This window comes from Cohnella sp. AR92, from assembly GCF_003990975.1.
In the GTDB taxonomy this organism is placed as follows: Bacteria; Bacillota; Bacilli; order Paenibacillales; family Paenibacillaceae; genus Cohnella.
In genome coordinates this window covers 1-57,671 of record NZ_RZJR01000003.1, presented here as the reverse complement: position 1 = coordinate 57,671, position 57,671 = coordinate 1, and the positions used below count along the sequence as shown (strand labels likewise).

37 protein-coding genes, 5 tRNA genes and 2 rRNA genes (1 of these 44 running past the window's edge) are annotated in these 57,671 nt (G+C 53.8%); 9 read left to right on the top strand and 35 right to left on the bottom strand.

Going from position 1 to position 57,671, the window contains the following annotated elements; all coding sequences use genetic code 11:
* Nucleotides 1-1,240: the 5' portion of a cache domain-containing sensor histidine kinase gene (locus tag ELR57_RS05045; protein ID WP_126957929.1), read on the bottom strand. Its footprint begins 551 nt before the window's first position; the window shows 1,240 of its 1,791 coding nt (coding positions 1-1,240); its start codon is at nt 1,238-1,240; its stop codon lies off the left edge, out of view.
* A gap of 238 nt (nt 1,241-1,478) precedes the next feature.
* Between ELR57_RS05045 and ELR57_RS05040 the strand changes: the two genes are divergently transcribed.
* Nucleotides 1,479-2,468 carry a glycoside hydrolase family 43 protein gene (locus ELR57_RS05040; RefSeq protein WP_126957927.1) on the top strand — a complete coding sequence of 330 codons (990 nt, stop codon included), beginning with the start codon at nt 1,479-1,481 and terminating at the stop codon, nt 2,466-2,468.
* Between the two features lie 51 nt (nt 2,469-2,519).
* On the opposite strand, the gene ELR57_RS05035 is transcribed toward ELR57_RS05040, so the two are convergent.
* Complete coding sequence (locus ELR57_RS05035) at nt 2,520-3,950, bottom strand: MDR family MFS transporter (protein WP_126957925.1); 1,431 nt, start codon at nt 3,948-3,950, stop codon at nt 2,520-2,522.
* A 144-nt stretch (nt 3,951-4,094) separates the two neighbouring features.
* Between ELR57_RS05035 and ELR57_RS05030 the strand changes: the two genes are divergently transcribed.
* Nucleotides 4,095-4,733 (top strand): TetR/AcrR family transcriptional regulator, encoded by a 639-nt coding sequence (locus tag ELR57_RS05030; RefSeq protein ID WP_126957923.1) that lies wholly within the window; start codon nt 4,095-4,097, stop codon nt 4,731-4,733.
* Between the two features lie 50 nt (nt 4,734-4,783).
* On the opposite strand, the gene ELR57_RS05025 is transcribed toward ELR57_RS05030, so the two are convergent.
* Nucleotides 4,784-5,626 (bottom strand): AraC family transcriptional regulator, encoded by an 843-nt coding sequence (locus tag ELR57_RS05025; protein WP_126957921.1) that lies wholly within the window; start codon nt 5,624-5,626, stop codon nt 4,784-4,786.
* A 150-nt stretch (nt 5,627-5,776) separates the two neighbouring features.
* On the opposite strand from ELR57_RS05025, the gene ELR57_RS05020 reads away from it, so the two are divergent.
* Nucleotides 5,777-6,880: a glycoside hydrolase family 88/105 protein gene (locus ELR57_RS05020; protein ID WP_126957919.1), complete on the top strand. Its 1,104-nt coding sequence runs from the start codon at nt 5,777-5,779 to the stop codon at nt 6,878-6,880.
* A 226-nt stretch (nt 6,881-7,106) separates the two neighbouring features.
* Here ELR57_RS05020 and ELR57_RS05015 read toward each other — a convergent pair whose 3' ends face one another.
* From ELR57_RS05015 to ELR57_RS04995, 5 genes are all read right to left on the bottom strand, one after another.
* Complete coding sequence (locus ELR57_RS05015) at nt 7,107-8,147, bottom strand: glycoside hydrolase family 88/105 protein (RefSeq protein ID WP_238162406.1); 1,041 nt, start codon at nt 8,145-8,147, stop codon at nt 7,107-7,109.
* A 73-nt stretch (nt 8,148-8,220) separates the two neighbouring features.
* Nucleotides 8,221-9,891: a type 2 periplasmic-binding domain-containing protein gene (locus tag ELR57_RS05010; protein ID WP_126957915.1), complete on the bottom strand. Its 1,671-nt coding sequence runs from the start codon at nt 9,889-9,891 to the stop codon at nt 8,221-8,223.
* 36 nt (nt 9,892-9,927) lie between these two features.
* The gene (locus ELR57_RS05005) at nt 9,928-10,827 is read right to left on the bottom strand and encodes a carbohydrate ABC transporter permease (protein ID WP_126957913.1); all 900 of its coding nucleotides are present in this window, start codon (nt 10,825-10,827) and stop codon (nt 9,928-9,930) included.
* Between the two features lie 13 nt (nt 10,828-10,840).
* Complete coding sequence (locus ELR57_RS05000; protein ID WP_370452209.1) at nt 10,841-11,818, bottom strand: ABC transporter permease; 978 nt, start codon at nt 11,816-11,818, stop codon at nt 10,841-10,843.
* Between the two features lie 268 nt (nt 11,819-12,086).
* A complete protein-coding gene (locus ELR57_RS04995; RefSeq protein WP_126957909.1) occupies nt 12,087-14,354 on the bottom strand; it encodes a helix-turn-helix domain-containing protein in 2,268 nt (755 codons plus the stop codon).
* A 260-nt stretch (nt 14,355-14,614) separates the two neighbouring features.
* Between ELR57_RS04995 and ELR57_RS04990 the strand changes: the two genes are divergently transcribed.
* Nucleotides 14,615-19,735 carry a DUF7507 domain-containing protein gene (locus ELR57_RS04990; RefSeq protein ID WP_126957907.1) on the top strand — a complete coding sequence of 1,707 codons (5,121 nt, stop codon included), beginning with the start codon at nt 14,615-14,617 and terminating at the stop codon, nt 19,733-19,735.
* A 369-nt stretch (nt 19,736-20,104) separates the two neighbouring features.
* Here the strand turns inward: ELR57_RS04990 and ELR57_RS28530 are convergent, their stop codons facing one another.
* Both ELR57_RS28530 and ELR57_RS04980 read right to left on the bottom strand, forming a co-directional pair.
* Complete coding sequence (locus ELR57_RS28530) at nt 20,105-25,771, bottom strand: rhamnogalacturonan lyase family protein (RefSeq protein ID WP_370452208.1); 5,667 nt, start codon at nt 25,769-25,771, stop codon at nt 20,105-20,107.
* 292 nt (nt 25,772-26,063) lie between these two features.
* On the bottom strand, nt 26,064-26,861 hold the full coding sequence (locus ELR57_RS04980) for an AraC family transcriptional regulator (RefSeq protein WP_126957905.1): 798 nt from the start codon (nt 26,859-26,861) through the stop codon (nt 26,064-26,066).
* Between the two features lie 151 nt (nt 26,862-27,012).
* Between ELR57_RS04980 and ELR57_RS04975 the strand changes: the two genes are divergently transcribed.
* A complete protein-coding gene (locus ELR57_RS04975; RefSeq protein WP_126957903.1) occupies nt 27,013-27,792 on the top strand; it encodes an ABC transporter ATP-binding protein in 780 nt (259 codons plus the stop codon).
* 76 nt (nt 27,793-27,868) lie between these two features.
* Here the strand turns inward: ELR57_RS04975 and ELR57_RS28035 are convergent, their stop codons facing one another.
* The gene (locus tag ELR57_RS28035) at nt 27,869-28,231 is read right to left on the bottom strand and encodes a hypothetical protein (RefSeq protein ID WP_192896536.1); all 363 of its coding nucleotides are present in this window, start codon (nt 28,229-28,231) and stop codon (nt 27,869-27,871) included.
* Between the two features lie 37 nt (nt 28,232-28,268).
* On the opposite strand from ELR57_RS28035, the gene ELR57_RS28215 reads away from it, so the two are divergent.
* On the top strand, nt 28,269-28,481 hold the full coding sequence (locus tag ELR57_RS28215; protein ID WP_238162405.1) for a hypothetical protein: 213 nt from the start codon (nt 28,269-28,271) through the stop codon (nt 28,479-28,481).
* Nucleotides 28,482-28,637: 156 nt separating this feature from the next.
* Here ELR57_RS28215 and ELR57_RS04965 read toward each other — a convergent pair whose 3' ends face one another.
* The 3 genes from ELR57_RS04965 to ELR57_RS04955 form a co-directional block, all read right to left on the bottom strand.
* Nucleotides 28,638-30,152: a malate:quinone oxidoreductase gene (locus ELR57_RS04965; protein ID WP_126957901.1), complete on the bottom strand. Its 1,515-nt coding sequence runs from the start codon at nt 30,150-30,152 to the stop codon at nt 28,638-28,640.
* A 241-nt stretch (nt 30,153-30,393) separates the two neighbouring features.
* Nucleotides 30,394-31,572: a serine hydrolase domain-containing protein gene (locus ELR57_RS04960; protein WP_126957899.1), complete on the bottom strand. Its 1,179-nt coding sequence runs from the start codon at nt 31,570-31,572 to the stop codon at nt 30,394-30,396.
* Between the two features lie 153 nt (nt 31,573-31,725).
* Entirely contained in the window at nt 31,726-32,373 is a 648-nt protein-coding gene (locus ELR57_RS04955; protein ID WP_126957897.1) for an alpha/beta hydrolase, read from the bottom strand.
* Nucleotides 32,374-32,570: 197 nt separating this feature from the next.
* Between ELR57_RS04955 and ELR57_RS04950 the strand changes: the two genes are divergently transcribed.
* A complete protein-coding gene (locus ELR57_RS04950) occupies nt 32,571-33,524 on the top strand; it encodes a hypothetical protein (protein WP_126957895.1) in 954 nt (317 codons plus the stop codon).
* 78 nt (nt 33,525-33,602) lie between these two features.
* On the opposite strand, the gene ELR57_RS04945 is transcribed toward ELR57_RS04950, so the two are convergent.
* From ELR57_RS04945 to ELR57_RS04920, 6 genes are all read right to left on the bottom strand, one after another.
* Nucleotides 33,603-34,082: a DinB family protein gene (locus ELR57_RS04945; RefSeq protein WP_126957893.1), complete on the bottom strand. Its 480-nt coding sequence runs from the start codon at nt 34,080-34,082 to the stop codon at nt 33,603-33,605.
* Nucleotides 34,083-34,162: 80 nt separating this feature from the next.
* Nucleotides 34,163-34,747 carry a GNAT family N-acetyltransferase gene (locus ELR57_RS04940; protein ID WP_126957891.1) on the bottom strand — a complete coding sequence of 195 codons (585 nt, stop codon included), beginning with the start codon at nt 34,745-34,747 and terminating at the stop codon, nt 34,163-34,165.
* Nucleotides 34,744-35,259, bottom strand: coding sequence for an RDD family protein (locus ELR57_RS04935; protein ID WP_158629935.1), 516 nt, complete (start codon nt 35,257-35,259; stop codon nt 34,744-34,746). Before ELR57_RS04935 ends, ELR57_RS04940 begins: the two co-directional genes overlap by 4 nt.
* Before the next feature lie 261 nt (nt 35,260-35,520).
* The gene (locus tag ELR57_RS04930; protein WP_126957887.1) at nt 35,521-35,799 is read right to left on the bottom strand and encodes a hypothetical protein; all 279 of its coding nucleotides are present in this window, start codon (nt 35,797-35,799) and stop codon (nt 35,521-35,523) included.
* A 37-nt stretch (nt 35,800-35,836) separates the two neighbouring features.
* The gene (locus tag ELR57_RS04925; protein ID WP_126957885.1) at nt 35,837-36,049 is read right to left on the bottom strand and encodes a hypothetical protein; all 213 of its coding nucleotides are present in this window, start codon (nt 36,047-36,049) and stop codon (nt 35,837-35,839) included.
* Between the two features lie 12 nt (nt 36,050-36,061).
* A complete protein-coding gene (locus ELR57_RS04920) occupies nt 36,062-36,541 on the bottom strand; it encodes a DUF4830 domain-containing protein (RefSeq protein WP_238162404.1) in 480 nt (159 codons plus the stop codon).
* A 202-nt stretch (nt 36,542-36,743) separates the two neighbouring features.
* On the opposite strand from ELR57_RS04920, the gene ELR57_RS04915 reads away from it, so the two are divergent.
* A complete protein-coding gene (locus tag ELR57_RS04915; protein ID WP_126957883.1) occupies nt 36,744-37,094 on the top strand; it encodes a hypothetical protein in 351 nt (116 codons plus the stop codon).
* 50 nt (nt 37,095-37,144) lie between these two features.
* Here ELR57_RS04915 and ELR57_RS04910 read toward each other — a convergent pair whose 3' ends face one another.
* Both ELR57_RS04910 and ELR57_RS04905 read right to left on the bottom strand, forming a co-directional pair.
* Complete coding sequence (locus ELR57_RS04910) at nt 37,145-38,185, bottom strand: NAD(P)-dependent alcohol dehydrogenase (RefSeq protein WP_126957881.1); 1,041 nt, start codon at nt 38,183-38,185, stop codon at nt 37,145-37,147.
* A gap of 141 nt (nt 38,186-38,326) precedes the next feature.
* Nucleotides 38,327-38,716, bottom strand: a complete 390-nt coding sequence (locus tag ELR57_RS04905; RefSeq protein ID WP_126957879.1) for a MerR family transcriptional regulator — start codon at nt 38,714-38,716, stop codon at nt 38,327-38,329.
* 164 nt (nt 38,717-38,880) lie between these two features.
* On the opposite strand from ELR57_RS04905, the gene ELR57_RS04900 reads away from it, so the two are divergent.
* Nucleotides 38,881-39,204, top strand: coding sequence for a carboxymuconolactone decarboxylase family protein (locus ELR57_RS04900; RefSeq protein WP_126957877.1), 324 nt, complete (start codon nt 38,881-38,883; stop codon nt 39,202-39,204).
* Nucleotides 39,205-39,446: 242 nt separating this feature from the next.
* Here the strand turns inward: ELR57_RS04900 and ELR57_RS04890 are convergent, their stop codons facing one another.
* From ELR57_RS04890 to ELR57_RS04830, 13 genes are all read right to left on the bottom strand, one after another.
* Nucleotides 39,447-41,510, bottom strand: coding sequence for a transglycosylase domain-containing protein (locus ELR57_RS04890; RefSeq protein WP_126957875.1), 2,064 nt, complete (start codon nt 41,508-41,510; stop codon nt 39,447-39,449).
* A 106-nt stretch (nt 41,511-41,616) separates the two neighbouring features.
* Complete coding sequence (locus ELR57_RS04885; protein ID WP_126957873.1) at nt 41,617-42,510, bottom strand: polysaccharide deacetylase family protein; 894 nt, start codon at nt 42,508-42,510, stop codon at nt 41,617-41,619.
* A 119-nt stretch (nt 42,511-42,629) separates the two neighbouring features.
* Nucleotides 42,630-46,400 (bottom strand): S8 family serine peptidase, encoded by a 3,771-nt coding sequence (locus tag ELR57_RS04880; protein ID WP_126957871.1) that lies wholly within the window; start codon nt 46,398-46,400, stop codon nt 42,630-42,632.
* Nucleotides 46,401-46,514: 114 nt separating this feature from the next.
* The gene (locus ELR57_RS04875; protein ID WP_126957869.1) at nt 46,515-51,422 is read right to left on the bottom strand and encodes a S8 family serine peptidase; all 4,908 of its coding nucleotides are present in this window, start codon (nt 51,420-51,422) and stop codon (nt 46,515-46,517) included.
* Between the two features lie 3 nt (nt 51,423-51,425).
* Complete coding sequence (locus ELR57_RS04870; RefSeq protein WP_126957867.1) at nt 51,426-55,112, bottom strand: S8 family serine peptidase; 3,687 nt, start codon at nt 55,110-55,112, stop codon at nt 51,426-51,428.
* 178 nt (nt 55,113-55,290) lie between these two features.
* Nucleotides 55,291-56,520, bottom strand: coding sequence for a response regulator (locus ELR57_RS04865; protein WP_126957865.1), 1,230 nt, complete (start codon nt 56,518-56,520; stop codon nt 55,291-55,293).
* A gap of 186 nt (nt 56,521-56,706) precedes the next feature.
* Nucleotides 56,707-56,781, bottom strand: a tRNA-Gly gene (locus ELR57_RS04860).
* Nucleotides 56,782-56,797: 16 nt separating this feature from the next.
* Nucleotides 56,798-56,874: transfer RNA gene (locus ELR57_RS04855), tRNA-Asp, on the bottom strand.
* Nucleotides 56,875-56,959: 85 nt separating this feature from the next.
* A tRNA-Val gene (locus ELR57_RS04850) sits at nt 56,960-57,035 on the bottom strand.
* A gap of 47 nt (nt 57,036-57,082) precedes the next feature.
* Nucleotides 57,083-57,174: transfer RNA gene (locus tag ELR57_RS04845), tRNA-Ser, on the bottom strand.
* 4 nt (nt 57,175-57,178) lie between these two features.
* Nucleotides 57,179-57,254: transfer RNA gene (locus ELR57_RS04840), tRNA-Asn, on the bottom strand.
* A 20-nt stretch (nt 57,255-57,274) separates the two neighbouring features.
* Nucleotides 57,275-57,391 (bottom strand): 5S ribosomal RNA (rrf, locus tag ELR57_RS04835).
* A 105-nt stretch (nt 57,392-57,496) separates the two neighbouring features.
* Nucleotides 57,497-57,671 (bottom strand): 23S ribosomal RNA (locus tag ELR57_RS04830); the annotation flags it as partial.

Below are 57,671 nucleotides of genomic sequence, written 5' to 3'. Positions count from 1 at the left end.
AGCCGGACATCGCCACGACGATGCGCGCGAGCTCTTCTTCCCCTTTCTCGTCAAGGGACCAATAGAAAGCTTCCAACGTGTTGAACAGAAAATGCGGATTGATCTGCGCTTGAAGAGCTTTAAGCTCCGTCCGGCTCTGCGTGATCTCCTTCTCATAAACCACCTGAATCAGCTCGTTCATGTGAGCAACCATCTGATTGTACGTGTTGTTGAGCTCGCGAATCTCCAGCGACGCGATCTTCGGCGCCGGCGACGGATTCTCCTTGAGTCCGCCGATCCGGGCGCTTCGCATCGTTCGCATCAGCTTAAGAATCGGCCGGGTCACGACCGTCGACAATAGGAGGCTTAACAGCAGAAACGCCACGGCTCCGACGCCAATCGATACGTATAGAGCCGTTCTAAGAACCGAGATTCCTTCGGTCGTTGCCTGGATGGGTGTCAGCAGCACAAGCGACCAGCCCGTCTTGGCCGAATTCTGCCTTACGGCCAAGTATTTCTCTCCGCCGATCTTAACGGTTCCCCCGCTCTGTTTAAGCACCGAGTAAGCATCCTTCGGCGTCAGATCCGACGTAATCGTCTGGCCTCTGCCGTCGGCCAGCAGCATGTATTCGTTGCTCGATGAGTCGTTCTCGTCTTCGGATTCGTTCATATCGAAATAATCGCAATGGATCCGCACCGCCACGTATCCGCCGGCGGAATAGCCGTGATCGATCAAGCTTACCCGCCGGACCGCAAGCACGGTATTCGGCTGCCTCGGATCCAACCCGGCCCATACGAGCCGCCCCTTCGTCTGGTCTGCTTCCCGGATCCATTCCTCCGACACCCGGTTCGGCAGGCTGATATCGTCTAGCGGAAACAGCCGATGGTAGTCTTTCGTGTACAGCTCCAACGATTGGATTCCGGAAGAATAAGACATGTAACCGTTCACAATCTGCAGCAACGATTGCCTCTCGTTGAAGTTGGCGTGTACGCCCGAGACTTCGTTCAGGAGGAGGTTCTGCACGTAAGAATTCGTTACGACCTCCGTCGTCAGCGAATCGATCTGGCCCAAGAGCGCGTCGAGCCGTCCGTTCATCTGCACGGCGGTCTGTTGGATATGCTTCTCCGCGCTGTTGCGCAGCAGGTCCGAGACTTGCCCGAAGATGTAAACGCCCGCAAAGGAAAGCACCACGATCATGGTCACCGTGAAGCCCGCGAAGATCTGGTTGCGCAGCGTGTTCATTCCGCCCCACTTGGACATTGCTATCTGTCACCTGTTTCGAATAAAGAGTTCAATTCCCGTTTACTTTATCATAAATGGGTAGGTTACGGACAGCCGTTCCTTCTCCATCGCCCTCAGCGTGCATTATCTAAAATTTATGGGTGAAAAACACAATAAAGTTGGGGTGGCAAAGAGGTGGAAATCTGGTAAGATTATTGCGTTTAGTAAAGATAGCGCTTACAGCTCATGCGCATAGCACATTTAGGAGGTTGTCTGCTTGTCTAATCCAATCAAACAGAACGAGCCGCTCGTCACCCATATTTATACCGCGGATCCTTCCGCTCACGTATTCGAAGGCAAGCTTTATGTCTACCCATCCCATGACCTTGACCATGTGAAGGAGTCGAACGACAACGGCGACCAGTACGACATGGAGGATTATCACATCCTGTCGCTGAACGAGGACCTCACGGAATGCGAAGATCACGGCGAGGCGCTTCATCTCCGCGACATTCCTTGGGCTAGCCAGCAGCTCTGGGCTCCCGATGCCGCCTACAAGAACGGCAAGTACTACCTGTTCTTCCCCGCTCGCGACCATGACGGCATCTTCCGGTTGGGCGTCGCCGTCTCGGATACGCCGGCCGGTCCGTTCAAGCCGGAACCGAATTATATCCCGGGCAGCTTCAGCATCGACCCGGCCGTCCTGTGCGACGATGACGGCAAGTCCTACGTATTCTTCGGCGGCCTCTGGGGCGGCCAGTTAGAGAAATGGCAAACCGGCGAATTCGTCGCCGATGCGGAAGGTCCCGCTCCGACGGAGCCTGCTCTCGGGCCGCGCGTCGCCGAACTGACCGACGACATGCTCGGCTTCAAGGGCGAGGCGCTCGAGATCTCCATTCTGGACGAGAACGGTCATCCGATCACCGCAGGCGACGAGGAGAGACGCTACTTCGAAGGCCCGTGGGTTCACAAGCATAACGATCTTTATTATTTGTCTTATTCGACCGGATCCACGCATCGCATCGTCTATGCCGTGAGCCGCAATCCGCTCGGTCCTTACGAATACAAGGGTACGATCCTGACTCCGGTCATCGGCTGGACGACCCATCATTCCATCGTTCAATATCAGGACAAGTGGTACCTGTTCTACCACGACAGCTCCCTGTCCGGCGGCGCCGATAACAAGAGAAGCGTTAAATTTACGGAGCTCTTCTACGAAGAGGACGGCACCATCCGCACGATCGATCCTTATCCGAATAAGGGTTAATAACATTGCTATATAGAGAAGAACCCCCGCCATCGGCGGGGGTATTCGCGTCTATTTACCTTTCGGCTTATTGGACAACAGCAGAGCCGGAATAAACGAAGCCGCCGTGAAGCCAGCCGACCACCAGAAGGCAACCTGGTAGGCATCGGAGATCGTTTGGAGATTTACGCCCATCCGGTTGGTCATCTGATGGCCGATCACCGTTGCCAAGATGGCGGAGCCGAACGCGCCGCCGATCGTCTGGAAGATGCGGGTCGAGATGCTGGCGTGAGGAATCTGCTCCTTGTTTAATCCTTCGTACGCGGACACCATGATCGGAATCAGAATTCCGTTAAGAGCCGCTCCCCTCACCAACTGTGCCGCTGCCAGCAAGATGTGATTCGTATCCGTTTCTGCCAAAGCGAACGGAATCGTACCGACGAGCGTAACCAACAGGCTGATCAACACGATGTTCCTGGCTCCCATCCGATCGGAGAGCTTCCCGATCCAGGCTCGCGTAAGCAGCATCCCAACCCCTTGCGGGATCAATAGAAGCCCGGTCTCCAGCACGCCTTCACCCCGAACCTGTTGATAATACAAGGGTAGGAGCAGCAAAGCACCATTCATCACCATCCCCGACAGGAAGAGCGTCACATTCGAAGCTAGAAAATGCCGGGATGCAAACAAATGAAGGTCCACTAACGGCATTTTGCTTGTGCGCAGCGCGTATATCGCATAGGCAGCCATAAGCGCGATTCCCGACGCTAGAGGAAGCCAAACTCCCACGTTGTTCAGCCCGCCATGGGAGCTGATCTCCGAGATCCCGTAAATAAGCGCCGCGAAAGCAGGTGACAACAATAGCAAGCCGGTCATGTCCAGCGCAGGCTTGCTGCCGGATCCCTCGTCGGACGGAATATGCCGCAAGCCCAGCCATAGGGCGATGAGCATGATCGGAATATTCACGTAGAAAATCCAGCGCCAGCTGAGATTGTCCATGATAAGGCCGCCGATCACGGGTCCGAGAATCGGGCCAAGCAGCGCGGGAATGCTGATGATCGCGATCAGCCGGCCAAGGTTGCGCCCTCCTGCCGATTGAACGAGAACATTCTGCATCGTCGGAACCAATAATCCCGCGCCTATCCCCTGCAGAAGCCGAAAGCCGATCAGGCTGCCGGTATTCCACGCTAGCGAGCACAAGATGGATGACACCAGGAAAATGACGAGCGAGAATAGGTACACCCTTTTCCCGCCGAAACGTTGGATGGCCCATCCCGATATCGGAACGGCCAGACCCATCGTCAGGACATAGCCCGTTACGACCCATTGGATCGCCGCGACCGTGCTGTGCAGGTCGGCCGCCAATTGGTCGATAGCCACGTTGACCATCGTCGAATCCAACTGGGATGCGATAGCCCCGAATACGAGAATAAGAGCGACCTTCAGAATTTGACGGTCTATTTTTTCTTTTGGAGGCTTTACGACCTCTGTTTGGCTCATCGCCATCGGAATACACCTCTCGCTATTCATTTAGGGTACGGTACGTACCGTACCTTATATGAATACCTTATTCGAATTTTTGCGAAAATGCAATATAATCTTTTTAAGGATGTAAGGCATAAAGACGACATCGGGAGATGGAATCGAGATATGGCGGAAAATAAACAAAAGAGGCCGAATGCAAACGAGGAGGGCCAACCGGGCGGCAGTCGCCGTCGGGGCGACGTTCTGGAGAATGCCATCCTTCGAGCCGCTTGGGAGGAACTGCAGGAGACGGGTTACTCCAAGATGACAATGGAGGCTGTCGCCGCTCGCGCGCAGACGAACAAGACGGCTGTCTATCGCCGTTGGCCCAATAAGGCCAAGCTGATCATTGCCGCTCTGAAGAAGTTCGGGCCCAAGCCTGCGATCGAATCGCCGGATACGGGAGATCTTCGCGAGGATGTGCTTGCCTTGCTGCACGGTTTGATCAAGCCCATGCAGATGATCGGCGTTGAGACGATTAAAGGCTTGATGGTCGATATTCACGGGGACGAGCTGCTCTCCAAGATGACTCTGCCTCCGCGACCGGATGACATTCTCGTCAATTCGATAAGGAATATTCTGCGGCAGGCGGACCAACGCGGAGAAGTCGAGCTTGGCAAGCTGCCGCAACGCGTGATCGGCTTGCCCGTCGATCTGGTGCGGTACGAGCTGTTGACGACTCGCACTCCTCTGACCGATGAGGCCATCCGGGAGATTGTCGACGACCTCTTCCTGCCTCTTGTTCGGCGAACAATGCAGAGTTAAACAGGAAATCCCCAACGGCCGCTGGCCGTTGGGGATTTTATTATCCGTGCCTAATCTTTCTTCCCTCTGCGATAATACAGAGGCGCGTGCCCCGTCACCGACTTGAACACCCGGCCGAAGTGCGTCACGCTGCCGAATCCTACTTTTCTGGCGATCAGGTTCGCCTTCATCGAGGAGTGTTCCAGCAGCTTCTTCGCTTCCTTGACCCGGACGCTGTTCAAGTATTCTACGAAAGTAAAGCCCGTCGCTTCCTTGAAGAAGCGGCTCAAGTAATAGGGACTGAGATAGAATTGATCCGCTAGAATCGTAAGCGAGAGCTCCTCCGCGTAATGGTCGTTGATGTAACGGACAATCTCCGAGATGCGCTCATGCATCGGGCTAGGGGCCTCCAGCTTCTCCATTCGGTTCTGCTCGATTTGCCTGCAGCAGACGATAAGCAGCTGCATTGCCAGCGTCTGAGCATACACCTCGAAGCCCGGCCTTCTCTCGTGCGTCTCGCGAATAATCGACTGGGCAAGCGCTTCGATCGCAATCCGATCCTGCAAAGCGCTTCTCACAATTACGTATTCCCGGTCCAGCATCGGAAGAAGAACGTGCGAGACGGCTCCCTGTCCCAACGTCATGCAGCTCTTATGGAGGTTAAGGACAAGCCGCTCATGCTTCGGCTTCTCCGCATTCGTCGTTCGATGCAGGACGTTCGGCGAGATGAGGATGACGTCGCCTTCTCTAGCCACAAGCGTCCGATCCTTCAAGAAGAACTCCCTCTGGCCGGACATCAGGTAGAAGATCTCATACGTGCTGTGAAAATGGCTTGTCGCCATATGATGGCTGAGCGCCTTCCGATAGGAGACCGAGAAGGTCCCCTCCTCGTTCTCGTAACGCAGATCCTCCACCCGCCGTCCCCCCTCTCCGACTCTATTTTTCTATTATACGCCTCCTCATGATTGCCGCAAGATATAAGAGGTTTTCCGTTAAACCTGCACAAAATGTACATTCTCCGATGCTAAGATAAGGTTAATCATTTAGAAGGAGGCACACTTGCGATGAATCGATCAACGACAACCCTAACTCCGATAGAATGGGCGGAAAAAGCTTGCGAGGCGCTTATGGCGAAGTTCGAGCCGGAGCAGCTTCCGCCGGACCGGTTCCACTACCACCAGGGAGTCTTCCTGTCCGGGATGGAGAAGACCTGGCGGCTGACGGGGAAAAGCAGCTATTACGAGTACATCAAACGTTGGGTGGACAGCCAGATTGAGCCGGACGGCCGCATCAAGAAGTATAATCCCGACGAGTTGGACGATATCCAGCCGGGCGTCCTGCTCTTCAACCTGTACGAGCAGACGGGAGACGAACGGTATCGCCAAGCTCTGCATACCTTGGTTCCGCTGCTCAAGTCGTGGCCGACCAACCCGTCGGGAGGCATCTGGCACAAAGGGCGCTATCCGAATCAGATGTGGCTGGACGGGCTGTACATGGCCGGGCCGATCGCCGTCATGTATGGCAAGACGTTCGGAGAGAGCGATTATTTCGATCGGATGGCGTTCCAAGCGATCCTGATGGAGAAGCGCACGAAGGATCCGGTTACCGGCCTCTTGTATCACGGGTGGGACGAGACTCGCGAAGCGGCGTGGGCGGACCCGGCTTCCGGTCTCGCTCCCGAATTCTGGGGCCGCGCGATCGGATGGTATCCGGTCGCCTTGCTCGAGATGTTCGAGTATATGCCGGGCGACCATCCTGACAAAGCCAAGCTGGTCGAGATTCTGCAAAACTTGCTGGCGGCGCTGCCGAAATTCCAGGACGAGGCGACCGGCTTGTGGTATCAGGTCGTCGACAAGGGAGACCGTCCGGGCAACTGGCTCGAGAATTCCTGTACCGCTCTGTACGTTCACGCCATCGCCAAGGCCGTTCGCTTCGGCTATCTCGATCCCGAGTATATGAATGTCGCTTGGAAGGGATACCAAGGCGTTATCGATACGCTTAAGTTCGACGAGAACGGCTACGTCGTCATCGGGCAGATCTGCATCGGCACCGGCATCGGCGACTACGCCCATTACATCGCGCGTCCGACAAGCGAGAACGACCTGCATGGCGTCGGCGCCTTTATTCTGATGTGCGTCGAGATGAGCTTGGCTAAGCGGGCCGATTAAAGAAGAAGCGGCAATCCGCTTAATCGGCTAAAGCAAGAGCGACCCGCTCCGGGTCGCTTTGTTCGCATGCGTTTATGGGTATCTCCGTCTCCTTACTGCTCCTCTCCCACTCGCTCAGGACAATAGGTTTCCTGAGCGAGTGGGAGAGGCCGCCTAAGTTCGGAAAACCTTGCAAAGCCGCTGTATTCGCGGCGGTCACCATTCCGATTATTCTCTGTTAGGTCGCCTAATCTCCCTCGCGAGCCTCGACACTCTCCAAGACAGCCGTAAGGAAAGCAAGAGCCAGCCCTTGTCCCCAGCCTTGCGCCCATTTCCTGTCGATGCCGAGGTAGCCCGCGATGTCCTTCATGACGGCGGTTCCTCCGGACACGCCCAGCACCCGGCCGTTGTCCGCGATATTGGCCCGAAGGCCGCCGAGCGCCTTCTGCACGTACTTCGCATGAAGCGGATTCCCCTGCACGACCATCGCGGAGGCGATGCCGGCGGTAGCCGACACTTCGCCGTACGCTTCCGGGTAGTCAAGCACGGTTCCCCAGAGTCCGTCTTCGTGCTGCAGCCGTTTGATCGCCGCTAATTGATCCCTCAAGGAGCTCCAGATGTGCATCATCGGAGGATACAGATAGCCTTCCGGCAAGCCCTTCGCCGCGCGCGACATCGTGTAGGCCGCCCAAGCGTTCGCGCGTGCCCAGTACATGCCGGACATGTGATCCTTCTGGATATGGTTATAGCCGTGATACCACAGCCCCGTATTCTCGTCCTGCAAATAATGAATGTGCCAGTAGAACTGATGCAGCGCATCGTCGACAAGGCGCTTCTCTCCTAACGTCACGCCGACTCGCAGCATGAAGTAAGCGGCCATGAACAGCGTATCGGCCCAGCATTGCTCGGGAAAATCGTTCTTGGAAGACACCGTATGCTGGAGCACCCGATCCCCGAATCGCAGCGCTCGATTCTCCAGATAATCCACCTTGCTCAGGAGGATATCGAGGTATTTCTGCTCCTTCGTCTGTTCGTAGAGGGTGAGCAGCATGTGCCCCATCGCGCAGGCGTTCACCGTCCAGCCCGGAAGCCCGGCTTCGATATACTCTTCTACCCACGCGGCCATACGTTCCAGGTAAGCCGGCTCGCCGGTCGCCTCGAAAGCCCGGCTGACGCCGTAGAAGGCGACTCCGCCCGGCCAGTCCCAGGTCAGGTCCATGCCGAAGGTGTACGCAACGACGCGATCGATCGTTTGCTTCAACTCGGCAGGAGATGCGTTCAGCTTCAAGTTGTCCACTCCTTTAGATCCAGAGCCCCTGCGGATTCGCAGGGGCTCCGATGCTTTGGCCTTCGGTTGCCGATTAGCTGAATTTGCCGGCGTCGATCGCCTTCTGCTTCTCGTCGAGAATATCCTGATAGCCGGCATCCAGATACGTCTTCTTGGCGGCTTCGTACGTTTTGTCGAAGTCAGCCGTCGGCGCGAGCACGCACTTGACGTACAGCTCTTGGAACAGGGAGTTCAGATCGGCCTTGTATTCGTTGACCGAATCGAGCACGACGCTGAACAGCGCGTCCGGCGTCCGGTATTCCGCCGTGTCCTGATAGTACTTGTAGATGTCCTCGGCCAACGACTCGTAGCCTGGAGGCGACCAGTTGCGGAGGTACGCCGTGCGGGTCTTCTCCGGAGTGTCGAATTGCGCCATCTCCGTGACGAGAGCCCAATAGTCCTTGTTGTTGTTGTTGGACAGCTTGGATTCGCCGGCGTAATCGGCGGCCTTGACCGGGATGCCTTCGGAATCGAGCGTATAGTTCTGGCCTTCGACGCCGTTCTGCAGGAAGAACAGGTTAGCCGGCTGGCTCATCCATTCCAGGTACATCCATACGGCGGCGCGCTCTTCCGGAGTCGATTCATAGTTGATGCCCATGATGAAGCCGAACGGCCAGTAGCCGCGGCCTTGCGGCTTCTTGCCTTCCGGAACCTGGGCTTCCGGAGGAAGGATGGCGAATTGAGCATTCGCGTTGTTCGCCAGAGTCGAGGTCAGAACATCCGTGTTGCTAGCCAGGTAGAGAGCGTAAGTGCCGGTCTTGCCGGCCACGAATTCCGCCTTGGTCTTCGCATCGTCGTTGCGCAGGTAGAATTCCTTGTCCAGCAAGCCGTTATTGTACTGATAGTTGAGGTTGCGGAGATAGTCTTCCGTCCACTTGGTCGTCAGGTCGGCAACGCCCAGATCGGAATACAGCGCCCGCTCCTTCGCATCGACCGGCCACTCCCGGAACGCGTAGTTAAAGTTATAGTTATTCTGCAGGAGGGTTCCGCCGGCAACGCCCAGCCCCGCCGCCTTCCACTTCGCAAGCATATCGTTATACTTCTCCAGGGAGGTCAGGTCTTCCACCTTCATGCCGACTTTCTCCACCCAGTCTTTGCGAATCAGCGTCGTGAAGTTGTCCGCGGCCGGACGGGCCGCGAAGAAGAACACCTTCTTGCCGTCGACGGAGCCGTACTTCTCGATCGTCGCGCTCATGTTCTTCCAATAGGTAGGCGCATAGTTGGCGATCTCGTCGTAATTCAGCTCCTGCATGACGTCTTCGCCGTAGTAGGCCAGCGCTTGAGGCATGTCGTAGTGGAAAATGATGTCCGGAGCCTTATGGGATGCCAGCAGCTGTTCATAATCCTGTATCTCACTCGTTCGAGTGATCGGGACGAACTTGACGTTCACGTTGTACTTGTCGCCGAACTCCTTCTGAATCCAGCGAGTATAGTAGTTGTCCGTGACGTTCCAGCCTTCGAACGCGCGCTCGTAGACCGGAATCTCAAGGTTGACCTTCTCCGGGAAGCCCTTCGAATAATCAGGGAATTTGCCGGAAGAGGCGCTTTCCGAAGGCGAATTGCTTGCCGTATTGCTTGCGGGCGGCGCCGAGTCGCTAGGGCTGCCGCTCGCGTTCGAATTGTTGTTATTGTTGGAACACGCCGTTAGCGCGGTCAAGCCGACGCACAACGCCATGATTCCGGAAGCGATTCTCTTTTTGCTCATCGTTTTTCCCCCATTTTGAAATATTCGATTTCGCCGTTATTCCTTGATGGCTCCAAGCATGACTCCTTGAACGAAATACTTCTGGATGAACGGATAGACGCAGAGGATCGGCAGCGTCGCGAACACGACGCAGGACGCCTTGAGAACTTCAGGGTTGCTGAGCTGCACTTGAGTCGCTTCCAGTTGGAAGCTCTCGCTTGCCTGGATGACCAGGTAGTACAGCTTAAGCTGCAGCGGCCGCATATCCACATTCTGCTTGATGTAGAACAGGGCATCCTGGTAGCTGTTCCACCTTCCTACCGCGTAGAAGAGCGACAGCGTGGCGATGATCGGTTTCGATAGCGGCAGCACGATGCTCCACAGGATCCGGAAATGCCCCGCCCCGTCGATCCTCGCCGATTCTTCGAGGCTGTCCGGTATGGAACTGGACAAGGCGGTCTTCATGATGAGCAGATTAAACGCGCTGAACGCGAGCGGCAGAACCAGAGACCACATCGTATCCAGCATGTGCAGGTTGTTGACCAACATATAGTCCGGAATGATGCCTCCGTGAAAGTACATGGTAAACAAGAAGATAAAGGTGAGCGCCGAACGGCCTTTCAATTGTTTGCGCGACAGCGGGTAGGCGGCGCAGATCGTGAGGATCATCCCGATGACGGTGAACAGCGCCGTTACGGCGACCGACACATACAACGACCGGAGAATGCTGTCGTCGGCGAAGATTTTCTTGTAGGCTTCTACGGTGAAGCCCTCGGGCCACAGGATGACCTTGTTCGCGATAACGTAGGCGTCTTCGCTGAACGACTTGGACACCACGTGAACGAACGGCAGCAAGCAAGCCAGCGAAGCGATGATCAGAGAGAGGCGGATCAGCACATCCCAGATATCGAAGCGCCTTCTGCGGGTGACGGCAAGAGTACCGGCGGATGCTTTCATGGTTCGCCTCCTTCTAAATTAATCCATCTTCGCCGAGCTTCTTGGCGATACGGTCCGCCACGAGCACGAGAACGAGCCCGATCACGGCCTGGAACAATCCGAGCGCCGTCGCGCGGCTGAAGTTCCCGCTCTCGATCCCCCACCGGTAGACAAGCACCGGAATAGTAGTCGTGTATTCGGTCGTCGCTTTATTCTGGAGCGCGAACACCCTCTCGAACGAGCCCTCCATGATCTTGCCGAGATTCAGGATAAGCAGGGTCACGATCGTTACGCGGATGGATGGCAGCGTGACGTTCCATGCTTTTCTCCACCTCCCCGCTCCGTCCACGGTCGCGGCTTCGTACATCTCGGGATTGATGCTGCTGATGGAAGCCAGGTAAAGGATCGTTCCCCAGCCCATGCTCTGCCACACCCCGATGGCCAAGTAACTGAACAGCCAATGGGTATCCTCCTGCAGGAACGGAATGCGCTTGCCGCCCAGCATCTCGATGACGTTATTGATGACGCCGTTGCCTTCGCTCAGCAGTTGGTACGCGATGGCTCCGATAATAACCCACGAGAGGAAGTGGGGCAGATAGAGCAGCGTCTGGTTGACGCGCTTGAACCGAACCCCCTTGATCTCGTTGAGCAGCAACGCCAGCAGGATCGGCATCGTGAAGCTGAAGACCAAATCCAGGCCGTTGAGCATCAAGGTATTGCGCACCGCCCGCATGAAGTCGGGCTTGTCGAAGATCTGCTTAAACACCTCGAAGCCGACCCATTCGCTGCCCCAGAAGCCCTTCGCTATCTTATAGTTCTTGAAGGCCAGAACGAGCCCGGTCATCGGCGCATACTTGAAGACCAGAACGAAGCTGAGAGGGAACAGGAGCAGCAAATAGAGCTGCCAATCTCGCCGGAGAAAAAAAGTCATCCCCTTGTTTTTCCTCTTCTTGCTTTTTAAAGCGGTTACATTTTGCGGAATCGAAGGAGTTGAAGCGCTTTCAACATTCACATACTCACCTCCTCACAGGATGACATCCTCCGCCTTGCGATGTTAGGTACATCGGCGAGGCTGTGTCTCATGATACCCTTCCGCTCTCGAACTCGTAAATCGTGAGTATTGATCATGCGTATCACAATTGATTTTTAAAGGATCGACTCCGCCTAACGGTAGTCGCCGCGCCCCTTTATCTCGCGCCGCAGAATCATTTTTGAATAGCATAAGCAAAAGTGAAGCCGCCCTGGCGAGTCTCGCTGACCGGCCGGACGGCTCCAATGGATTAGGAGGACCTCGTCTTCGAGGCTTTGTAGCTGCTTGGAGGCATGCCCTCGAATTTGCGGAAGAATCGGTTGAAGCTCTGCACGTTGAAGTAGCCGACCTCGGATGCGATCTGCGAGATCGTCAGGGGGGTGTCCAGCAGAAGCTCTTTGGCCTTTTCGATGCGAAGCAGGTTCGTATAGTCGATCAGGCTTTTGCCGGTCAGCTCATACGCGATCTTGCGCATATAGGAATAGCTGATCCCGATCTCCTTGGCCATATTCTCGAAGACGATGTCCTCGCGGTAATGCTCCTCCAGGTAACCGATGATCCGCTCTCCGTAGTTGATCTCTCCTTGCTTGCGTTCCATGTACTGGGCAATCTCTCCGAAGAACTCATTCAAGCAATCCTCCAGCTCATCCAGCGTATCGACGGAAGCGATCGCCGAATAAATATTGCCCCGTCCCGAGAAGATCCGAGTCGTGCTGATGTTGTTCTCGCGCAGATGCTTGATCGTGACGCCGACCAATTGGTTATAGATAAACAGGATGTTATCGTAAGAGATATAAGCCACGGATTGAATCTCCTCGCGGATGACGGCCAGTTCCTTCCGAATGCTCTCGAGGTCGCCGGCATCGAGGAAGTTGACGATCCGTCTCTCGCTGTTGGCGGGATAGATGTACTTCTTGCCGCTCTCCGGCTCCCGCCGCCAGAAGGTGATCCCGCCGCTGCCTTCGATCATCCGATGCTTGAGCACTTCCATCGCTTCCGCCGTTTGATCGGACGCGAGGGTGCTCGTATCCGCCAAGCTGCTGACGCCAATGGTCACCGAGTGGCCGAACAGCTCCGCCGACAGCTCCCGAATGGAATGAAGGGCACCCTTGATCCCTTCGAAGCCGCTGTCCGCCTCTTCCTGCGGGCAGTTGATCACGATCCCGAAGCGGCCTTCCCCTTGGTAAGCGCCTAAGGCGCGAACGCCCTCCGGGAACAAGCTCTCGCATTGCGAGAGAAGCTGATAGCGGTGATAGCTGCGGGTCTCCGAGTTCGTCTTCCTCGCATATCTTCGGTACCCGTCTATCGAGACGACGGCAACCAGGTAATAGGGCTCCGGGAAGATCTCGTCGATCTGGGGCGACGCCTCTCCTCTCAGCAGCCGGTGGACGGCCAGGCTCCGCGCATCCCTTTCGCGTTCGCGCAGCAGCTTGTACAGTCCTTCTTCTTCGTCTTGCATTCGCCGGAACGCCGCGTCCAGGAACGCAAGCTCGTTCTTGTTCGCGACTCCCAGGTTGCCTCTCGCCCGCACCGTCCTCACGAGCTCTCGAATCGGCTTAGAGAGCCAGGTAGCCAGCAAGAAGGTCAACGCCGTGCCCGCGAAAATGATGATGACCGTAATCAGAACAATGCTGCGCTGCAGCGTATAGGTCTTGGTCATGAGCTCATCGACGGAATAGACCTGAACGTTCCACCAATCCAAGAGAGGGGAACGGGACCAGGTATACAGCAGTCGCTTGCCGTTCATCTCGTGGAAGGCGTGCCCCTGGACGGCGCTGCTGCCCAGTACTTCCTGCATGTAAGGAAGCGAGCTTCCGTTCGTCAGCAGCAGGCTCTTGTCATTGTGCGAGATGATCCTACCGCTCGAGTCCAGCAGCAGATACCCCTGCTCGCCCTTCTCCGTCGATTGCAGGTATTGTCCGATCTGGCTCTCTCGAATATTGACGACAATCGTTCCGCGAGTGGTCGTGGTCAACCGGTTCAAGGGGAATACGTACGAAACGACGTTGATTCCCGATTCCATCTTGCGCGGATACCAGACGCCGCTGATTCCTCGCCGATCGGACAGCGCCTCCTCCAGCCAGCCGATATCTTCGTATCGGTCCAGCGTCGTGATTCCCTTGTCGGTCGAGACGACGTAGTCCGCTTCGTCCAGGAGGAAGAAGGAGGAGTATACGCCGTCCGCCCGGTGGTTCAAATTCACCAGTTCCTTGTTTACCGCGAGCGCGCTGCTTACGAAGTTAAAGTTGGAGTTCAGGGTGGCATAGGTCGGGTAATTGCGGATTCGGTCGAAGAGGTTCGTGGCTCCTAACCGAACCGCATCCTGTGCCAGGTTGCTTAGCGCATTCTCGTTCAGCTTGCGGCTCGCATTCAATCCCGCAAGGGATGACTCCGCGATGGCGCTCTCCGAATTGCGCAGGATTTGCGTGCCGCTGTACCAGGTCAGAATGGCGATCGGAATGGCCATAACGAAGAATAGGATCAGCACCAATTGCAGCATCATCGGTATTTTTTTCATACGTCCCCGCCTTTCCCGAAGATCTCGTTCCATTCTATCTTTATATGTAAGCGCTTTATAGCAGGCTTTTGCCCTATATTACCTTATATTCTTAAATTTGAGTAGCGTTGGCGGGGAATGATCTTGCAAGCCGATGCGATCCGTCGATGTTTATGAATTCCCATATAACTAAGAACATAACATGAATTAAATGGATAATAGTGCGTCTTTATCGTTACCAATGGCAAAGATCGAATAATCTCTTTGAAGGAGGGTATCCATTGCCTGCAACCCTGACTGGGCTTGTGTTCAACGACGTCAACCACAACGGCCAATTCACTCCTGGCGAGCCGGGCATTCCCGGCGTATACCTCGTTCTGTTCAACAGCTCGAACGGCACTTGCACGACCGTTCTGTCCGATCAGATCGGCAATTACAGCTTTACGGTCACGACGGCGGGAACGTACGTCGTCTACGAGCCTGTCGCTTTTCCCGGGGCGTCCTGTCCCCCTACTACGTTCACGCAGCCGCCCGGCTTTACGTTATCCAACGGTCCCCGCAAGCTTACCGTGACGGTCACGGCCACTCAAATCGCGAACGACGCCATCATCTCGAACCTGAACTTCAGCCATGATACGATCTCGAATCCGGTCGTCTGCTCGACTTCGCTGATCCAGTTCGCCGGACGCCCGTCGGTCTGGTACGACATCGATGTCGTAACGGGCTCGGAAACCATACGGACAACGGTTAATCCTCCTCTCGAGATCAATGCGATCGGCTATAATCCGTTGGACGACTACATCTATGGCTACGATCAATTGACTAACCATCTCGTGCGAGTGGACAACAATGGCAACGTGATGACCCTCTTCCCGCTCCCCCCGGGCATGGCGGCGGACGCGTTCAACACGGGAACGTTCGATCCGAACGGGTTCCTGTACGTCTTCGTCAATAACGAATCCGTGTTCTACGTCATCGACTTGCGACCGAATTCGTCTACCTTCCTGAAGCTAGTCAATCCTGCCAACGGCTATCAGGAAACGACGAGCGGCATCGCTTTAAGCCGCCCGTTGAACGCGAGCGACTGGGTATACCGCGCGCAAGACGGCCATCTTTACGGGATTACGCCTGCCGGAGTCGTCAAACGAATCGACCCGTTCTCCGGGCATATCGACAATCTCCCTACCTCGCCTCTCAACCCCGGTCCTTTCGGCGCTCTGGCTATCGACTCGACGGGGATCATCTATGCGATCTCGAACAGCGACGGGACTATCTATCGATACACGATAGAGGGCTTCGCCGCGACGGCTGCCCGGTTCTCGACGACGGTAACCACCTCTTTTAACGATGGAACCATGTGTCCCAACGCCGCCATCGAATTGGACTTCGGCGACGCCCCCGATTTCGGGCCGGGCAATGGGCCCGGCAACTATTCGACTCTGCTCGAGAACGACGGACCGAGGCACGGCCTCGTCAATCCCCTCTTTCTCGGCACGCAGGTTACCCCGGATCCCGACGCTCGCCAGAATCCGGACGCCACGGGGGACGATATTCCCGCGGGGATTCAAGATGACGCTTTGCCTCTGCCCTTAAAGCCCCTGTCGCCTAACGAAGGCATCTATCACCTCGATGTGTTGGTCACCAACCAGACGGGAACCGAGGCGAACCTGTACGGGTGGATCGACTTTAATCAAGACGGGATCTTCCAGGTGCATGAAGCCGCGTTCTTGCAAAAGGTGCCCTCTCTGCCCGGTCCTTTCTTCGTCCCGTTGGACTTCCCCGTGCCGCCGTTCTTCGAGCTGGTTCCGGGTCAGACGTTCTTGCGGTTAAGGCTTACGACGGATGACCTGCCGCTCCTTGACCCGTCGGCATTCGCGGAGGATTCCCGCAGCTTGGGCCCGGCGTCCGACGGCGAAGTCGAGGACTATCCCTTATTCATCCTGCAAGCGGGCGGTATCCAGGTCTTCAAGCGAGCCGAACCGGCAGCGGCGCTCCCCGGGGAACCGATCACGTACATCTTTACGGTCGAGAATCCGAATCCCTTCGACTTGACGAACGTCCGAATCGAAGATTCGCTGCTTGGGCTGATCGATATCATCTCCGTTCTGCCGGCGGGATCGGTCATCGAATTGCACTCGATTTTCGTGATCCCTCCGGATACGCCCGCGGGAACCTTTATTAAGAATATCGTTGTCGTGTTCTCGGATCAGACCGAGCCCGTCGAGAGCGCGACCGACGTCGAAGTGCTGGCGTTCTTCGAGCTCTCGATCGTCAAGAGCGCGGATCGGGTGTCCGCCGCCCCCGGCGAAACGGTCGAGTATACGCTGTCGGTCACCAACAAATCCAACGCTCCGATCACGAACGTAAGAGTCAGCGACGTATTGGTGGGATTCTTCGACGTGATTCCTTTCCTCGAAGCGGGAGAGACGCGGGTCTTCGTCGTGGATTTCACGATTCCGGAGGGGACGCTCGCGGGAACGGTATTCACCAATACGACCGTTGCCGAATCGGATCAGACGGAGCCCGCGTCCGACTCGGCGACCGTCGTCGTGAGTCCGGTGCCCAGTATCCTTATTTTCAAGAACGTATCTCCTAACATCGCTGCGCCCGGCGAAGTCGTCGAATACACCATAACGATAACGAATGCCGGCAACCAGACGTTGACGAACGTTCATTTAACCGATCCTACGCTGGGCTTGGATAATACGTTCGACTTCCTGGAGCCCGGAGATTCGGTCATCTTCACGACGCCGTTTACGGTTCCGCAAACGTCCCATCAAGGGGATTCGATCGTGAACGTCGCCCTCGTCACGACGAGCGAATCCGGCCCTTCTCAGGCCGACGCGGTCGTCACGGTCATCGGGCAGCCCGGCATCTCCATCTCGAAGTCGGTCTCTCCCGCAAGGGCGAAGCCCGGAACTTCGCTGACCTACACGTTCACTGTCTCGAACACGGGCAATACGATTCTGACTAACGTGATCCTTGAAGATGAGCTTCTTGGCCTGAGCCAGTCGATCGGGACGCTTGAAGTCAACGAGACCCGCTTCATCGAACACGTCTTCACGCTTCCGCCCGACACCGTCTCTGCTCTGGTCAATACCGCTATGGTAACGGGAACGTTCGAACCGGAGGTCGTCACCGACAGCGCCCAGGCTTCGGTGGAGCCTTTGCTTCCGGCAATCGCGCTGACAAAGACTGTCAGCAGAGAGACTGCGAATCCCGGCGAGACGGTCTTCTTCACTTTCGTGCTGACGAACGCCGGAGAAGCCTCCTTGACGAATCTGAATCTGTCGGATTCGCTTCTGTCGTACTTCCAGTTCGTCGGCGAGCTTCTTCCCGGCGCTTCCGTCAGCGAGACGATTCCCTTCATCGTACCGGAGGACGCGTCAGCCGGAACCGTATTCGCCAACCTCATCACCGCCACCTCGAACGAGCTCGAGCCGCAGACGGCCGAAGCGGACGTCACGGTGAATGCCGTTCCGGCCATCGCCATCGCCAAGTCGGCCGATCGCGCAAGCGCTCTGCCGGGGGATACGATCACTTATGCCATCACGGTATCGAACATCGGCAATACGGCTCTTACGAACGTGACGGTTCGCGACGAGCTGCTTGGCTTGGACACGGTCATCCCGAGCCTGGCCGTCGGGGAAACCCGAAGCTTAACCGCTGCTTTCGTTGTTCCTGCCGATGCGATCGTCGGTTCCGTCATCCGGAACTCCAGCACCGCCTTTTCCGATCAGACGGATACGGTCGAAGACAGCTCCCACGTCCTTGTCAGTTCCGATACTCCGCTGCTCACGATAACGAAGGCGGCAAGCGTCTCCGTCGCCGCTCCGGGAGATACGGTCTTCTATACGATCACCGTTGCGAATCAAGGGACGGCGATCGTGACCAATGTTGTCGTGACGGATGTCACGGTCGGATTCGCGGAGCAGATCGGAGTCCTCACCCCGGGAGAAAGCCGGACGTTTACGGTTCCCTTCGTCATTCCGGCCGACGCTGCCAATGGTTCCGTTATCGTCAACACGTCCGTCGCGAGCTCGGATCAGACCGATCCCGTTCAGGATTCGGCGGAAGTCGCCGTCGATCCCCAACCCGGCCTAAGCGTAACCAAGACGATTAACCCGGCGCAAGCGGCTCCCGGCGAGACGGTGATCGCTTCCATCGTGGCGACGAACACCGGCAACGCCATCTTGACGAACGTCGTTGTCGCGGACGATTCCCTGAACTTCCGCACGGTAATTCCCGCCCTGCCGATCGGAGAATCGTTCACGGTCAACCTGCCGATCGAAGCGCCGTTCGCGGAAGCCGGCACGGTCATCAGCAATACCGTTACCGCATCCTCCGCCCAGACCGGGGAGACCTCCTCGACCGATTCCTTCACGGTACTGCCCGCTTTCGAGATCTCTCTCGTCAAGCAGGTTGACCGGCCGACGGCCGCTCCCGGAGAGACGGTGACCTTCACGTTCGAGCTTCGCAATCTGTCCAATGCGACGATCACGGACCTGCATCTTGTCGACGAGCTGCTCGGACTCGATAAGCGGGTAGACTTCCTGCCGCCCGGCTTCTTCATCCAATTAAGCCGCACCTTCCGAATTCCGGACGGCGCTCTCGGCGGGTCGATCGTTAACAATACGGTCGTGCTCACTACGGGCGAGACTTCGCCCGTTACCTCGACGGCCGAGGTGACCGTCCAATCGGTTCCCCGTCTCTCCATCGAGAAGACGGTATTTCCTCCCCTGGCTTTCCCTGGAGAAACGGTCTTCTTCCACTTGCGGGGAACCAATACGGGGAACGTGGCGCTGTCCAACATTCGTTATTCGGATCCCCTTCTGGGGCCGACGGGGATCGTCCTCTTCCAGACGATCGGCGAGACGATCGAGCTCGTGTTGCCCTTCGTCGTTCCGAACGACGCGATTCCGGGAAGCGAGATCGTCAACACGGTATTCGTGGACTCGCAGCAAACGGGGCCGCTGACGGCAACAACCGCCTTGAAAGTAGCTACGCTGCCTATGACCGTCATCAAACGGGCGGATGTCGATCTTCTATTCGTCGGCGACCAGATTATCTTCACGATCACGGCCGCGAATGTCAGCAATCTCGTGCTTCACGACATCGTTCTTACGGATTCGCTACCGGAGGGAACCCAGTTCGTGCCGCTGAGCGTCAAAATCGGAGGGAACCCCGTTCCTTCGGCGAATCCATCCAACGGAATCCCTCTCGGCAATCTTGCGCCCGGCCAGAATGCGGTTGTCACCTTCGCCGCCAAGCAAATTGCCTCGGCTCCGAACGATCTGCTGCGCAACCAAGCCTCCGTCTCCTTCCGGCCGGGCGAAAGGCTTCGCCGCTTCGCCGTACGCTCCAACGTTCTCGAGATTCCGGTCGAAGAACACGTGGAATGAGGCAACGGCGATCAAAAGCAAACGAGGCTATCCCAAAAATCAACTGACTTAGGGACTGCCTCTGTCTTTTAGTTAGCGATTTAATTTTGGGAGGGAAGTGTCTCCTTCCGGTTGCAGGTGCCGCCGTGAAATCGGATTAGGTAACCCCGTAACAAGGGGATTTCACGTCGGCAAAAGCAAACGCTTCGCTCCTCCAGGAGACACATGCCCTCTTATTTGTATCGCCAGGTCTATCCCCTCGAAGCGAATTCCGATCCTAGCCCTAAATTACCGGACTTCCGGAAGCGGCTTATGGATGGGAACAGCAAAAGCTGCGCCAATGGCGCAGCCTAAGCGGATTGCTGTACAGCGAATAATGTTTGGGTTTTCCTACTTTCCGACCGTAACGGTTATCTTCGACGTGCGGGTCTGCCCGGTTGCATTGCTGAGCACGGCCTCATACTCATAGGTTCCCGGGGCCTTCCCCGAGATGTTCGTCGCCGCGGTTTGAGCGCTCGGAGTATGAGCCGACAGATCCTGCGAATCGACCAGAACGCCATTCTCGTAAAGATCGTAGCGAGTAGCATTCGTGCCCCACCACAGGTTCATCGAGATCCGGTAGCTTCCGTCTCCATCCCAGTTGTCGTGCGACAGGACGGCCTGCCCGGGCGCTGCGTCCGTGACGTTCACCGTGATCGGATCGCATGCCGTCGTGCCGTATTTGTTGATCAGCTCGCATGTGTAAACATAAGTTCCGTTGTGCTTCCCGCTGATCGCCGTCTTCACCGTCTGCGCGGCGGGAGATCCGTCGCTCAGGTTCGCGAGATGGACCAGATTCCCGTTCTCGTAGAGCTTGAACACCGTGCCGTTATTGCCATGCCACAGGTTCATCGCGATCGTATAATCGCCGTCCCGGAGACCCGTGTCATAGCCGTTATCGCTGGACAGCACCGGCTTGCCGGGGGCTCCGATTGCCAGCTTCGCCGGTGCGTCCGCCAGATAGATCTTCGGCGCCGGCGGCTCCGTCATGCCGGTTCCCAGGAAAAAGCTCGTATGCGGCGGCTGGTTATAGCCGGTATTCTGCCAGGCAACCCCGAGGCGATAGATCGGATCGTGCATCAAGGTGCGCAAGCGGGTGACGGTCAGGTCGGTCGTCGTATAGATTCGCAGTTCGCTGCTGTCCGTATTGCGCCATACGACTTCCTCACGCCAGTCGCCGAACAGGTCCGCCTGCAGATTCGGCGTCGCCTTGGTGCCGTTGTTCGACAGCGCGCCTTCCGCCGTGAACAGCCGATGGGTCGTGCGGTTCGCGTAATCCCACTTGTCGATGCGGTTACCGTCGAGCAGCTCGCGGCTCAGGTCTCCATCCCACCAGATGCCGAAGTTCGTGGAGCTTGGAATCGTGCTGCTGATCAGTTGCCCCTGAGCGCTGTACAAGCCGGTAAGCTGAACGTACTGCTCGTTCGTGACCGTGGTTGCCCATACCTCTTCCCCCGGATAGTTCGGGTCGATATCCGCGGACATGCCGCGGCCGGTATCGACGCCAGTCCAGACTCCCCACAGCACTTCTCCCGTCTTCGCGTCGCGGAAGTCCATGCCGTACGGCGAATCGGTATGCTCGTGTACGTTGAAGAATTCAAGCCCGGGACGGCTAGGGTCCAGGTCTCCCAGATGCTGCGCGTCCCCGTGCCCGAGACCGGTATTGTAGAGCGGCTTGCCGTCATCGTCGATCGCCATCGCTCCGAAGGTGATCTCGTCCTTGCCGTCTCCGTCGACGTCGCCTATCGACAGATTGTGGTCCCCCTGTGCCGTATAAGCGGCTCCGTATTCCTTGTCGTTGGAGTCGAACTTCCAGCGTTCGACCAACCGGCCATTCTTATAATCGTAGGCGACGATAACCGTTCTAGTGTAATAGCCTCTGCTGAAAATCAAGCTCGGACGTTCGCCGTCCAAATACGCAACGGCGGCCAGAAAGCGGTCCACTCGGTTGCCGTAAGCGTCTCCCCAATCCGCCACGACGCCTCGCGGCGGATCGTAATCGGTCGTCGTCATCGCCTTGCCCGTCAAACCGTTGAATACGGTCAAATATTCCGGACCTTCCAGGACATAGCCGCTGCTGTTGCGATGGTCGGCTGTCGCATCGCCGATGGCGGCCCCCGTTCCGTCGATCGTGCCGTCCGCCGTCTTCAAAGCGACTTCCGCCTTGCCGTCGCCGTCCAGGTCGTACACCATGAATTGCGTATAATGAGCGCCCGCCCGGATATTCTTGCCGAGGTCGATGCGCCACAGCCTCGTTCCGTCCAGCTTATAAGCGTCGATATAGACGTTGCCGGTATAGCCGGCTTGGGAATTGTCGTGGGAGTTGGACGGATCCCACTTGACGATCAATTCATAGGAGCCGTCCCCGTCCAGATCGCCGACGCTCGTATCGTTCGCGCTGTAGGCATAGGCTTCTCCCGCCGGAGTAATGCCGCCCGCGGGCTTCTGCAGCGGGATGGACCAATAATTCGTCTGCCAGACCGCCGTCTCCTTCGAAGCCGTCCGCTCCTTGCCGCTCGCGTCAACGGTCTTGAGCACATAAACGGAAGAGCCGGTGCCTGACGCGTCGAGCAGGTTGGTCGCTCCGGTAATCGGCGATGCGTTCACCTTCGCGCCGTTCCGGTACAGGTTGAAGGCGATATCGCTCGGATCCGTGCCGAGCATCCTCCAACCGACATACACCCCGCCTTCCTGCTTGACCGCCACCAGCGCGCGGTCCAAATATTCCGCCTGACGGAAGAGGACGGTTACCGCCGGCGTCGCCAGCGTATCGGACAGCTCGGAGATGCCTCCCGCGCTGACGGCCGCCACCTTGTAATAATAAGGGATCGTGGTCAGTACGGTCGTATCCGTGAAGCTGGCGTCCTGCGTTCTGCCGACCGGCTCGAAGTCGCCGTCTTCGCTATCGGAGCGATAGATCCGATACGTTCTCGCGCCTTCGCTCGCATCCCAGATCAAGGTAAGATCGTTCTTGTTCACGTCTTCCGTCCGAAGATGGGACGGCGCGGCCGGAATGGGCACGCTCGGATCGATCAAGGATACGGAGACCGCATTCGAAGGCCCTGTCTCCGCCCCCGCGGCGTCGGAGGTCGACACCCGATAGGAATAGGTCAACCCGACGTCGACGGCTTGATCGACGTAGGAATTCGTCGTCGTGCCGGCCAACAGCTCGTAGTTGTCCGACTCGCCGACCTTGCGATAAACGTTATACTTAGCCGCGTCGTCGCCCCCCGTCCAAGAGAGCGAGACGGACGGATGCTCCGGATCGGTGTCGACCGCGTCGGCTGCCAGTCCGGAAGGAGCCATCAGGATCGGCGTTATCTCCAGACCGTTCACGATAGCCGTCGCCCCGCCGAAGCGGAAGCTCATCTGGCCGTCCGATACCCAGATCTGCGAGATGATTTTCTCCGCGATGGTCTTGCTTCCCGCCGAGACGGTGCCGTAGTCGACGTCTTCGACCGCAACGGTCGTTCTCGCGCTTCCCAGGTAGTCGCCCACGTAGAGCTTCGCCGAGTAGAGGCCGTTCGGCACGTCGACGTTAAACGTCCAGCCCACGTTGAAGTAACCTATCCAGTCGCGCAGGAGATCGGTTCCCGTCGCGCGGTCGCGCCCGATCATCCCCGTCGGATCGACGATGCCGTAGCCCCGCTCCGGCGCGTAGACCGTCGACAGATTCACCTCCCGGTAGCCCTCCATGACCGGAGAACCGGCGAGGCCGAAGTCGAACTTGAGCGTCGCTTGCTTCGTGCGAATCACGATCGCGTCGGAAGGCTCGGATTCTCCCTTGCCATTCACGGCCGTGACGTAGACATCGTACGACTTGCCTTCCTGCATTCCTTGAATCGCGATGGTCGGCACGGTCGCCGACCCGATCAGCGAATACTCCGCTTCGTCGGCAAGCTTGCGATAGATCTTATAGACGTCCGCTCCCTCCGCCGCGTTCCAGGTAAGCACCGCCCCGGCGTTGCTTACGCTGCCCGCCGCAAGGCCGGTCGGCTTCGCGGGCGCTTCCGCCGAAGACTCCGTGGCCGTAACGGCAGAGGACAACGGCAGTCCAAGCTCCCGAATGCCTCCGGAGAGCAGCCGCGCGATCTGAATGGCGCCGTATTCCTGGAAGTGCGTGTCGTCAGCCGAGCCGCTCGGGAACGCGCCGTATACTCCCGCCGGAACATGCAGGAAGACGGCAAGCGTCCCTTCGGGTCCGATCGTATTGTAGTACTCCCGGCTGAGCGTGCTGAGATCGACCAACGGCACGTCCAGCTCCGCCGCCAGATCCTTCATCGCAGCCACATAGTCCGGGAAGCTGACGTTGAACAAGCCCGTACTGGCGTTATAATCGCGTCGGCCGACCGGCGTTACGAGAATCGGTATGGCGCCGCGCTGCCGTGCGCCTTCGACGTACGTCCGCAGGTAATTCTTGTAGTCGGCCGGAGACGCATACCGTTCCGGCACGCTGATCGTCGCGTCATTATGGCCGAACTGGATCAGGAAGTAATCGTTCGGCTTGATCGCGCGGAGGATCGTATCCAGACGGCCTTCCAGCAAGAAGGATTTCGAGCTTCTGCCCCCGATAGACTGGTTGCTGAATTCGATGTCGCTGGAGAAGAATCGGGGAATCATCTGGCCCCAACCGGCTTGAGGCTTCCAGTATGGGTCGTAAGTCTGGACGGTCGAATCGCCCGCGATGTAGACCGTCGGGGTCTCGCCGGCCGAGCGTTCCGGGAGCTTCTCGATAACGATCGCGTTGATCTTCGGGGCCGAGCCCGCGAACGTAAAATTAAGCTGCCCGTCCACCAGCGCGACTTGGAATGATTGCTCCAGGTAATCTCCGGCTGCCTTCGAAGCGAGTGCGATCTTGGCGGCCGTCATTCCCTCGACGGACACGGCGGTCTCCGTGGCGTTGTTCGCATCTCCCGCGGTGACCGTCACCGAATAGTCGCCGTTCGGCAGGTCGACGTTGAAGTCCGTTCCCTTCGGCATCAGGTAATCGGATTTCAACGCGTCGGCAGTGCCGCTGTCGCCGGAGAAGACGAGCGACGGATTGACGAAGCCGTATCGAAGCTCCGGCGAGTAGGCAACGGGAGAACGGATTCCGAAGTACCCGTCCGCTACCTCTCCCGGACCGAAGTCCAGCTTCAGCGGCAGCTCGGAAGGAAGCGGCTCCGCATTCGCCGGTGGCTCCCCGCTCTCCGGCATTTCCGCCGTTACCGCCGCGCTGGCTTCGGATTCCGTACCGGCGGCGTTCAATGCCGTTACTCGATAAGAATAGGTTCCGCCGAGAACAACGGAAGTGTCGGAATACGTCGTTTCCGCCGCCTGGCCAAGCAGCTCGAAGCTGCCGTCCGCGCCTACCGAGCGGTATACGTTATAGAGGACGGCGTCCGCGACTCCGCTCCATTGAAGCGAGACGGAAGGGGGCGAGACGGCGATTCCTTTGATCGCAAGGGAACTTGGAGCCGCCAGGGGCGCCGGCGCGACTTCCCGTATCACGATACCGTTCAGATAGGCCCCTCCGCCGTTCGCGCCGCTTAAGCCTACATTAAGCTGTCCATCCGCGACCGTCGTCCGGAACGTCGCTTCGCTGACCGATTGGCGAGCTTGGACGGTTCCTGCAGCGGTGCTTTCCAACGTCACGTTCAGCTTGGTCGTCGAGGTACCCGCGAGCAGATCGCCGGAATACACCGTGACATCGTAATCGCCGTTCGGAATGTCGGTCTGGAAGCCGAACGAAGCCGCCAGCACGAAGTCGTTCGTCAGGTCGGTGCCGCCCGAACGGAGCCGGGAATTGACCGCCTGATCCAATCCATACCCGCGCTCGACCGTGTACAGATCGTTCGGACCGACCCCGATAAAGCCTTCCATGACCGGACTGGTCCCCGTACCGAAGTCGAACCTCTGCTCGAACGTTCCCTCCGCACTGGCGGCGGATACCCTTGCAGGAATAACCGGCAGCGCCAAGGAGACGAACATCGCGACGCTCATCAGCGACGCTCCGAATCTTCTTCTTTTCCTAATCACAGCGTTCTCCTCTCTTTCGGTTTATCTATGATTCTGCTTTGCTCCCTTCTGGTATAACGCCGACATCCCCCTCTCCCGCCCGAAAGTGAAGCGCTTACAAAACTAGCGCCATGTCTGCATCATAGTCCCGGTCTTCCCCCCGGTAAATCGTGAGTATTGATAATGGCGTTCACTTTTGATTTTCTCAGAATCGTTCACCTATTCGTAACTCCTCAAAAATCAATTCTGAAGAGAAGAAGCAAAAGTTACTTCTCCTCTTCCTTGCGCTATTTAAAGTCGCTTCCGCTGCCGATCAACCCTTGCGAAATTGCTCCGGCGTCTTGCCGGTCATCTTGACGAAGGTGCGATAGAACTGGCTCGTGCTCGAGAAGCCGAGATCGAAGCTGATCTCCGTCGCCGTGGACGATGTCCGTCCCAGCCTCGCCTTCGCCTCCTCGATCCGCAGCGCCAGCATGTATTGATAGGGGGTCATTCCGAGGATGGCCTTAAACGAACGGATAAAATGAAACCGGCTCTGCAGCGCGATTGCAGCCAACGTATCGATGTTGATCTTGTCGGTGTAATGCTCGTGCATGTAGTCCAGCGCCTGCGCCATATGCCGATCGGCCGCGGTTGCGCTCGCGATGGCGGCGTCCCTGCGGTTCGTCTGATTGCCTCTTAACACCCGGGACAGAAAATAGAGCACCTGGGTCTCCGTCTCCTGTACGGCCAGAGGCTCCTGGGAATCGCTCAGCAGCAGCGCAGCCGCCCACTTCCGGAACTCGCCGCTTAGCAAGCCCGGATCGATCTTCTGCCGGCATTCCAGCTCAAGCGGCCGCTCCCGATTGATCTCCGCGAGGCTTCCCCGATCCACCTGAAGAACGATGACGCCGGAGCTGCCTTCCACATGCAGCTCATGCGGCTCCTCCGGGTATTGCACGAAGCCTTCGCCGCTCGCCAATTCGTGGGCCTGCTGCTGTCCGACGAACAAGCAGGAGCCGTAGATCGGCACCGTGATTTGGAAGTCCCTCTCATGAACGTGCGGAGGCGTCGCGTGGTGTTCCTCGATTCGCCATAACGACATATGCGGGGTATCGATCCGAACCTTCATCGCCTATCACCCATGCTTTCCTCTCCTCTATGTGAGATGAGTATAGCAAAAGTTGCCGGCATTCGCCGCAATTTTCGCAACGACGCCCGCTGCTTGGTTTATTAAAATGGATAGATAGAGCGAACACGGACATTCATAGGAGTGAGCGGACATGGAATCGATGATCGAGCTTGAGGGAGTAACCTGGAAGCGCGGAGAGCTGCAGCTGCTGAAGGAGATTAACTGGCGCATTCGGAAGAATGAGCACTGGGCCTTGCTCGGCCTGAACGGCTCGGGCAAGACAACGCTGCTCAACATCATTAACGGGTACTTCTGGCCGACCAAGGGGAACGTAACGGTTCTGAACCATCGATTCGGGGAAGTGGACCTAAGGGAGCTGCGCCAATCGATCGGCTGGGTCAGCTCCTCTCTGCAAGAGAAGCTGTACGGAAGCGATCGTACGCAGTACGTCGTTATCAGCGGCAAGTTCGCATCCATAGGGCTTTACGAGAACCCGACGCCCGAAGATTTCGTTCGCGCGGGGGAGCTGATGACCGCGCTCGGCTGCTCGCATCTGTGGGACCGCGAATATCGGACTTGCTCGCAAGGAGAGAAGCAGAAGCTGCTGATCGCGCGGGCGCTCATGGCCGATCCGAAGCTGCTGATCCTGGACGAGCCGTGCAACGGGCTCGACTTGTTCTCGCGGGAGCGGCTCCTCGCCAGCATCGACGACTTGACCCGGCAGGAGGATATGCCGACGATGATCTTCGTCACGCACCATACGGAGGAGATTCTCCCCGCTTTCGGGCATACGATGCTTCTTCGGCGCGGCGAAGCGTTCCGCCAGGGCGCCACGGCGGAAGTCATGGATTCGGAGACGCTGAGCGAATTCTTCGAAGCTCCGGTCGTCGTGGAGCGGCACAAGGATCGCTTCTTCGTTCGGTTGGCTTAAGAAGAAGAAATCGCGAAATCTATTCGAATAATCGAATACAATCGCGAGCTGCACGGTCTCAGCAAACGGTGACAACTTAATTGCCTGCAACATCTCCCCTCTTTCCCGCGTCACAATTAAGGAAGGAGGGGGTTCCAATCAGTAGAGGTTTCATTTGGTTACTTATCGCATTCAGCTTAGTCGGCATAATCGGGTGCTCGAATTCGCAAGCGAATTCATCCGGCAAGACAAGTTCTCCCGAATCGCCCAGCGCGCCCGGCGTCACTGCCGTCTCAAGCCCGACGCCCAGCCCGTCCGGTCTCGTCCAGACGGGCGACAAGCCGCCGCAAGCCTCCATCAAGATCGGGAACAAGACGTACCCGGCCAAGCTCGGCACGTATTGCTGGACCGCCTCTTGCGTCGATACGGTCGGACCGGAAGAACTATTAAAGGGCGACAAGCCGATTAATGTCTCCCCGGGGACGGAAATCCAGTTCGTGATGGACTACGACCCTCTTCCGAATCAAGTTCATGTCACGATGTCCAAGGACGGACGCCCCACGGAGGTCGAGGTCGAGAACAACACGATCAAAGCTCCCGCGGCGGAAGGGACGTATTATTATTCGTACGGAGTCTGGTGGATGGATGAGAACAGAGAGAACGTCTCCAATGGAGATGCTTTCTATAGCTTCGTCATCAAAGTGATTTAAAAGGGGATCCTGTTTCTTAACGGTTCCCACATCGATTCCCATAGGGTCTCCCTTAGCGTCTTCCGCTATCCGGAATATCCATTATTTAAGCGATCGGTTGGTTCCGACAGACAAAACCGCCGTCCCCAAGGACGGCGGTTTTGTTCTATCGTTCGATCACGATACGCTAGTCGCTTGCTCGGTCACTTTCGCGTTCAGGCCAAGCGACTTCGACGTAGCGGCGTACAGTTCTTGAATAAGCTCCGGATTCTTCTGCAACGATAAGCCGTAAGACGGAATCATCTCGCGGATCTTAGGCTCCCATTCCTTCATGTGCTGCGGGAAGCATCTCTCCATCACTTCGAGCATGACGGATACGGCCGTCGATGCGCCTGGAGAGGCGCCAAGCAACGCCGCGATCGACCCGTCGGCCGCGCTGATGACTTCCGTGCCGAATTGCAGCGTTCCTTTGCCGCCTGCTTCCGTGTCCTTGATAATTTGTACCCGTTGACCGGCAACCAGCAGATCCCAGTCCTCGCCCTTGGCGTTCGGGATGAATTCGCGGAGCGCTTCCATGCGCTTCTCCTTCGAGAGCATGACCTGCTTGATCAGATACATCGTCAGAGAGGCGCTCTTGACGCCTGCCGCGAGCAAGGTGAGCAGGTTATGCGGCTTAACGGATTTGATCAGGTCGAACATGGAGCCGAACTTCAGGAACTTCGGCGAGAAGCCCGCGAACGGACCGAACAGGAGCGATTCCTTGTTATCGATAAAGCGGGTATCCAGATGGGGCACGGACATCGGAGGAGCTCCGACCGGCGCTTGGCCGTACACCTTCGCATGGTGCTGGGCAACGACCTCCGGCTTCTGGCAAACCATGAACAATCCGCTGACCGGGAAGCCTCCGACGCCTTTGCCTTCCTCGATGCCCGACTTCTGAAGCAGATGAAGGCTGCCGCCGCCGCCGCCGATGAAGACGAACTTCGCCGAGTGGCGTTCCACCGTTCCGTTCTCGACATTGCGAACCTTCAGATTCCAAGAGCCGTCGCCGGCGCGCTTGATATCGTCGACGTTGCGGTTGTACTGGATCTCGACGTTCTTGTTCTTGAGATGGTTCAGCAGAATCTCCGTCAGAGCGCCGAAGTTGACGTCCGTACCCGCTTCGGATCTCGTTGCCGCGATCGGGCCTTTCGAGGTCCGATTCTTCATCATCAGCGGAATCCATTCCTTCAGCTTCTCCGGATCCTCGCTGTATTCCATCCCTTCGAACAGCGGGTTATTGGACAGCGCCGCATAACGCTTTCTCAAGAACGCGACGTCCTTCTCCCCTTGAACGAAGCTCATGTGAGGCACGGATACGATAAAGTCCTTCGGGTTGCGGATCAGCTTGCTGTCCACCAGGTAAGACCAGAACTGTCTGGACAATTGGAACTCTTCATTGACTTTAATGGCTTTCTTAATATCGATGGAGCCGTCCGGCTTCTCCACGGTATAGTTAAGCTCGCACAAAGCGGAGTGGCCCGTTCCCGCATTATTCCATACGTTGGAGCTCTCTTCCGCCGGGATCGCGCGCCGCTCGAAAATCGTGATATTCCACTCCGGCTTTAATTCCTTAAGCAAGGAACCCAAGGTCGCGCTCATGATTCCGGCACCGATCAAGATCACATCTGTTTTGGTTTGTTTGCTGCTCATGTTAACCGTCCTTATACCTTATATTTGCAGAAGGAAGTAGGCGCTCCCGTCGAACCGACGCTGCCAGCCCGTGAGCAACCTAATTGACTCAACTATTATGGAACAATTATAGCATAGTGTAGCGTCATAATTTATTCATAAAAATATTTGATATATGTGATAGGTTTCAGCTATTCGCGCCCAAATACCACGAAAATACGAAAAAAGACCGCGATAACCGCGATCTTCGTTCGGATATTTGTCACACATAGGAACTGAGAACAATATTTCGCAGCTTGCGGGTGATCGGCATCGTGCCGGCATCCTTCTTCTGGATCATAAAAAGGAATGTTATCCCGTCTTGGGGACAATTGCAGAAGTAAGCGCCTAACCAGCCATCCCATCCATATTCACCCGAACTTCCCAGTACCAGAGCCTGCTCCGGGTTCGTCAGGATACGCATGAAGTTGCCGTAGCCGTACCCCGCGCTCCAGTGATTGGAGCCGTAAGCCTTCTGCTGCTCCGCGTTCAGACTGGCGGTCGTCAGGTACTTGACCGTTCTCGGCCTCAGGATCCGCTTGCCGTTCAAGGTTCCGTTATTCATCAGCATGGAGGTAAATCGCGCGGCGTCCTCGATCGTCGAAGCAAGCCCGGCTCCTCCCGACTCGAATGCCGGGTTACGGTCGAACAGGTGATTGATTCCCAAGTGGTTCCCCGTATACAAAGCCAGTTCGCCTTCACCATCGTCCTGGTAGGTCTTGGCCAAGCGCGCTCTCTTCTGCTCCGGAAGCCAGAAGCCGGTGTCCTGCATGCCCAGAGGCTCGAACAGCTCTCTCTGCAGGAATTCCCCGAGCCGCATGCCGCTTGCGGCTTCGATGACGGCTCCAAGCACGTCGGACGAAGTGCCGTATTCCCAAGAGGAACCCGGCTGGAAAAGGAGCGGACACTCACCCAATCGGTTCATCGCTTCGTACGTCCCCATCGGCGACTCGCCGAGCAGACGCTCTTCTATCTCCCGGAACAAAGCTTCCGTCTCTCTGCCCGCAAGATGATGGCCTCCGTACACTAATCCGGACGTCATGGAGAGCAGATCGTGGAGGTTGACCTCCCTATGGGCCGGCACCAGGTCGCGACCTTGAACGACCTTCTGATTCTTGAAGCCGGGAAGATACTTGCTGACGGGATCGAACAGGTCAATGATCCCGCGTTCCAGAAGGATCATGGCGGCCGTGGCGGTGATCGGCTTCGTCATCGAATAGAGGCGGAAGATGGAGTTTCTCGAGATCGGCTGCTTGGCTTCGATATCCGCCCATCCATCCTCGTGGTAGAAAATCTCGCGTCCGTTCTTGATCACCATCACGTTCGCTCCGGCGATCTCCTTGTTCTCGATGCTCACTCGCAGCGTTTTCTTCAATTGACCCATTGCGATTTGATCTAGCATGTCACTTGAAGCTCCTTCCCAAAGGTGAAAATAGTTTCGCTTCTTTATGACCTATTTCAATATGTAATAGAATCAAGTCCACCTCTAACTATACTACAATTTAACAGAAAACGACTCCCGCAAGTCGCGAGAATCGTCATTTTTTGCATGGGTTTAGGCCAGTCCGGCATCCCTCTTAAGCCACTCCAAGAAATCGCGTTGATTCGCTTCCGACACGCCGTGATCCGTCGGATAGAGATGGAAATCCAGCCGCGAAGACAGGTCCTTGAAATAAGCCGCCGTCTCGTGGCCGATACGCACCGGGAAAACGGAGTCGTACTCGCCATGCGAGATAAAGATCGACACCTCCCGTACGCTGCGCAGAGGATACTCCGTCTTCACGAAGTCCGGCACATATCCGTTGAGCGCGACAATTCCCTTAAGCTTATCCCCCATCGTAAGGGCGAGGGTCATGGACAGGATGGCGCCTTGGCTGAAGCCGAGCAGATAACGCTTCGCCGGGTCGATGGGATAGTTCTCCGTCGCGTAGGCGATGAAGGCTTCAAGCCGCTTAGCCGCTTCGTCGAACTGCTCCCGAATCGGGTTGCCCAAGCTTCTCAAATCGTAATATTGATAGCCTATGCCTAGTCGCAGATTGCCGCGAATGCCGATCAGGATGAACTCTTCCTTAAGCGGCTCGACCAATCCGTACATATTTTTCTCATTCGAGCCTTTGCCATGGAGCGTAAAGACGACTGGATACTTCTTGCTCGGGTCCAGCTTAACCGGCAGATGAATGTCGTATTCATAGAATGGGGTCATCGTGCATTTCTCCTTAGAGGTCATTTACTTCATAAATGTATTCTACTTACTTTATATTACTCCATATTTCCCCGGAGCGCTAGTTGTCATATTTTGCCTTATTAAAGGAAACATATGGTGACAAATTCCAACAATTCTTTTATACTTGAAAAATGTGTCATTCTAGTATAAAAAATGTACTGCAGGAGGGTAACAAGATGAAAATGAAGAAGTCTGCAATGGTAGCATCCGTTATGGCCTTCGGACTGCTCTGCGGAGCCGTTGGAGCAGGAGCCGCTACGGGTATCCAACAGATCAAGGCGGCGCTGAACTGGAACTTGAAGTTCCAAGTCGACGGTTCGTCTTGGAGTCCGGTAGACGGAAACGGCAACAAACTGGCTCCTATCGTGTACAACGGGTCTACCTATCTCCCGGCTCGGGCGATCGTTGAGAAGGTTGGCGGCACGATTGGGCTTTCCGGTAACACCATCTCGATCACTACGCCTTCCGGCAGCGTTGATGGCTATCCGACCGATCTCGGCGGCGGTTCTTCGAACAGCGGAAATTCGTCCGGTTCGTCCGGCTCTTCCGGTTCGTCCTCCGGTTCTTCGAGCAGCGGAACGTCTTCGACGAACGGCATGACGGCTGAGACGGCTGTAGCTCTGGGCAAGACTTTGACCTTTGCCGACAGCTATAGCTACGAAGGAACGGAGTACAGCACATCGAACTCCATTACCGTAACGAGCGTCAAGTCGATCACTCGCGACCAGATTGCCGACCTCGGGTTCCGTAAGCCGGAAGAGGACGCGGATATCGAGTATAAATTGGTCAAGATAAAAGTTTCGACCACCGCCAAGATCAAGTCGCTCGACAGCGATTGGAATGGTTCCTATTACCTGTCGATGCTTGCTCCCGAAATCTGGGGTTCGAAAATAGCGACAGGTACGGGCGGCATCATCGGAGGTACGAGTTACGGCTTCGATGGCGCTCTGGATAACGCGGTATCTGCGGCAACCAACAGCAAGAAGCTCGCTCCGGGCGAATCCGGCAGCTTCACGGCGGAAGGCAGCGTGATCCTGCCTGTGCAAACAGGCGAGACGAACTATCTGGTGTTCCGACTCCAAAGCGATGTCGACTATGACAAGTCCTTCAAGTTCTTCGCATTGAAATAACAGCCCGATCGGCTCTTAGCCGCAAGAAACCCGCTCCCTTATGGGGATCGGGTTTCTTTATGCTATTCGCCCTCCCCCTTATTTCGTCCGTACATAAACGATATAATCGGTCGCTACTCCCTTGTATCCCAAGCTGCGCAGCATCGTGGTGATATTGCCTCTATGATAGGTTCCATGATTGACGATATGCGTGAAGATCTCGGATACCGAGTTCTGGAACTCTTCGCCCGCGCTGTTCTTGTAACGAACCTGCTTGTCCGCATCATCCAAGGAAGCCAGGTAATCGGCGTATTGTCTTTGCAACAGACGGAAGGATTCGCTTGCTTCCTCGACATGAAGGAATGGCTTCGGTGCCGACTTGGCAGCCCCTTCTTCTTTTAGCCTCGATAACCAAATCCCATCTGCAGACAGGAGATGACTAATGACATCGGCGATAGCGGCAAAGCCTAAGTTCAATTCCTTGTTGAATACCTCTGTTGGCAAAGTCTTAAGATACTCCATCACTCTCTCGTTAGCCCAAACATGGTAGGCATAGGCTTGCAGCAGACTCTCCGTCATCGTGTTCTGTTCCTCCTAGCTCCTAAAGTGATAGTCTAATATATGCAGCTCTCAGGAGTTTCATTGCTTTCTAAGTTCGATTAAGGGAGTGAAGCCATTCCCGTATACTCATTCCTCAGAATGGCATACAGTTCCAAATCAACTACGCCTTTACCCGACCATACGCTCCCTTGTCGGATGGTTCCTTCTTTAATGAATCCATTCTTGGTCAGAACCCGCTTGGACGCTTCGTTCCCGATCATGACCTCCGCCTGGATCCGATTGATCTCAACCGTTTCGAAAAGATAGCGGAGAAGCAGCCTAACCGATTCCGAAGCAATTCCTTGGGCCCAATAGGATTCTTCTAAGAAATAGCCGATGGTAATCATGTTGACCTTCTGGTTGTAATCGAAAGCCTCGGCGATCCCTACCAGCTTATTCGGGGCATCGTTAAGAAAGATCCCCCACTTCACCCTGGATCGTTTAAGATAATCCCGTTCGAAGTGGCCGATCATATTGCTAACCGTCTCGATATTATGTTTGGGGATAATGCCGCAGAATTCGAATACGCGATCATTATCGTAGATGGCAAACACGTCGTTTAAGTGAGCCGGCTCTATCTTGCCTAGTCGAACTCTCTCGCCTACGATGACGGGAAAAGAACCATACAGCTGGTCAATGCTCATAGCGAATCTCCGGCTATCATTCCATAGATGATCAAAACAGATACGCAGATAAGGATAGCGGGGCATACCAAATACCTTGGCCAGCTTATCTTCCCATAGGTTACCCTAAGCTCTAAATCCCGATCCCATGAAGTCACTCCGTCTCTCTTCAGGTTGGAGTAACCGATAATATTGGCAATAAGCTCGATGATGCCTATCCCTAATCCCATCCCCCTTAACCACACCAAGCGGGATCTCTTATAAGCGTCTACTCTTGCAATTTTGCTGCCGCCCTGGTTCATCACATTGATCTTCATAAGCTTCTTGCCAAGCGTCGTGCCAAAGTAAGCCATATAAGTACCATCCGCAATAAAATAAACGACCATGATTAGAAACCCAAGCAGATACTTGTCGACTTTGTTAATGCTTTCATAATCGATTACCGCCCACATACCGCCTAACACGATCGCATGTAAGTAAAAATCGAAATATCGAGCCCAGAATCTTCTCCATGGCGTAGGTTTGTTGGTCATTTGCATACTCCTTGAAAAGTTTATTTTATTCCTTACTTTCTTATTTTTCTCTCGGTCAACCCTCTCAATCAGTCGTTTTCTCCTACCTCCGCCGCATGGATTTTCAATTCCAAATCATGCCATATAATTTTCTTCATTATACGTTCTGTCGCCTAGTGTTTTCCATGATTTGTTTCGATTTACAACATAAAATGACACAAAAAAAGAAGCGGAAGCCGAATAATTCCGTTCTTCATCTAGGGAGGTTTGCGGTTTACGAGCCTATTTCTCGCTAGCCCAGAAATCTTGGTTCAAGATCGTAAACAGAATTGTCGAGCCGCCAAGCGAAGTGAAAATGATTCCTAGATCCTTAAACGACTCGATCTTGCTCCGGATCACCATCAAGTATTCCTCCGTATTCATTCCGCCACGATTGGACAGGAAGGACTCTGCGGATTGGTACCCCCAAGTTGTGCCGTTGACCAGGAAGAGGATTCCTAGAAAGAGGAAGATCGTCGCCAGAATCAATAGAAAGGCATGCTTCGAATTTACTTTCAACATTATCGCCCCTTAGGTATAAATGATCTTTTTCCGTCGTTTATTTGAATCCGTACCTTAAGATTTGCTCGCGGATGACTGGATTGCTGAACAGGAAGTAGAACAGTAGGACGAACACCAAGCCCCCCATGACGAGACTGAATTTCGCGGAGGCTTTGCTGTATCTTCCGATCATCGGCGAGATCACTACAAGCAAAGTCGCGAAGCAGATGACAACCAGGACTAGCAATCTAGCTGATAAATATTCCCACATCGTCTTCACCTTCTATAGCGTGATTTGTCCCCAGAGCCGCTCCTCGTCGACCTCAGCCTTTCTTAAGAGCGGTGTTGTCTCGCCCCTCTCCACCCGAACGGTTCCGTTGGAGTCGGTAATCTCTTGATTGAATTCCAAGTAACTACCGATGATCTTTCCTTCCGATTCAAAAATATAGCCAACAATCTGGTTATAGCGATCGGTTTGCTCCTTCAGGATGTAACCTGTCTCAATCACTTCCTTATCGGAATACGCAGCAAGATCAACGTGCCCCTCAGCCTTTACAATCGATAAGTGCTCGGGAAAAGCAGCCATCGTTCTCGGCGCATATTTCATTTCGGAACCGAACCGATCGATCCTCCAGCCATAATCGCTTAGAAAGTCCACGTGCTTTTTATCGAAATACTCTGTCCGTGCTTCTAGGTTCTCCTTGCATCCGGCTAACATAAGCAACATTAGCAACATAAGCGTAAGGAATAGCGGTTTCTTCACTTTCTCGCCTCCCTTATGGCGATTTCATTCGACTATTAGCAATCTATTCATGGTCGCCATCGTATCTTCTATTCTTAGACGCCGCTTATAACAAAATTGTTTTATTTTCCCATAAAGAAATTTGAAACGGCCGTTCCATATCCTGTAAAATGGCAAACAGAGACTCGGTAAACGCAAAATTAGACAAGTAAAGGAGATACGAATGAAAGGAAAAAAGGCAAGGATTATCATCCTATTAGCTATAGGCGTAATCGCAATTATTGTGGCAGTGACCTATATGAAGTATAGAAATCTCGAGACATTCGTAATAGAGAACGGAGTAGTTGTTTCCAAAGAGGGCGTTGTCTATAAATACGACGGCGGGCTTACTAGCGATTATGCGAGCGGTGATTTGAAATCGGTCCAAATGATTGGCAAAGTGAAGGGAGATGGCTTCTGGGGAAGGAGAATCTATCGATTAAAAGGAATTGGCGAAGCACAATCCATTGCCGTCAGAGGCTTAATGCTGCAAGAAGCATATACAAACGAGAACGAGGTTATATCCGAAAAGTAACAAGAAAAAGGCGGCTAATGCCGCCTTTTTGGCTTCCCCATTGAATTCTTTTATAGGGTTGAGATATCGATGACGAAGCGGTAACGGACATCGCTGCGAAGGACCCGTTCATAAGCCTCGCCCAATTGATCGGCCCGAATGACTTCAATCTGCGGGACGATGCCATGTTCGGCGGAGAAGTCCAGCATCTCTTGGGTTTCTCGAATACCGCCCACCAACGAACCGGCCAAGCTGCGGCGTCCCATGATGAGGGAGAATACTTGGAACTGGCTAGGCTCCGGCGGAGCGCCGACATTAACGAGAGTCCCGTCGATGCGAAGCAGAGACAAGTAGGCATCGACGTCAAGAGTGGCCGACACGGTGTTCAGGATAAGATCGAAACGATTGGCCAGCTTGCTGAACATCTCCGGATCGCTAGTAGCGAAGTAATGATCCGCACCGAATCGACGTGCTTCTTCCTCTTTATTAGGTGATCGGCTCAGCACCGTCACTTCCGCTCCCATGGCATGCGCATATTGAATCGCCAGGTGACCGAGTCCTCCCATTCCGAGAATGGCAACCTTCTTGCCCGGTCCGGCGTTCCAATGCTTCAAGGGGGAGTAAGTGGTAATTCCCGCACACAGCAGAGGACTCGCAACATCCAAATCCAGGCTGTCCGGAATTCTCACGACGAAGCTCTCTCTAACGACGATCCGCTGACTGTATCCGCCATAGGTCGGTTTGCCGTCATAATCCAAGGAATTATAGGTGTTGATGACTCCACGCGTACAATATTGTTCCTCCCCTTTGAGGCAGTATTCGCATTCGCCGCAGGAATCGACGAAGCAGCCGACGCCGACCCGATTGCCTATCGCGAACTTGGTTACCGCCGATCCGACCGCTTCGACAACGCCGGCGATTTCGTGCCCCGGCACCATGGGGAAGATCCCGCCGCCCCATTCGTCGTATGCGCTGTGAATGTCGGAATGGCAGATCCCGCTGAACTTGATAGCGATCAGTATATCGTCCGGCCGCAGCTCCCTGCGTTCGATCGTTGTTTTCTCGAATGGCGCTTTCGCCGTCGCTGCGCTTAATACATGCGTTTTACACATCTATTCTTTGCTCCTTTGCATTCGTGTTGGTTGACCCATAAACAAGCTTACAACTTGAAGTTGGCTTTAAGTCAACAAGCTTGACCAAAGAAAAAACCGCCAGGATCTATTCCTGGCGGCTTGCTGCAACTCCAATTCGATTCAAACCATAACCCCGTTCATCAACTCCGTTTCTTTGGCGCGCAATTTGCCATCGTAATTCTCGATTTTTCCGTTCAGCCTTCGGATCGTCTCGTCGATCTCGTTGCGCTTCTTCTCCAGTTTCTCCTTCTCCTGGACCAAGATGGCTTGGCGAGCTCCGATCGTATCGTCGCCTTGCATGAACAAGGAGGTATACTCGATGAGGGCTTCGATCGTCAGACCGGCGTCTCTCATGCACTTGATGAATTCAATCCACCTGATATCTTCTTCATTATAATCGCGGATTCCGCTGTCTCTTCGATTCACTGGCGGGATCAGCCCCACTCGTTCGTAATATCTCAAGGTTGCCGCGCTTAGATTAAATTGCTCCGCTACCTGTGCTATATTCATTTTCCCCACCTCGTTTTGGCTCCGTTATCTTTAACCATAACACTTAAAGTTAACTTTAAGTCAAGTGTTTGCGAGGGAATTTTAGTACTTGCATTGAAGTCGGCTTTAAGGTTTATACTTCACTTTGTCCTTGAATTTATACCACATGGAAAGGAGAACAATACATGACGGAGAAACAGACGGCGGGTAGGAATCTGCTAGGATCGTTCGCCCCGAAGTTCGCCGAGCTTAACGATGACGTTCTGTTCGGTGAAGTCTGGTCGAGGGAGAAGGAGTTATCTCCTCGCGATCGCAGCATGATTACGGTCAGCGCCTTGATCGCAAGCGGAAGCTTCGAGCAATTGACTCCGCATCTTCATAAAGCGAAATCCAATGGAATCGCGCGGGAGGAGATTGCGGAGATCATCACCCATCTCTCCTTCTATGCAGGCTGGCCCAAGGCTTGGTCAGCGTTCAATATTGCCAAAGAAATTTATACAGACGAATGAAAGCAGGTTAGAAAAATTGGCACATGAAGAGTTAAGCGACAGCACGATCTTCCCATTGGGACAGAAGGTTGAAGCCAACTTTGTTGGAGAAGCCTATCTGCAGATGGTGTTCTGGGACCCGACTCTGCTATAACAAGCTGTAAATAAACGGGGATGCCACGATCGCCTTTGTGACGAGAAAGCATCCCCTTATTTACTTATCACGCCACATTCGTATTAAAAAGTCTAGCAATTCTCAGTGTTCACTGTTCGTCCTTCCCGTGCCCCTTTTTCTTTTCTTCCTTCTTCTCTTGCTTTCGTTTCTCTATTTCTTTTTCCTTTTGCTTTTTCTCCTCTTTCTTTTGCTCCTTTCGTTGCTCTTTGGTTAACCGCTCTTCGTTCTTCGTCGCTTTTTCATTTGCTTTGTTTAGAATAATATGCGGTGCCGCAGGGAACTTCAGCTTCGGCTCATCCTTTAGCGCCCCATCCATCAAGGCTTTGAACACGGCGGCCGCTGCCGAAGAAGTCGTCGTCAGATAATGCTTGGAATCCGTCTTGTCATAGCCAAGCCATACTGCGCCAACAAGCTGCGGCGTATAGCCGACAAACCAATTATCCTTGGCTCCTTCCCCATTCGTTCCGTCCATTTGCGTCGTTCCGGATTTCCCGGCCGCTTCGCGGTCCGCAAGCTTACCGGCTTTCCCCGTACCTTCTTGCAGGACGCCTTGCATCATGGAGGTCAGCGTTCGGGCCGTTTCAACCGTCGTCGCCTGCACGCCTTGATTCTGTGCCGCTTCCGCCAGCACAACGCCGTCGGCCGTTTCAATCCGCGTAATCGTGTGCGCCTCATACCTTACCCCATCATTGGCAAATGCACCGAAGGCTTCCGCCATCTGAACGGGCGATACGCCTTCCTGCAGCCCGCCAAGGGCGAGGCCGAGGATTCGATCGCCATCCGTTAACGGGATGCCGAACCTTTCGGCTGCTTCCATCCCTTTGTCGATTCCGATCTCATTGAGCAGTTTCACTGCCGGTACATTATAAGAGTGAATGAGCGCTTCGTATAAGGTAACTTCTCCGTGGTAGGCCCCTCCTGCGTTCCGAGGACTGTAGCCGCCGAATTGAACAGGCTCGTCCATAATGGTATCCGTCGGAGAATACCCAGCTTCCAGCGCAGGAGCGTACACCGCGATCGGCTTCAAGGTCGAACCAGGTTGACGCTTTAACTGTACAGCCCTGTTAAAGCCACGGAACGGCTGCTCGCCCCGGCCGCCTATCAGCGCGCGAATGCCTCCGTCCCGCGGGTCGATCAGAACCGAACCGCTCTGAATGAGCTGATCCGCCGAACTTTGTGGAAACAGCGACGTATCCGCGTATACGCGCTCTGCCTCTCGCTGCATAGCCGTATCCATCTCGGAATAAATGCGCAAGCCTCCGTGTAAAATTTCGTTCTCCGACAAGTCGTAGAGGTCCATCGCCTCACGAATAATCGCATCCACATAATAAGGGAAGTTGATCTCATCGACGCGATCCGTTTTGGCCGCTTGCAGCCGAATGGGCTCGGCAGTCGCTTCTTCGTATTGCCGCTCCGTAATATAGCCTTGCTCTTGCATTAACTTGAGCACGACATTGCGGCGTTCCTTCGCTTTATCCGGATTCTTATAGGGCGTTAGCGCCGACGGAGCTTTGACAAGACCCGCAAGCATAGCCGACTCCGAGAGGCTCAACTCTTTCGCTCCCTTGCCGAAATAAACCTTCGCCGCCCGCTCGATTCCCCACGCGCCTTCGCCATAATAAATCTGGTTTAGATACATGGTTATAATAGCTTGCTTTGAATACCGCTCTTCGATTTTTTTGGCAAGGAGCACCTCGTTCCACTTTCGGGACCAGGTGCGTTCCTGCGATAGAAAAACGTTCTTGGCGAGCTGCTGCGTAATCGTGCTTCCGCCTTGGACAGTTCCTCCCGCACTTAAGTTCGTGGCGAAAGCACGAACAATGCCGCGGACATCCATGCCGTCATGCTCGAAAAACCGTTTGTCCTCGACCGCGACAATCGCTTGTACCATAGGTTCGGGAATGTCCGCATATTCGACTTCTTCGATAGTATTCAGCGATAGGCGGCTTGCTTCCTCTCCGTCGCGGTCATAGATGATCGAAGCGGCCGGAAGGGGCTCCTTCAACCGATCGATATCCTGAGCTTCGACCAGGATGCGGAAAGCTCCCCAGCCGCCCAAAAACAAAAGGATGGCTCCCAGGGAAGCCATCGACAGAGCTTTTTTCCAGACGGGTTTCCGCCGCTTGGGCGATTTCATTCTAGACAACTCCATGCTTGTTCCTCCATGCCTTGCGATGATCTGTTTATATTATTCGCAGCTGAGGTCATTTTTGCGGCGTATTGCGAAGCAAAGGAATTCCCCCTATACTCTCCGCATTCTACATGCTTCTTTGTAAGTCTCGAATTTCTTTCCACGATATCAGATTGATCCGCTCCCTGTTAATCAATTGCTTGATATCGATATCGTTTAGTAGACGATACTCCATTTCTCTTTCTTTATAACAGTTCGTTAATGCTAGCAACTGGTCGGTTATATGGGACGGATGCAAAGTCAGTTGGGTTATTCCCGGTTTTATGTTCTTTATTATCTCAGCTAATCGAATTTTCATTTTGCTGTACTCCATAATGGGATTCAAGCAATAGGGAAGAGAAACGATATCATCAATGAATAAGATTTTTCTATCTTTGGCCGATGCAATCCTTTTTTGAAATAACCTCCGTTGATCCGTATTAAAAAAGGGTTGTTCTAATATCCGGTTAGGTAAATGAAATGGGAGGCCATACTTTTCACATAAGTCGAATGCCACTTCCAAAAAATCCCGACCCGTGAATAATCCCATCAGGCTCCCCGCATGGCTATCGAGATGGGTCGGATCGATCCCTTTTAAGATTGCGCTTCGAATCTGGGATTCCATTTCGATTCGAACCTCATCTTCGTCGGCATTTATCTCCAATTGGGCAACATCGGTGTGAAAGTATCCGTCTGTCGTGATTAAACTATTTAATGTTCTTTTATCAAAGACTGGTGTATAAGGATTCAACTCATCACTTGTTAGCGTAAGATGAATTCCAATATTCTTTATCCCCTTTTGATTGCTTATCTCCATTGCTTCATTTGAATCAGAGCAAGGGATCATAATCGATGCGGAAGTTATAGAGTTCTCTTCAAACAAATGAAAAATGGCTTCGTTCGTCCCCTTAGTAATCCCGAAATCGTCTGCATTGATAATCAACAAGCGGTCATTCGCTGCAAAACCTAACTTGTGAATCATGGATTTCCCTCCTGTAACGGATTGATATCAAAACGAAATAACAATAAGGACGCAATCACTGTGAAGTGATTGCGTCCTTTTCGATGTACCTCTTTCCTAGGGGAATTCCTACGACTTGATCAATCTTCCGGCGGTTGTTCCGTTCCGAATCCATCATCCGCAGCGCCTACTACAAGGAACGCATCGATTGAAACGTAGGTTCCGGAGGATTTCTCATTCTTCTCCCCTGCATTCACCACTTTGATCGTATGCTTGCCGAAGTCAAGGATATCCGATTCAAAAATGGCGGCTCTATATTGATATTTACTGCTGTAGAGATCGATTGGTGTCTTCGTGACGAGCTGTCCGTCGATATAAATATTGACTTTGCCTCGATTCGGTCCCGTTTCTCCCAGCACTTTGATCTTATTGCTCTCGAAAGTATATTCCGCATAGCTGCCTGATACGTTGCTATACTTGGCGCTTATGCCGGAATGTTTCCTGCTAAAGGAAGTATTCCATACTCCTTCATAAACGACTGACGGATAATACTCCTCAATAATGGTCACGGGCTCTGGCATCGTTTCTTCCCTTGTCGCCTTTGTAACAATCAAGGCATCGACAGAGATCGTACTATAACTAGGGTCAGGACTCGTATTGACGATTCGAAGCACATGCGGACCGTTCGACAGCTTGCCCGAATCATATACGGGAACTTGATATTGATCATTGTCTCCCTTAAAGCTGATTGTCTGGGCCGTTTCTGAGTGATGATCAATGGTAATCGAAGCTTCGCCGCCAATATAAGGGAACAAATTAGCCAGCAGCTTCACGCCGGTTCCTGTGAACGAGATGTCGACGTAATCCCCCTTATTGCCTGACGACGCCTGCAATCCGCCGGAGTAGGATGCAGAAGAATAGGTTCTCCAGTCTCCATAGTATATAGCCCCAAGATCGTCCTCTTGTAAGGTTACGGTGAACGTTTCCGGCGCATTGGAAACAAAGAAGGAATCCACATTAACGGCGGCAGCTGACGACTGCCAGTCCTTATTGCCTGTCCAATCGATTCGAATCGTATGGACGCCATACGGCATCGTTTGCTTGAAGACGGATTGCTTGGGCAAGAAGCTGCTGCTGAACAGAGAAGGCGAAGCTGCTTTCTTGCCGTCGATATACACGTCCGCAATTCCTTGATTGCTGTCTTTAAAGGCAATCCATTCAATCTGGTTGCCTGTAAACGAGAATTCGGCTTGCCCCGCCTCGTTCAGTTGTTTCGCCGTTCCGCCCGAATACTCCGGTTTGGATACCGTCAACCAAGTTCCGGTAAAGACGACCGCGGGATTCGTATCCTCATAGGTACCTGCGCTCTTGTCTCGATAATCTTGGGATTTGCGGAGCGAATAGTTGCCGGCGCCTGCAAAAGCATAGACATCTATATAGTAGTAACCTGCTTTGGCAGCCTTATAGGAGATCGTTTCCGATGAACTATTGCTTTTCTCGGATGAAGCAGCCATACCTGCGACGGCCGAAACCGAAGCTGCTGAGGGATTATAAAGGTAGAGATCGAAATCCGTTCCTGCCGTTCCCGTTAGCGAGACATTCAATGTTTCTCCCGCGCGCAGATATACATAGTACACATCGTCTCGTTTTTCTTTGGCGCCATCCAAAGTACCTTGAGCTCCTGACCCATGGATGGGTTTGCCCGGAATATCATGCGGATTCAATGCTTTATAAGCATCCACCATTTTACCGGAGACGGTTTTCCCTTCCAAGTCGCTAAACGGTTTGCCGCCGAGCATGATTCTTTCTTTCACGTCTTCAGCGCTTGCCAAGGGGTCCTGGCTGAAGAGCAAGGCAGCAGTCCCTGAAGCGAACGGAGCGGCAAAAGAGGTTCCTGAACCGCGCGCATAATCAGTCGTAGGAATCTCCAAGTTCATGACTGCGATCGAAGGGTCGTTCGATTCCATATCCGCAAACAAACCCGAATCCGTCAGATCGTACGCTTGCCCGTTATACAAGGAACCGGGAACGCCGCTAGCTGTACTCCAAGATTCATTGTCCGAATTCTCTTGTCTGACAAATTCCAAATGCAACATTTCATTCATGAACGAAGAGTCTGTGATTCCTCCCAACGCCACCGATCCGCTTAAGAGCAAATTGCCCCCGCCGTTTAAATAGCCCGTCAAATTTTGCTGGTCGGTCTCTGTCAAATTCGTAGATCGATAGGTCGACTTCCCATCATCGATAACAGCTCCCGTTGCGATGCCCGTAAACCATATCACAATATCGTAAGATTTCAACGTATCAAGGGAAGGTCCTGACGCGCCGGGGAGCAACGTCAACCTATCATACGTATAACCCGTCGAATCCAGCAATGTCCGATAAACCGGCAAGAAATCGATTCTGCTTGGTATTTCGCTCTCATCATCTTGTACAAGTAGAATCTTAGGGTTAGAGTTACCGGAAGGCTTCAGATATTGAAGGGCTTTCTTGAATGCTTCCAGCCTCTTCTGATCGTCTTTTATTAACTCGAATCCAATGGAATTCACAATAGCCTTATACTTGCCATTGCCGATCTGGGCTCCTAACCCGATATTTCGCGTAGGGACCGTACTTAGAATGCTCGTCCCAGGAGCGGCCACGTCCACCGTCTCTTTTCCGTAATTCGAATACCACATCAACTGTTTATAGAAACTCATGGCTCCGACGGAAAGAATATTATCGCTGTCATAAGCAGCCGGATATACCGGAATACGATCCAGGTCTCGCACTGCGTTTGATGTACCATTACCTAGATCGTTGCCGGCTGCCGCGACAAACAACAAGGGAGAGGCTTCAATGGCCTCTTTCAATGCCACGCTAGGCACACTGGTAACCCAGCTAAGATTGGCAACTTGAGCCCCCGCTTGTTCCGCGTATTGGATCGCCTGAATGATATCCGATACATACCCTGTTCCATCGGGCCCGATCACTTTCAACGGCAGAACTTTTACCTTCGGCGCCGTGCCGGCAATGCCGATTCCATTATTCGCGGATGCGGCAAGGATACCCGCGACTTGCGTGCCATGAATATCGCCGTCCCAAGCATCGAACAGAGAGTTATCCTTATTGTAGAAGTCCCAGCCATGCACGTCGTCAACGAACCCATTGCGGTCATCGTCCAGTCCGTTACCGGGGATCTCCCTTTTGTTCACCCATATATTGTTTGTCAAGTCGGGATGGGCAATATCAATCCCCGTGTCTAGGACGGCAACGACGACGCTGTCGCTGCCCTGGGAAATATCCCATGCCTCCGGCGCATTGATATCCGTATCAACGGTTCCATACAATTTAACCCCATCGACAAAAACATCGTCGACCATGTCTCCGTCAGCCGGTTGCCCTTCGTTATGCAATCCCCATTGCTCGCCGAATCTCGGATCGTTCGGTAGAGAAGCGATTCGAACCTTGGAATCCGGCTCTGCGTAAAGCACGTTGGGATCTTTCTTTAACGCGGCAATCGCTTTATCCATATCCGCTTTGGGAGAGAGCTTCATTACTCCCAAACCGGACTTGGCCAGCTCCCAAGACTGTGTTGCCGATTGAGTCGAAGCAAGCTTGGCCTGAATCTGCCCGAGACTGGCTCCGCTCTTATATTTGACGATAATCCGTTGTTCGCTGCTGGCATCCGATTCGGCATCCTTGTTGCGGAATGCCGTTTCCGAAGGTTGATCGTAAGGCTGCTGATCTTCCGTAAGCGGATGGCCAATATCCGGCGCGATTGGTTCCGATTGATCCTCTGCTTGTTGTTCTGCCGGCCATTGACTTTTTCTTGGCTCTGCGTGAGCCGTCAGTTGAGCGGCGAACAGACCGAGCAGCAAGGAAATAGAAAGAATCGCGGACAAAGACTTTTTTCCTCGTATTCTATTCAAGGTCTTCGCTCCTTCTGTAACCCAAATGGGAAGATGTGCAAGATGCGAAGGCCGGTACGGCTCGAGCTCTTGGTCTCCGCTCCATACCGGCCTTCGGCAACTCTCTCAAGCCTGTTACTTATTAATCAGATTGGCTGAAGCGAGCAATTCAAGCAGGACTTTGGCCGCTTCCGCCCGGGTCGTCGAATCGGTCGGATGGAAGTAGGACACTCCGTTCGCTTCGGAACCGTTCATCAATCCCGCCTTCGTTACGGCTTCGATGCTTGCTTTGGCGAATCCTCCGAACTCTTCGGCATCCCCATATGACTTGCCCGCCGTGTCGTCCGCTTCTCCTTGATTCTTAAGGAGCTCAAGCGCTCTAACGAGCATGACGGCCAGCTCTTGGCGGCTGATCTCGTCATTAGGCCTGAACTCGCCGTTCGAGCCTGCAATAAGTCCTGCCGCATAGGCCGTTGCGACGTCTTCCGCATACCAAGCGCTTGGGCTTACATCGCCGAACGGCGCGCCCGATGCTTGCTTGGACAAGCCCAATGCTTGGACCAGCATGGTTGCGAATTGCGCACGAGTCACGTTGCTCTTCGGCGAGAACGCGGACTCCGTCGTTCCATTCAGGATAAATTTGTTCGCGAGCAATTGGATCTGGGTCTTGGCCCAAGAAGTGCCGATATCGCTAAAGGCTATGTTTCGTTTCGCCGCAGCGTAGGTTCCGAATCCGAAGCGCGTAACGGTAACAACCGTTTTGCCGTCCTTGGTCGCCGTAAATTTCGCCGGAGCCGGATACGACTTGTCTCCCTCAGTGTACAGGACGCTTACCGAATTCGCATCCACTCCTTTATCCAGCAGGAATGCGAACTGCACAGCCTGACCGGACGATACCGTGAACGGCTTCGCCGCGCCGTTGGCTACGGTTTGCACGGTGACGGCATATGGAGTTCCCAGCAGCTCGGCATCCGAGCGCTGCTTCGCAAATAGCGGCTTGCTGTCCGCCGCTTCCTTGATCGTCATCACAAAATCGCTTCCGGCAGGCACTTGCTTCAAAGCCGATAATAGCAAGGACGCTGTTGCATTATTCCACGAGAAAATTAGGGAACTGTCATCCGCCATATTCTTCAGCTGCGCCAGCTGCTCTTTGGTAAGGATCAATTGGGCTTCCTTGGTATCGGAAGACGCACCGATGACGAGGGAACTCTTCGATTGCTTCGCCGCCTCCAGCGCTTTCTTCCACTCTTCGTCCGGTACCGACACCTTCGATTTATTTCCTTCTGTTGCAGCTACTCCTTTTACAGAGACCTTTATTTGTCCTTGCTTGATAACGGAAGCCAGCACTTCTTGATTGTTGGATGCTTCCGTTTCGGCTGCTTCTCCGCCAAGACCGCCGCCGCCTAAGCCGCCGCCTGGACCGCCTGGGCCGCTTGGACCGCCAGGATTGCCTGGATCAACCGGTTCTCCCGGGCCGCCGGAGTTCGATTTGTAGGAACGATCGACAACCAAGGTTTCGAAGGCAACCTGAGTATCCTTCTCTACTTCCTCTCCGTTCTCGTCCAGGTGCAAAGCGGCAATAAGAAGAGAATACTGCCCGTCTTGCAAGACCTCTGTATCCGGGTTCCCATCAAGGTCCGGTTCGTCGGAGAAAGTAAGATACGTTCCATCGAGCTGTTCGAATAACTTTTTCCCGGGAGAAATAAAACTTAAATCATCCGAATACATGTTGCCAATCGTTCCGAGAAGATATCCATTCGAGTCCGTTACATAAACGAGAATATAGTTAATATTATCCGCATTTAAGGTGAAGGATAGATCAACCGGATTGTACAGAGGAGAAAGCTTCATGTCCGACAGCTGAACATCCTTAATTGGAAAATCGTTATCATCCACGTCGTCGCCCACATGAATGACAAATGGGAGATGCAACGACGGATATCCCGGGTTCTCTAATATAACTTCTCCTTCATACACGCCATGAGTTGCATTCGCAAGAGCCTTTGCCGACAATGTAAAGTCGTACGCGCCATTGGCGGCTGCGGTAATTAGACCTGTCTCATCCACATTCCCCAGCGTGACTTCCACATTATTCGGATCAGGCGTATCGATCGGATCGTTCGGATCGGACGTTACTTTCGGATGCATCTCCACTTTAGCTATATAGGTAACAGCGCCGGACGATTTATTCTCCAGTCGCAACGGCTTGGATACCGCATCCGCCCCTGCCTCCAATGCCCCGAAGCTAAGGCTGACGGCCTGACTTGCCAATGTCTTTACGTTCATGTTCTCATCGTAGATCGTCGTGTCATCCATCGCCTTCAGCAACGCCGGCGTCTTGATGGCATTCGCCAAGTCCGCGCGTCCCGCTCCTTGCGAGTACACATCGTACAGAGTTCCTTCCTTATCGCTCAACAAATCGGACGTATTGGCCAAGGCGGCGCGAATATCGAAAGGCGTCCAATTCGGATGCTCTTGCTTCAAGAGAAGCGAAAGGCCGGCAATATGCGGAGTAGCCATGCTTGTTCCGCTGATTCGATTGTAGGCTTCCTTATAATTGGCATTCGGGTCGACATTCCCATAGGCAGGCCAAGTCGAATAGATATTGACCCCCGGTCCGCTGATATCCGGCTTGATGGAGTAGTTGTTATCCGATACCGGTCCTCGGGAACTAAAGCCGGCAATGTGATCCCCCGGGTCAAGCACTTCGTTGAAAGACTCGCCGAATGAGAAGTATAGCGGTTCCTCCGGCTGTTCCAGTAGTTGCCTTGCAAGGGCACGTCCTTCCCGACCCGCCATATCGAATGTCGGCAAGCCGTTAGGGGTTGCTCCTACCGCTAGCAAATCGCCAATCTGACCGTCTCTCCCGTTAATGGATTCGGATAAATCGGGGACAGGCACGCCGTCAACGACCTTATCGATCCCGTTAAACATGATGACAGCGATCGCGCCATGCTCTTTGGCATTATTAATTTTACCAACCAAATCAACATATCCGCGCGAAACAAAGGCGATCTTGCCGGCTACATCGACATGGGCATAATCGGACTTATCGCCCAGCCCCACATATACAGCCTCGATCGGCGCCGCGCCAAACATCGCGTCGAAATCGGTTTGCCCATTCTTCCAGGACACCAAGTCGATCGGTTGATAATCAAGCTCCTCTGTCGGCTCTGCCGTTGGCTCTGTCGTTGATTCTGCCGTTGGCTCTGTCGTTGATTCTGCCGTTGGTTCTGCCGTTGACTCTGTCGTTGGCTCGGCCATTGGTTCTGCCGTTGGTTCTGTCGTTGGTTCTGCCGTTGGTTCTGCCGTTGGTTCGGCCGTTGGTTCGGCCGTTGGTTCGGCCGTTGGTTCTGCCTGATTAGTCTCGGAGGATTCCAACGCTTGGCCGCTTGCCGCCGCGATGGAAGGTACGAGGCTTGTCACTTGAATCTGATCGATGATTGCGTTAGCGCCGGATGCCTGGATACCAAGCTTGTGCGGACCATTCGGTAAATCGGTTACTTCCAATACCGTTACCTGATTCTCTTCGGAAGCACTATTTAAATTTATTGGATAAACACCATTATTGCCGTCATCCACGAACACCTGTATGGTCCCGCTGCTCGGCGTTTTGGAAGCTAGCAATTTCACGCCTGTTCCTTTAAACGGGAAGTTTACTGTCGGTCCCCCGCTGGTCAACGTTTTGGCATGACCGGCGGTGTATTGGTCGCCGTCTACTTGAGTCCAGTTGTTAGGAGTACCCCAATCTATCGACCGATCATCGTCTTCGATCGATGTAGTCACTGGGACCATCTCTGGATAGACTCTAGCGATGGAAGTCTCGTATTTGTTATTCTTGCTGTTTGCAGCAGCTACGGAAATGGCGAAAGAAGCACTGGCAGGCGAACCCATCGAATAGTAGTACGGACCGGAATCGCCCGCATTCCCGTTAGCCACAACGACAACGACTCCGGCAAGCGTAGCATTATTCACCGCAATCGCTTCTGCCGTATAAGGGCTTTTCTCCGAGTCCGATCCCAGCGACATGTTGATTACGTCCATTCCATCTTTAACGGCTCGTTCAATACCGGCAATGATTACCGCAGAGGTGCCGCTGTCCCCCCAAGAGCCGTCGCTTTGCAACGTCTTTCCCAGAACCTTATACGAATACAGCGCCGCATCGTATGCGATTCCTTTCTGGACAGGAAGATCGGTGTCATTCGCGGCTCTTCCGACAATCGTGCCCGATACGTGCGTTCCGTGGTGGGAACCTTCATAATGGTCATTCTCGTCGGGCAGATCTTCGTAAGGATCGTCATCATCATGGAAGACGTCATAGCTTTTATCCTTCACATAGGCATCCTTTAAATCCGGATGAAGATAATCCACCCCGGTATCGAGAACCCCGATTTTCATTCCCTTGCCGGTTAAGCCTTCCGCCCATGCCTCGGGGACGCCAAGCTGTTCAAGCGGGTTGATATCAAATTCTTTATCGCCGCCGGTCGTTGCTTCCGTCTCGTCGGCAACAGCGGTGTCCAGCGGATAATAGGTCCGGTTCTCATAGATCCCCTTCACTCCAGGCATCTTCGCCAGCTCCGAAATTTGATTGGCGGGAATCGTCACTTCCAAGCCATTCAAGACCGTGTTATATTGACGATTCACCTTCAGGCTAACGCCCTCGGAACGAGCCCCGCTTACAAAAGTGGATTGCTCCGCGTTAACGGTCTTTTCCAGCGCCTGGATGGTTTGGGTAGTGAGAGATCTCTTTTGCAGATGGAGATTGTACTTCCCTACCGATACGGGAGAGCCGCTCAACTGTACGATGACTTTTATCTTGTCAGACGAATCGGTGTCGATCTCGGGGGAAACGTATACGTCTGGCGTCCCTTCAGAGAATGCTTCTGGTTTCACTTGGGAGATCTTCTCCTGAATGGACCGGGCTAGTTTATCGGGTTGAATCGAACTAGCGGGAGCCGCAGCCATGCTATAAGCCGAGCCTTGGAACGCCAGGAGCAGGGCCGCCGCAAATGAGATTGTCTGTTTCGTAAATAATTTCTTCAAGGTTTATTCCCCTTTTCCCACAGAATAAGTGACAAGAAACGCATCGATAGAGACATAATTTCCAGTAGAAAGCCCATTCTTCTCGCCTGCGTTCACCACTTTGATCGTATGGCTTCCGCCAGGCAGCTCTGCGGATTCAAAGATAGGAACTTGGAAACGGTAGGTCTCGTTATAGAGATCAATAGGCTCGTCCGTTACTAGATTCCCATCCACGTAAACATAGACTTTCCCTCGATTAGGCCCGGTAGTCGCCAGTACGCTAACCTTCGAGCCGACGAAATAAAGCTCCGCATAGTTTCCTGCGAGATCGGTATAGGCGGCGCTCCTATCCGAATATTTGCCATTCATCGAGTACGTCCATGTGCCATGCAGGTTCACATAGGGATTGGACTCCTCGTACCATTTGGTGACTTCATTCGCGGAGGAAGGCTTCGTTACCACAATCGCATCCACATCGATCGTAAACCCGGCGGAGCTCGCATTATGCTCGCCAATGTTCATTACATGGAGCGTATGCCGGCCATACTCCAACTCTCCCGAATCGAACATAGCGACTTGGTATTTGGAAGCAGCGCTATAGAAATCTACTATTCGGGCTGTTTCCGGTCGATTATCGATCATGATTTTCGCCTTTCCGCCATTAGGTATGGCAGTAGCCAGCAGCACGACCTTTGTACCCGTGAAAGGAATAGTAACGTAGGCGCCTTTGGCGCTTGTCGATTTGGTCCGTCCTCCCGAATAGTTCTCGTTATTCAAGGCGGTCCATGTCCCGTAGAAAGCGAAGGACGAATCTTGCTCTTCGGTTCTCACCGTATACGATTTGGTTGCCGTCACAACGCGCAAGGCATCGATATTAATCGAATTCGCCGATTTCTTCGCTGCCGGGTCCGATTTCCCCGTCCACTTGATGGAGATCGCATGTCCGCCAAGAGGCAATGACTCGCTGAAGAGAACTTGCTGCGTTTGCGGAGATTCGCTGTATAGGGATACCGATTTGACTTTTACTCCATCGATAAAGACATCCGCTATTCCTTGCTCGTTATTTTTATAGCCGATCCATTCGATTTGGCCGCCCGTAAACGAGAATTCAACGCTGCCGGCTGCATCTAACTGCTTTGCCGTGCCTCCCGAATGTCCAGCATCCGTCTTGGTCGACCAAGATCCGGTAAAAGCAAGAGCCTCATCGGTGTCCTCGTAGGTTCCCGTCTGGTGAACGGGGGTCCTCTGTGCGCTGATGGTATATCCGCCCGCGCCGCTGTATGCAGCTACGTCAATAAAATAGGTTCCTGTTACAGTCGCTGCATAGGAGATCGATTCAGCGGAGCTTTCTCTTGTCTCCGAGCTTGCCGCCACTTTCTGGGTATCATATAAAGATTGAGCGGTGGGATCAAACAGATGCAAGTCGAAATCCGTTCCCGAATCGCCTGCCAGAGTAAGGTCCAATTGGTCGCCTTTATGCAAGTTGATATAGTACACATCATGGGCATCCGTCTCTGCATCAAGCGTATCGGAATAACTTTCCCCGATATAAGGTTGACCTGGGAGGTCGTTATCGGTCAGCGCTTTGTACGCGTCCACCATTTTATTGCTGGCCGTGACATCTTCATCCGGATAGAACGGCTTGCCGTTAAGGATCATTCTTTCCTTGACAACGGAAGCGTCCTCTGTCGGATATTGGCTGTAAATCAAAGCCGCAACCCCCGAGGCGTAAGCCGCGGGAAATTCAAAGCCACTGGTATAGGCATAATCCTCAAGCACCGCGTTCAAATTGACGGTCGTTATGGAAGGATCGTTTGATACCATGTCATCGTAAGTAAAACTCGAGAACATGTCGAACGAGAGCCCGTCATTCAACGTGCCAGGCGCTCCTTCTGCTTTGTCCCAGATTTCGCCTGACCTGGAATAATTATTTCTTACGGCATCCAAATGCAGAATGTCCTTCACAAAGGGGGAGAACTCGTTGCCTAGCAGCGTCGCTGAACCTGTCAGCAGTAAATTGCCTCCGCCGTTCAAATAGGCTGTCAAGCTCTCTTGGTCTGCTTCTTTCAGTGGGGTGGTGTAAGAACCAATCTGATAATTCTGATAGTCCAAACCTACTCCATCCCCTGTAAACCAAACGACGAGATCATACGATTTCAACTTGTCCAGCGATGGGCCGTCGTCGCCGTAGGCAACGGTCATCGTGTCATATTGAAAGCCTGAGGTACCCAGCAAAGATTGATAGAGCGGCAAATAATTGTTGTCGCTGCCGATCGCTTGCCATTCGTCATCCTGCACGAGAAGAATGGAAGGTTTGGCCTTGCCGAAGTATTGAATCGCCCGATCGAAAGCGGCAATTCGAGATTCATCGGATTGAATGCTCTCGAAGCCGATCCCGTTATAAACGACTTTATACTTGCCGTTATCGATTTGCGCGCCGATTCCGGGGTTTCTGGTTGGAATGGTTGTCCAAATATTTGTGTTTGGCGCGGATAGATCTACGTTCTTCCCCCGAACAGAATAAGCATTGATGGGGTTGCCATGGGGATCTATTCCCGTTACGGAGAGAACATTGTCGCTGTCATAGGCTGCCGGATATTCGGGAGCCTCGTCTTTTGTGTTCAAATAATCCACGCCGGCAATGGCAACGAACAGCATGGAAGAATTGTCGATGGCATCCTTTAACGCTTGGCTGTATTCCGTTAGAGACCAACTAATGTTGACGACTTTCGCTCCCATTCGTTCAGCGTATTCGATGGCCCATATGACATCGGACACATATCCCGCCCCATTCGCCCCGATCACCTTGAGCGGCATGATCTTCGCATGAGGCGCGACGCCGGCAATACCGATTTCGTTATTCGCGGCAGCCGCAATCACTCCGGCCATTTGCGTACCTTGAAGGTCATCATCGAAAATGTTATAGAGCGAATTATTCCCGCCGTAGAAGTTCCAGCCGTGCACGTCATCGACAAAGCCGTTGCCATCATCGTCCTTGCCGTTGCCCGCTATTTCTCCTTTGTTTGTCCAGATGCTGTCTTGCAGATCGGGGTGATCGATCTCAACGCCCGTATCAATAATGGCAACGATCGCATCGTCGGAGCCCTGCGTGATTTGCCAAGCTTCCGGCACATCCATATCGATATCCCATGTCGCCATGGACGGTGTCTGATTAGGCAAATTTTGACCGATATTTTGGAGGCCCCATTGTTCGGGGAAATGCGGATCGTTAGGCTGAGAAGGGGAGGAGAAAAGACTCAAGGCCTCCATTGAGCTAGCTGGTGCGATCGACGCGGTTCCCGCAGGTACCGAGGTTGACGAAGCTTCGTTTGCTGGATTCGAACCGGCCGGAAATTGACCGCTCGGGCTTGAACTTCGGATTTGGATATCCGGCTCCGCATAGAGCACGTTCGGATCCTGTTCCAACGAATCGATCACGCTCGACACATTCGCCCTAGGCGAAACTTCCAATACGTCCAGGCTGGTATTGGGCAGTTTCAGCTGCTCCATCGCCTTTAACGCATATTTCGCATACAATTTTTGTCGATCCGCGCCGTCTTTATATTTCACAATAATGCGGTCCGATGTCTGCGAAGGTTCTGCAGACAGCGAACCGCTTGCGGGCCCGTTAGACTCGGCATGGGCTGCCGGATTCATCATCGAGCCGAATAACATTCCGACTGATAAGATGACCGATAAAGATTGTTTCATCCTTTTACTCTCCAAGTGTTCCTCTCCTCCTGCTATGTGAGTATAACTTACATTCTAGCGGTATCCAGATAGGGTTGAGGTAGGCGATTGTGCGATGAAGGTGTCTATTCTTCTGATTTTTGCCGCTTGGCGGCCGATAAAATAGAAAAGCACCGCCTGTGGCGGTGCTTCCGATCTATTAAGCCTTCTTATAATCCGATGGATTCGTTCCCGTATGTTTCTTGAACAGCTTGCTGAAATATTTGGGGTCGGTATATCCGACCTCCAGACAAACTTCGGGCAGTTTCTTCGTTCCCTGCATCAACAGCTTCTTTGCTTCTTCAATCCGGATTCGGGTTAAATAGCCATTGATCGTTTCTCCGGTTATTTTCTTAAACAACAAGCACATATGATGAGGCGATATGAACACTTCATTCGCCAAGAGGCCGATAGACAAATTCTCGGCAAATCTTTCTTTCATAATGGTTTTCAGGCGCTCAATCATTTTGTAAGAGTTCGAATCCGGCTGTGCGACGTACAAAGAGCCATGTAACGCCGTAGAGTAGGAGTCCTTCAGCTTTTCCAGATTATCAACCCAATGGCCGATTCCGATCGTCGCGTTCTGCCCGACGGTTTCATTGAGCACCCTGTTAATATCCTTCGTCAGAGCCTTTACTTGCTCCGCTGCAAGCCCTTCCCTATTCGCGGTCGATCCGGCCGCATGCAACAACGCGACATATTCGGCTTCCCTCAGTTCGAATACGAAGCCTGATTCATCATACGCGGCCTTTATCTCTCGGAGTAGCCGCTTGGACAGCCGCCCGATATCGCGGGCAGAGAATTGTCTCTTAAGCGCCGCATAATCATCCAATTGAATCGATAACGCCAAGTAGCTTCCGGTCGTGGGGATTCCCAGTTCGAGAGATTCCAGACGTTCGATGATGTCCTCTTGGGCTTCCATCTCGCCAAATACCAAGCTTTCGAGAAATTCTCTTTGCAGAAGCGGCAAGCTCTCGCGAAGCATGGATTCCAGCTCCGCCAACCGCTGCTCTTCCATTTTCTCTTGCCGGCATATGTCTGCCGTTTTCCGGATCGTCTGTTCGAGTTCTTTAATATTGACTGGCTTTAATAAGTAATCGACAATCCCTTCTTTAAAAGCCGATTTCATATAGTCGGGATCCATATGAGCGGTGAGAAAAATAACCTTCGTCCGCGGGACGCTCTTTTTTAACATTCTGGAGAGATCGATGCCGTTAATGACCGGCATGCGGATATCGGTGAGTACAATATCCGGATTCAACTGGTCGGCCAGTTGGATCGCATCCCTGCCGTTGCTAGCTTGTCCAACGATGCGTATATTTAAATCGCTCCATTGCAGACATCTTTGGAGTCCAGCCAGCGTCCTGGATTCATCGTCGACAATCATCATACGAAGCACTCGACTCACCTCTGGAATGGTATAACTGTATGGTTATTCCCATATTACCAGAATCAACGTAGCTTTTGCGGTAGATTTCCTCACATATATTGTTGTCTTTATATGCTATTTTGCTACTCATAGAAGCTAAGGAAAACAAAAAAGAAACCCGGTAAAGGGTTTCTTTGAATTTGATGATGGAGCGGAAAACGGGATTCGAACCCGCGACCTTCTCGTTGGCAACGAGATGCTCTACCACTGAGCTATTTCCGCATATGAAGTTGGTTGGTGGCGGAGCCGACGGGATTCGAACCCGCGGTCTCCTGCGTGACAGGCAGGCATGTTAGGCCTCTACACCACGGCTCCGCGCAAGGTGTTTCGTGTTGTTACGGGGTCCCCGAAAAGTAATCGGAATACTCTTCGAAGTCCATCTTCACTTTTTGGGGTGAAGTGGTGGAGGCTGAGGGGATCGAACCCCCGACCCTCTGCTTGTAAGGCAGATGCTCTCCCAGCTGAGCTAAGCCTCCATGTTGTTATCCATTTGATTCGCCGCAGGCCTGCCTGAATGGCCTCGTGGCGGAGAGAGAGGGATTCGAACCCTCGCACCGCTTACGCAGTCTACTCCCTTAGCAGAGGAGCCCCTTATAACCACTTGGGTATCTCTCCATGTTGGCTCCCCGAACAGGACTCGAACCTGTGACAACTCGATTAACAGTCGAGTGCTCTACCAACTGAGCTATCAGGGAATATGTATTAAGCGGAACCGGCTTGGCAACTTCCTACTCTCCCAGGACCCTGCGGTCCAAGTACCATCGGCGTTAGAGGGCTTAACGGTCGTGTTCGAGATGGGTACGCGTGGAACCCCTCTGCCATCATCACCAAACCATGTTTAGGTGTCCAAGGCTTGCGCCTTGATAACCGGATACGAAACGAATTAGCGTTCACGATTTAACGTAAAATTAGAATCTTCTTGCCTGTGTTGGCTTATTAGGATAAGCCCTCGACCGATTAGTACTCGTCAGCTACACACATTGCTGTGCTTACACCCCGAGCCTATCAACCTCGTGTTCTCCAAGGGGTCTTACTGATTGGGAAATCTCATCTTGAGGCGGGCTTCGCGCTTAGATGCTTTCAGCGCTTATCCCTCCCGCACTTGGCTACCC

Coding starts and splice junctions, on each gene's coding strand:
- ELR57_RS05035 (WP_126957925.1), bottom strand. CDS start 3,950: ATGGCGATGAGCCAAACAGAGGTCGTAAAGCCTCCAAAAGAAAAAATA.
- ELR57_RS05030 (WP_126957923.1), top strand. CDS start 4,095: ATGGCGGAAAATAAACAAAAGAGGCCGAATGCAAACGAGGAGGGCCAA.
- ELR57_RS05020 (WP_126957919.1), top strand. CDS start 5,777: ATGAATCGATCAACGACAACCCTAACTCCGATAGAATGGGCGGAAAAA.
- ELR57_RS05010 (WP_126957915.1), bottom strand. CDS start 9,891: ATGAGCAAAAAGAGAATCGCTTCCGGAATCATGGCGTTGTGCGTCGGC.
- ELR57_RS05005 (WP_126957913.1), bottom strand. CDS start 10,827: ATGAAAGCATCCGCCGGTACTCTTGCCGTCACCCGCAGAAGGCGCTTC.
- ELR57_RS04995 (WP_126957909.1), bottom strand. CDS start 14,354: ATGAAAAAAATACCGATGATGCTGCAATTGGTGCTGATCCTATTCTTC.
- ELR57_RS04980 (WP_126957905.1), bottom strand. CDS start 26,861: ATGAAGGTTCGGATCGATACCCCGCATATGTCGTTATGGCGAATCGAG.
- ELR57_RS04975 (WP_126957903.1), top strand. CDS start 27,013: ATGGAATCGATGATCGAGCTTGAGGGAGTAACCTGGAAGCGCGGAGAG.
- ELR57_RS04965 (WP_126957901.1), bottom strand. CDS start 30,152: ATGAGCAGCAAACAAACCAAAACAGATGTGATCTTGATCGGTGCCGGA.
- ELR57_RS04960 (WP_126957899.1), bottom strand. CDS start 31,572: ATGCTAGATCAAATCGCAATGGGTCAATTGAAGAAAACGCTGCGAGTG.
- ELR57_RS04955 (WP_126957897.1), bottom strand. CDS start 32,373: ATGACCCCATTCTATGAATACGACATTCATCTGCCGGTTAAGCTGGAC.
- ELR57_RS04950 (WP_126957895.1), top strand. CDS start 32,571: ATGAAAATGAAGAAGTCTGCAATGGTAGCATCCGTTATGGCCTTCGGA.
- ELR57_RS04945 (WP_126957893.1), bottom strand. CDS start 34,082: ATGACGGAGAGTCTGCTGCAAGCCTATGCCTACCATGTTTGGGCTAAC.
- ELR57_RS04940 (WP_126957891.1), bottom strand. CDS start 34,747: ATGAGCATTGACCAGCTGTATGGTTCTTTTCCCGTCATCGTAGGCGAG.
- ELR57_RS04935 (WP_158629935.1), bottom strand. CDS start 35,259: ATGACCAACAAACCTACGCCATGGAGAAGATTCTGGGCTCGATATTTC.
- ELR57_RS04930 (WP_126957887.1), bottom strand. CDS start 35,799: ATGTTGAAAGTAAATTCGAAGCATGCCTTTCTATTGATTCTGGCGACG.
- ELR57_RS04925 (WP_126957885.1), bottom strand. CDS start 36,049: ATGTGGGAATATTTATCAGCTAGATTGCTAGTCCTGGTTGTCATCTGC.
- ELR57_RS04915 (WP_126957883.1), top strand. CDS start 36,744: ATGAAAGGAAAAAAGGCAAGGATTATCATCCTATTAGCTATAGGCGTA.
- ELR57_RS04910 (WP_126957881.1), bottom strand. CDS start 38,185: ATGTGTAAAACGCATGTATTAAGCGCAGCGACGGCGAAAGCGCCATTC.
- ELR57_RS04905 (WP_126957879.1), bottom strand. CDS start 38,716: ATGAATATAGCACAGGTAGCGGAGCAATTTAATCTAAGCGCGGCAACC.
- ELR57_RS04900 (WP_126957877.1), top strand. CDS start 38,881: ATGACGGAGAAACAGACGGCGGGTAGGAATCTGCTAGGATCGTTCGCC.
- ELR57_RS04890 (WP_126957875.1), bottom strand. CDS start 41,510: ATGGAGTTGTCTAGAATGAAATCGCCCAAGCGGCGGAAACCCGTCTGG.
- ELR57_RS04885 (WP_126957873.1), bottom strand. CDS start 42,510: ATGATTCACAAGTTAGGTTTTGCAGCGAATGACCGCTTGTTGATTATC.
- ELR57_RS04870 (WP_126957867.1), bottom strand. CDS start 55,112: ATGAAACAATCTTTATCGGTCATCTTATCAGTCGGAATGTTATTCGGC.
- ELR57_RS04865 (WP_126957865.1), bottom strand. CDS start 56,520: ATGATGATTGTCGACGATGAATCCAGGACGCTGGCTGGACTCCAAAGA.